Genomic DNA, 56,350 nt, shown 5'->3' with positions numbered 1-56,350 from the left:
TCCCCTGGCGCCACGTCCTGACCGTCCTCGTCGACGATGCGGACCTCGACGTTGACGGCGGGCAGACCCACCGATCCCATCTTCCGCACGGCGTCGTCGGCCTTGAGGAAGCAGGTGTTCGACGACATCTCGGTCTGACCGAAAGCGTTGACGATGCCCACGGCGGGGAACGTCTCGACCAACAGCTCTAGAGTGCTCGGCGGGGCCTGCGAAGCGCCCCACAGGGCCCGCCGCAGGTTCGTCGTCTCCGAGGTCGCCGCCCCCGGCAGCTCGCAGATCTGCTGCCACTGGGTAGGAACGAAGTAGCACATGTCCGGCTTGTGCTTCTCGAGCAACCGCAGGGACTCCTGGGGGTCGAAGCTGGTCGACGGCGTGATGACGCAGGTCCCCGCGAGGTAGATGAAGGGGAGCAGCCCATTGACGCCACCGATGTGGAACAGCGGCAGACCAGAGAGCCAGGCGTCGCCGGGGCGAGCCTCCATCTCCAGGATCCAGTTGATGGTGTTCGACACCAGGTTCTGGTGGGTGAGCATCGCGCCCTTGGGACGCCCCGTGGTCCCGGAGGTGTACATCAGGAAGGCCAAGTCGTCCTCGTCGACGTCCACACCCGGGTCCTCCGGCGATCCGCCGGCCACCAGGTCCTCGTACGACAGAGCGCCCTGGACCGGTCGACCGGTGGAGGCGACGAAGCGCACGGCCGCCAGGTCCGAGGTGGAGCGCAGAGCCAGCGGGGCGAGCTCGTCGTCGGTCAGCACCGCGACCGAGTCGGAGTTCTCCAGGATGTACGCGAGCTCGCTGGCTGCCAGCCGGAAGTTCACCGGTACCGGACAGGCACCGAGCTTCTGGCACGCGAAGAACGACTCGACGACCTCCAGCCGGTTGTACATGAGCACAGCCACCTTGTCGCCGCGACCCACTCCGCGCTCGGCCAGGGCGTTGGCCAGCCGGTTCACCCGCGTGTCCAGCTCGGCGAAGGTCAGGGAGGAGTCCTCGAAGACCACAGCCGCACGGTGCGGCTCACGTCGGGCGTTGCGGGCCAGGACCTCGCCGAGGACGAGCCGTCGACTGCGGTCCAGGTCACTGGTGCGCTGTGCTGTGTGCATTGCCTACCTCGTGGAGAGTGCGTGTGGGGGTGGCGCCGGTGGTCCAGCGGGCTCGCGAGGAGACCGCCGGACCACCGGGGGCGGATGCCCGACGGGTCAGAAGATGGCCACGGGGTTGGTCGGCGACCCCGACGCGTTGGTCACGTTCAGCGGCGGGGCCGAGAGGAAGAACTCGTAGCGGTCGAGCTCGTCGCAGGTCGACGCGAGCTCCTCGAGCCACCAGACCTCGCCGAGGGTGAGCCCGAGGTCGCGGATGAGGCGGGCGTGCAGCGGGTAGACGTGCTCGGCGCCGTCCTCGAAGGGCTCGACCTCGACCGCGATGTTGTCCATCGCCAGCGCGGCGACGTCCTTCTCGGCCAACCAGTCGACGACTGCTCGGGTGATGCCCGGGGCCGAGCCCCAGTAGTCCATCTTGTTCTCGATCTCGTAGTACCACGGCACGTGACCGGTGCGCAGGACGAGCATGTCGCCCTCCCCGACGGTCACTCCCTGGGCCTCGGCACAGGCGTCGAGGTCGTCGGGCGTGATGCCGTAGCCGGGCTGGAGACGGTCGACGCCCTTGAACTTCGGCAGGTCCAGCAGCACACCGCGCCCCACCAGCGTGTCCTTCATCTGGTGGATGGAGCCTCGGCGAGCACCGGCGTAGGACTCGACGTTGCCGATCCAGAAGCCGTTGAACATCGTGTCCTTGTAGAAGAAGTGAGACAGACCGTCCCACTGCGTGCTCCCCTGCAGAGGCATGAAGATGTAGTCGTCGGTGCCCTGGAAGTTCGGGTAGTCCTGACCCGCCTTGGTGCCCGCCACGAAGTCCGACCCGGTGTAGCCGTAGAGGTGGACGACACCGGTGCGGGTCGGGTGGACCGGACCGGTGCTGTCGAGCGGGATGGCCAGGCTGACGACCTTGCCGGTCTCGATCAGCCTGCCCGCTGCCGCCACGCGTTCGGGCGTCAGCAGGTTCGCCGTGCCCTTCTCGTCCAGCTCGCCCCAACGGCCCCAGTTGTTGGGGGTCCGGTCGTTGACGTAACCGATGACCTTGCCGTTCGCGTCGATCGAGAAGACGGGCGGAGTCCACTCCTCCGACCACTGACCGTCTGCGGTGCGACCCATGCTGTTCCTCCTGAGGTGGTTGCTGCGGATGTCGTTCGATGGGGGGCGGGGGCTTAAGCGGCTGCGGCCACTGCTGCTGACCAGACCTGCGTCGAGACCCGGCCCAGCACTGCGGCGGCGTCGAGCGGTGCGACCAGGCTGACCTCGCGCTGCACCAGCTCGGTGACGCTCGGGGCGTCGAGGACCGGGCCACCGACACAGACGTGACCGCCGCGACGGACCGCCCGGACGGCCGCTCGCACGTCACCGGTCGCGACGACCACGCGGGCGCGGCCCGACGGCTCCAGGCGGCCGAGATCGGCACGCAGGGCCTCGTCGCGCAGGTCGGCGGCGAAGAGCACCCGAGAAGGCGAGACCGCGCGCACCAGGACCGCCAGCGACGAGTCAGCAGGGGCGGCCACCACGACCGTGCCGACCCGTGGCGCCTCGACCAGGGCCGCCACCGCGGTCACCGCCTCGAGCATCTCCTCGGCGACGACCCGGGGCATCGGTGCGGTGAGCTGCCGGCCTTCGACGAGGGGGCGGGTGCAGTGCAACCGCGCGCCCGCGGCGCAGGCGGCGCACACGTCGCACGCAGCGTCGACGAGGACCGCGGCAGCATGCCGCACCCCGGCGACCGCCAGGGACCTCTCGCTCGTGCTGCTCATCACCACTCCTCATCCATCCGACTCGTCGGTCGGTTCGCTGTCAGGAAAACTATGTAGCCACCATCACACTGTCAAGCAGTTCCGGTGACTCCAGTCACAAATTCTTCAGATAGCCATGGCCGAACTGCCGCTTGACGCGGCCTTGTGGCTGATCGAACATGACGGCGGGACGTCTACGCCCCGCTCAACCGTGACGGGCCGGTATAGACCGGCCAGACAGTCGGCGGCGAAACTTTTCGACCGACTGGTCGGTTGAGACCCATCGAGCGATATGCTGAGCCGAGGGCCATGACGAGCCCTCAAGAGAGGAACGCAAGGTGGAGACAGTTGATCGGGCGGCGCGTCGTCGGATGTCCTCGGGCGAGAGACGTCAGCAGGTCGTGACGCTGGCGGCCGGACTCTTCGACAAGAGCGGCTACTCGAGCACCACGATGGACGACATCGCCCGAGAGGTCGGGGTCGCCAAGCCGACTCTGTACCACTACTTCCCCAGCAAGGACGACATCCTCCACGCGATCCACGAGGAGTTCATCGACCTGCTCATCGACCGGCACCTGGCCCGTCTCGACACGGGCCTGCGCTCCGAGCAGCTCCTGCTCGAGGTCATGGCCGACATCCTCGAGCTCATGGAGACCCACCGCGGTCACGTGCGTGTGTTCTTCGAGCACCACCGCGAGCTGACCGTGGAGGCCCGTGGGCCGATCAAGCTCAAGCGGGACCGCTACGAGAAGATCGTGGAGGAGCTGATCGCCGACGGCGTCGCGACGGGAGTGATCCGCCCCGTCGACACGCACCTGGCCGCGCTCGCGACCTTCGGGATGTGCAACTGGGCCTACCAGTGGTACCGGCCCGGAGGGAAGCTCCGTTCCCGCGAGCTGGCCTACCAGTTCTGGAACTACCTGCTCTACGGCTTGGGGACCGACCAGCTGCCGGCCCTGGCGTCCGCACGCGCAGTTCTCCCGGACTGACCCGGACGCCGACGGCCGCACCCGGTCCAGCAATGCCCGTGCCCCGCATGCGTCGCATGCGGGGCACGAGCGTGCTCACGGCTCAGCGGTAGTCGTCGGCGTCCCAGGCCTCGAGGCGGCGGCCGATGTCGACGAGGCACCGCGTGGCGTCGGCACCGTCGACGGCTCGGTGGTCGAAGGTCAACGCCAGTCGCAGGATCGGCCGGATGGCGATCGTCTCCTGCCCGTCCGGCAGCACCACGACCCACGGCTTGCGCTGGATGGTGGGCATGCCCAGGATCGCGACCTGCGGCTGGTTGATGATGGCCGGCGCCGACACCGCACCCACCGAGCCGGGGTTGCTGATCGTGAACGTCCCGGCACGGAAGTCGTCCGGCTCCGGCTTGCCGTCCCGGAGCCGACCTGCGACATCGGTGATGCCCTCGGCCAGGGTCTCCAGCGTCATCCGCTGGGCCGCCCGCAGCACCGGGACCATCAAGCCTCGTGGGGTGTCGACGGCGATGCCGAGGTTGACCTCGTTCCAGCGCAACAAGCGTTCGGGCTCGAAGGTCGCATTCAGGTCGCGGTGCTCCAGCAGCGCAGCGCAGGTCGCGCGGGCGACGAACGGCAGGAACGACAGCTTCCCTTCGCCAACGCTGGCGCGCCGAGCGTTCAGCCGGGCGCGCACCTCGGTGAGTCGACCCAGGTCGACGTCGACCTCGGTGGTCATGTGGGCAGCAGTGCGCCGTGACCGTGTCATGTGCTCGGCAGTGACCCGTCGGATGCGGCTGGTCGCCACCTCGTCGTGCGGCACGTCCTCGTAACCCGCCGGCAGGCCGGCAGGTCCCGGCTTGGGAAGCGACGCGGCGGCCGGGGCCACGTCGTCGCGCTGTGCCGCCACGGGCTGGGGCCGCCGGGCCCACTCGAGGACGTCCCGGCGGGTGACGTGCCCGGCGCCACCGGTGCCTCGCACCGTGGCGAGGTCCACCCCGAGATCAGCCGCGAGCCTACGGGCCCCTGGAGACGCCGGCGACCGCCCGGAGCGCTCCAGTCCGTCAAGCACCCTCCGAACCTCTGCTTCGTGATCGAAACGGTGGGGTCGCAGCGTGGCAGGTACGGGGGGCGACGCGGGGACGGCCGCGGGCGAGGTTCCCACCGCGGGAGCAGGGGACCCGTCTCTGGTCACGACCGCGAGCGGCTCGCCGACCTGGACGACCTCGCCCTCGGCGTAGCGCTGCTCGGCCAGCATCCCCGCGACCGTGCTCTCGATCTCGGTGTCGACCTTGTCGGTGGACACCTCGCAGATCGGCTCACCGACCTCCACGGTCTCGCCCACCTGCTTGAGCCAGGAGGAGACCGTGCCCTCGGTGACCGACACCCCGAGCCGGGGCATCAGGACCAACGCGCCGTCGGGGACCGGCGTGTCCGGCGTCCGCGACTCGAGAGCCTCGGGCGGCTCGGGCTCGGAGCCCGCACCGAAGGACGTCGGGTCGGGGACGATCGATGGTTCGGGCTCGATCTCGTCGTGGCTCGCGATCGCCGCCAGGGCTTCCCCGACCTGGACGACGTCGTCGACGGCGTGCAGCTGCTGGGTCAGGACGCCGGCGACGGTGCTCTCGATCTCGGTGTCGACCTTGTCGGTGGACACCTCGCAGATCGGCTCACCGACCTCCACGGTCTCGCCCACCTGCTTGAGCCAGGAGGAGAGCGTGCCCTCGGTGACCGAGACTCCGAGGTGGGGCATCAGGACGTGCGCCATGGTTTCTCCTAGATGGCCGCGAGCGCGAGCGCTGCGGCCACGATCTCGTCCGTGGACGGAATGCAGGCCTGCTCCAGGTCGGGATCCTGGGGCAGTGGAGTGTCGGTGCCGCACACCCTCCACACGGGGGCATCAAGCGCGAAGAAGGAGCGCTCCTGGACCTGTGCCGCGATCTCCGCGCCGAATCCAGCGGTGCGCGAGGCTTCGTGCACGACCATCAGCCGGTGGGTCTTCTCGACCGACGCCACGACGGTGTCGATGTCGAACGGCACCAGGGTCCGTGGGTCGATGACTTCCAGGTCGATGTCGCGTTTCGCGAGCTGCTCCGCGGCAAGCAGGCTGCGCTCGACCATGAGGCCGGTCGCGACCACAGTCATCGTCGTTCCCTGCCTGGCCACGCGGGCCTGTCCGAACGGGACCAGGTGGTCGGAGGACTCCGGGACCGGGCCCTTCACCCGGTAGAGACCCTTGTGCTCGAAGAACAGGACCGGGTCGGCGTCGCGTATCGCCGTCTTCAGCAGCCCCTTGGCGTCGGCGGGCGAGGCTGGGACTGCGACCTTGAGGCCGGGCACGTGCATGGCGATCGTCTCGAGGCTCTGGGAGTGCTCGGCGCCGGCGCCGCCGACGACCCCCGAGGGCAGGCGGACGACGACCGGCATCGTGAATTGGCCACCGTGCATGTAGCGCCACTTGGCGAGCTTGTGGAAGATCTCGTCGGCAGCGGTGAACAGGAAGTCCGCGAACTGCAGCTCGACCACGGGGATCGTCCCGGCCAGCGCGGCACCTGCCGCACCCCCGACGATGAAGGTCTCGTTGATGGCGGTGTCGCGGACCCGCAGCGGGCCGAACTCTTCCTGCAGCCCCCGGGTCACGCCGAAGACACCACCCATGGCACCGATGTCCTGGCCCATCATCCACACGCGCTCGTCGTGGCGCATCTCCTCGGCGAGGGCCTCGTTGATGGCCCGGGCGTAGCCGATGACCCGGTCCTGCGCCTGGCTGCCTGCTGTCGTCGTCATGCCCACACATCCTCGAAGATCACGGAGCTGTCGGCTCGTGGCGCGGCCAGGGCCGCTTCGAATGCCTCGTCGACCACCCGCTTCGACTCGGCGTCGATGACGTGGCGCACGTCGCCGGGAACGCCCTCCCCCAACCGGTGGACCGGGTCGTTCGGGATCTCGTCGCCCTTGACCTGGTCGGACCGGTAGGGCTGACGATCGCCCTCGTAGTGGCCGCGGATCCGGAGCGTCTTGGCCTCTATCAGGGTCGGGCCCTCCCCACGGCGGGCGCGCTCGACGGCTTCGCTCGTGACGTCGAGGACCGCCATGGCGTCCTGGCCGTCGACCACCACGCCGGGCATGCCGTACGCCGACGCGCGATCCGCGATGTGGTCGGTAGGGCTCTGGTCCTCGAAGCGGGCGGACAGGGCCCAGCCGTTGTTCTCGCAGACCCACACGACGGGGAGCTTCCACACTGCGGCCTGGAGGGCAGCTTCGTGCCAGGTACCGCGACCCGCAGCACCGTCACCGAAGAAGACCATGGTGACGCGACCGTCGCCCAGGAGCTGGGAGGCAGCGGCGGTGCCGGCGCCCATCACGAAGCTCGACCCGAGGGTGCCTCCCTGACCCATGACGTGCTTGTCGGCGTCGGCGAAGTGGACGGTGCCGCCGCCCTTGCCCCGGGTGCTTCCCGTGACCCGCCCGAGCAGGTCACCGAAGAGCGCTTCGAGTGCCATCCCCTTGGCGAAGGCGTATCCCAGGCCTCGGTGGGCGTAGTAGAGGTAGTCGTCGGGTCCCATGGCGGCGACCGCGCCGACCTGGAGTCCCTCCTGGCCGATGCCCGGGTGCCAGAAGCCGCCGAAGCCCACCTCCTCGACGTGGCTGCGGATCCGTAGCTCTGCGAAACGGATCGTGACGACCTGGCGGTAGATCTCCTGCTGCAGCTGCTCTCTGCTCAGCCCCGTGCGCATGTCGACCACGTCGACTCCTCCTATCCAGCGGACCGACCGATCAGTCGATCTGGTTCAGAATGTCACAGACCTCAGACCGTGACAACGGTTCTTCCGTGCTGCAGGCAGGTGTCCCGGCTACCGCTGCGCGATGGCCGCCAGCCCGCGGGCGAAGTAGCTCGCCACGGACTCGCCAGCGGTCTCGAAGCCTGCTCCCGAGCCGGCGCCGGCACGGTGGCGATGGTCTATCCCGGCCGCGATCACGCCCACCTTGAAGCAAGCCAGGGCCAGGTGGAACTCCCAGTCGACCAACGGCACGCCCCCGACCGACTGGTAGCCGGCCGCGAGCCCGGACGGATCGGGCAGCCGTGGACTGGTCCACGCGCTGGGGGCGCCGACGATGAGGTCGAAGGCGGGGTCGCGGTAGGCGCACATCATCGCCACGTCGGCGACCGGGTCGCCGATCGCGCACAGCTCCCAGTCGACGACGGCTGCGACCTGTGGGGTCCCCTCGTCGAGACGGAGCAGGGTGTTGTCGATGCGGAAGTCCCCGTGGACGATCCCGGTTGAATGCTGCGCAGGGACGCGTGCTTCCAGCTCCCTCGCGAGCCGCGCACCGTCGCGACGCACCGCCTGGGCCCCCGGCCCGTCGGCGGGGGCCACGATGTCCCACTGCCCGGACCAGCGCTTGAGCTGGCGGGCGGCGTAGGCATCCGGCCTCCCGAACCGCTCCAGGCCCACAGCAACGTGGTCTACGGAGTGCAGGCCCGCCAGCACCTCGAGCAGCCGCGCAGTGACGTCGCGCACCGCGACGTCGTCGAGCCCGTCCAGGTCGGCGCGGGACTGGATCGCGCGGCCGCGGACGAACCGGGCGATCGCGAAGGGACCGCCCAGCACCGCGTCGTCCTCGCACAGGACGACGGCCGGGGGGACCGGCACGGGCGTGGCGGCCAGCGCCCGGGTCACCCGGAACTCCCGCGCGACGTCATGGGCCGAAGGCGTGCGACCCGCCCGCGGTGGCGTGCGCAGCACCCACTGCGTCGTGCCGTCGTCGAGGCGGAACGTGAGGTTCGATCGGCCACCCGCGATCAGGGATGCCTCGAGTGGTCCCTTCGGCGCTGCGTCCGCTGCAGCCATGGTCTCGGCGACGCCGGCCAGCTCGGCAGGGCTGAGCGCTGGCACAGCGGGTGAGTCGCCACTCACGCCTGGACCGCCGTGATGGCACGGACGGCACGCTTGGCGATCGACCAGCGGTGCACCTCGGACGGGCCGTCGTAGATCCGGAACGGCCTCAGCTCGCGCGCGATCTTCGCGACCGGCAGGTCACGGGTGACCCCGAGCCCTCCACACATCTGGGTGGCTCTGTCCACGACCCGGTGCAGCGCCTCAGCAGCGAAGGTCTTGGCGATCGAGGTCTCCTTCGAGGCACGTCCGCCCGCGTCGAGCGCGCGACAGGCCTCCAGCAGCAGGGCCCTCGTCGCCGCCAGGTCGATCTCGTTGTCGGCGACCATCTGCTGGACCATGCCGAGGTCCGCCAAGCACGAGCCGAAGGCCTCCCGCTCGGCGACGTAGCGCACCGCCGTCTCATGGGCACGCAGCGCAGCGCCGGTCCAGCGCATCACGTGGGTCATCCGGGCCGGCCCCAACCGGACCTGGGCATAGCGGAACCCTTCGTCGACCCCGCCCAGTACGTCATGGTCAGGCACGAAGACCTCGTTCAGCAGCACTTCGCAGTGGCCGCCGATCATCCCCAGGTCCATCGTGCCCAGGTGTCGCCCCACCTCGAGACCGGGCGCGTCGGCGGCCGACAAGAACATGGTCGCCCCGCCGGCACTTCCAGGCTCCCCACTGGTGCGAGCCATGATGATGAAGAAGCCGGCCCCGTCGGCGCCGGTGATGAAGTGCTTGCGGCCGCTGATGACCCAGCCACCGTCCACCTTGGTGGCCCGAGTCGCGAGAGCCGACGGGTCCGACCCTGCCCCCGGGGCCGGCTCGGTCATCGCGAAGGCCGAGCGCACCTCCCCCTGGACCAGGGGCAGCAGGAACCGCTGTCGCTGCGCCGCAGAGGCGATGTGGTCGAGCATGTGGATGTTGCCCTCGTCGGGGGCGTTCACATTTATCGCCATCGGCCCGAAGATCGAGTACCCGGCGGCCTCGAAGACCGGCGCTCGCTCCTGCATCGACAGCCCGAGCCCGCCGCAGTCGACGGGCCCGTGGGGGGCGAGGATGCCGGCCTCGCGCGCCTTGGCCTGCAACACGACCCTCAGGTCGTCCCCCCCAGCGGCGGCCACATCACCGTCGTGCTCGTCGTCGATCGGCAGCACCTCGGATCGGACGAACTCCTGGGTCGTCCGGACGATGGCATCGATGTCTTCCATGACGGGCTCCTCCTACTGACGCTTCACCGACCGATCAGTCGCTCGGTTTGCGAGTGTGGCAGGCGCCGGCCACGGCGTCAACGACGTCGCGGCGGTTGTCGACAGCGCTCAGGTACCGCCGACCAAGGCCCGCGCGAGCCCGAGGTGACGGCGCACGAGCTGGTCGGGCTGGAGTGGTCCGTCGTCGCGGTACCAGGAGGCGACGCCGACGCAGAGCGTCGCGACTGCCCGGGCGGCGTCCTCCGGGTACGCCGTCGCGAAGTCACCAGAGACGCACCCCGCCGAGACGATGTCCGTGATCATCTGCTGCTGCTCGTCGCGCAGACGGACGTACCGATCGCGGTTCTCGGCATCCAGGCTGCGGATCTCGGACGACGCCACGAACGCCTGCGACCGGCGAAACATGTGGAACCGCAGCAAGGACTCCACCAGGACGTCGAAGCGGTCCTCCGGTCGGTCGGAGACGGAGGCGAGTGCCGCACGGCTGCGGGACAGCAGCTCGTCCATCACACTCACCATCAGGGCGAGCAGGATCTCCTGCTTGGATCGATAGTGGTGGTACACGCCGGGAACCGAGAGGCCGGCGCCGCCGGCGATGTCCCTGATGCTCGTCCCGTGGTAGCCCTGCTCGGCGAAAGCTGACAACGCCGACTCCAGTACCCGCGGCAGCTGCGGTGGACCGTAGGACCGCCAGTCGTCGTGAGGGAGCTCCTGGGGATCGTGGGACGAATCGTCGGGCACGACCGAAGGCTACCGCCGACCCACGCCTGCGACGGCCGCGGCGGTGGTGACGGGGCACCCTGTTGACTGGCGGCATGCGCGCCCGCTCCACTGCCGCCCTCGCGGGTGCCCTCGCCCTGTCCCTCGCCGCTCCGTCGGCCCTGCTCTCCCCCGCCGCGGCGCAAGGGACGGCCGGGCCGCGCGTGAGCGAGGCGCTGGTCGCGGTGGGCGCCGAGCCGGGTGGCGCCGAGGTCGAGCTCGACACCTCGGTGTTCGTGCCCGACGGGGAGGGGCCGCACCCGGCGGTGCTGCTGACCCACGGCTTCGGCGGCAGCAAGGACGACCTGGTCGAGCAGGCCGGCGACCTGGCGGGCGACGGCTACCTGGTCCTGACCTACACCGCCCGCGGCTTCGGCGACTCCGGCGGACGCATCCACCTGGCTGACCCCGACTACGAGATCGCCGACGCCCGGGCGCTGGTCGACGTGCTCGCCGAGCGCGACGACGTGGTCACCGACGCCGACGGCGACCCGCGCGTGGGGCTCGTCGGGGCGTCGTACGGCGGCGCGGTGTCGCTGATGACCGCCGCCACCGATCCCCGCGTCGACACCGTGGTTGCGGCCATCACCTGGCACGACCTGGCCGAGTCGTTCTTCCCGCAGTCGGTGCGCGGCAGCGACGCCCCGGGGCCGTTCAAGCAGCTGTGGGCGTCGCGGTTCTTCCTCTCCACCGCCGCCCAGGGCGCCCAGGACGACCCGGTCTGCGGGCGGTTCGCCCCCGAGGTGTGCCGGCTCTTCCTCGAGGCCGCCGAGACCGGGGAACCGAGCCCGGGGCTGCTGGACCTGCTGGGCGAGCACAGCCCGGCGCCGCTGCTCGACGACCTCGACGCGCCGACGTACCTGGTGCAGGGCATGGCCGACACCCTCTTCGGCCTCGACCAGTCCGAGGCCACCGCCGAGGCGCTGCGCGAGCAGGGCACCCCTGTCGCGGTGCGCTGGAGCGACGGCGGCCACGACGACCTCGGCGGCTCGCTGGAGGCCGACACCGCGACCATCGAGCCGTGGCTCGAGCACTACCTGCGCGGTCCCGGGGTCGAGGAGACCTCCGACCTGCCGCTCCCCGAGCTCAGCTGGGCGCTGCCGCGCAGCCGGGGCCAGGACGCCTCGACCGTGCAGAGCACCGACGAGCCCGGCTCGGCGGCGTACGAGTCGCTCGAACTGGAGGGCGAGGCCCAGCCGCTGGCCAACCCGCCGGGCGGTGAGCCGCAGTCGATCACCGCGGTGCCGTCGACCGGCGACGCGGTCGACGAGTTCAGCGACGTGGTCTCGACCTACCCGCTCGCCGCGCTCCCGGGCCAGTCGGCCTCCTTCGACACCGCCGAGCTCGACGAGGCCCGCACCGTCGTCGGCTCGCCGCGGGTGCGCCTCACGGTCACGTCGACGGGGCGCAGCAGCACCCTCTTCCTGAGCCTGTGGCAGGTCGCCAACGGCGTCCCCGAGCTGTCGCGGCGCCTGGTCGCCCCGGTCACCGTCGCCACCACGCCGGGCGAGGCGACCACCGTCGAGGTGGCGCTGCCGGGCGGCACCTGGCAGGTGCCCGCCGGCTCGCGGCTGCGGGTGCTGGTCACCTCGACCGACCAGACGTACGCCGCCCCGCGCACCGCCCGCGCCGACCTCGTGCAGGTCAGCGAACTGCAGCTGCCCTCGGTCGACGGCGCCGCCGTGCTGGCCACCGACGGCGGCGGCCTCGACGACGAGGTCGTGGGCCTGCTGGTCGCGATCGGCGTCGTCGCGCTCGGGCTGCTGCTCGCCGCGGTGGTGGGCCGGCGCCGCAGCCACGGCCCCGTCGACCCCGACCTGGCCGACGTGCCGCTGGTGGTCGAGGGGCTGGTCAAGACGTACGCCGACGGTCACCGCGCCGTCGACGACGTGTCGTGGCGCGCCGAGCGCGGGCAGGTCGTGGGCCTGCTGGGCCCCAACGGCGCCGGCAAGACCACGACGCTGCGGATGGTGATGGGCCTGATCGCCCCCGACTCCGGGCAGGTGCACGTGCTGGGTCGCCGGGTGGGCCCCGGCACGCCGGTGCTGGCGCGGGTGGGCGCACTGATCGAGGGGCCGGGGTTCCTGCCGCACCTCAGCGGGCGCGCCAACCTCGAGGCCTACTGGGCCGCCACCGGCCGCGACCCCGCGGAGGCCGGCTACGAGGAGGTCCTCGAGATCGCCGCGCTGGGCGGTGCGGTCGAGCGACCGGTGCGCACCTACAGCCAGGGCATGCGCCAGCGGCTCGGGATCGCCCAGGCCATGCTGGGGCTGCCCGAGGTGCTGGTGCTCGACGAGCCGACCAACGGGCTCGACCCGCCGCAGATCGCCGGGCTGCGGCCCGTGCTCGCGCGGTACGCCGCCGCCGGCCGCACCGTGGTCATCTCCAGCCACCTGCTGGCCGAGGTCGAGCTGACCTGCTCGCACGTGGTGGTGATGCACGCCGGCCGCGTGGTGACCACCGGCACCGTCGCCGAGCTGGTCGACTCCACCGACACCACCGTGGTGACGTTGGCACCGGGCAGCGACCCCGACGTCCTGGCCGACGAGCTGCGTGGCCTGGAGGGCATCACCGAGGTCGACGCGGTGGCCGACGTCGACGAGCCGCACGTGGTGGTGGTCGCCGACCTGGAGCGCGCCGAGGTGGTGCGCGCCGCCGCCGGCAGCGGGGCCGACGTGGTCGGTGTCAGCAGCCGCCGCCAGCTCGAGGAGGTCTTCCTCGGCGTGATCGCCGCGGCCTCCGGCTCCGACCCCGACCTCAGGCAGGTGCGTTCGCGATGAGCTCCTCCACGACCTCCCCCTCGACGGCGGGCTCCACAGCGACCCTGCCCGGGCGTCCCCTGTCGCTGCGCGCCGAGCTGCGCCGCCAGCTGTCGCGCCGCCGGACCCTGTGGTCGTTCGTGCTGCTGCTGGCGCTGCCGCTGGTCATCGTGGCGGCCTTCGCGCTCGGTGACGGCGACCCCAGCGAGGGCAGCCTGGTCGACCTGGCCACCGGCGGCGCGGCCAACTTCGCGATCTTCACCACCGCGGTGTCCTCGTCGTTCCTGCTGATCGTGCTGGCCGCGCTGTTCGTGGGCGACTCGCTGCCCTCGGAGGCGTCGTGGTCGACGCTGCGCTACCTGCTGCTGGCGCCGGTGCCGCGGGCACGGCTGCTGGCCAGCAAGCTGGTCGTCGGCCTGGCGAGCACCGCCGTGGCGGTGGTGGCGCTGATCGGCTGGTCGCTGCTCGTCGGGCTGGTCTTCTACGGCCCCGCGGGGTTCAGCAACCCCAGCGGCGGCACCCTCGACTGGGCGACCTTCGGGCCCCGGCTGGTCGTGGTGGCGGCGTACCTGGTGGTCACGCTGCTGCCCGTCGGCGCCATCGCCTTCGCGCTGGGGGTGCGCACCGACGCGCCGCTGGCAGCCGTGGGCGGCGCGGTGATGGTGACGATCGTGGCTGCGATCCTCGACCAGATCGACAACCTGGGCTCGCTGCGCAACGCACTGCCGATGCACGACGCGGGGGCGTGGTTCGCGCTGCTGCGGCCCGAGGTGGTCTGGGACGACCTGGTGCAGGGCACCCTGTGGTCGGTGCTCTACACGCTGGTCTTCGTGGGGCTGGCGTTCTGGATGTTCCGCCGCAAGGACGTGCTCAGCTGAGCCTGCCCGCTGGGTAGAACGCGTTACAGTTCGGGGATGGATCGCACGTACGTCGTCTCCGGCGCCGCCTCCGGGATCGGTGCGGCCACCGCCGCCCTGCTGCGCGAGCGGGGCGACCGGGTGGTCGGCGTCGACCTGCGCGACGCCGACGTGGTCGCCGACCTGTCGAGCGTGGCGGGACGATCGACGGCGGTGCAGGCGGTGCGGGGACTGGTCGACGTCGTGCACGGCGTGGTGCCCTGCGCCGGGGTGGCCGGGCTGACCGGCGTCGACCCGGCGCTGGTGGTCTCGGTGAACTACTTCGGGGCGCTCGCGCTGGTGCACGGGCTGCGCGCCGAGCTCGCGGCCGCGCAGGGTGCCGGCGTGGTGCTGCTCGCGTCGAACTCGATCACCTGCCAGCCCGGATGGGCAGGCGACGTGGCCGACCTCTGCCTCGCCGGCGACGAGGACGCCGCCCGCGCCGCCGCGGCCTCGACCCAGGCGGTGCAGGTCTACCCCGCCACCAAGGCGGCGCTGGCGTGGTGGGCGCGCCAGGAGGGTGTCGGCGCCGACTGGGCCGGTGCGGGCATCCGCGTCAACGCCGTCGCGCCCGGCCTGGTCGCCACCCCGATGACCGACCGCCTGCGCGCCGACCCCGAGCTCGGCGCCTTCGCCGACTCCTACCCCACCGCGATCGGCCGCCCCGGCCGCCCCGAGGAGGTCGCCGCCACCATCGGCTTCCTGCTCTCCGACGCGGCCTCGCTGGTCGTCGGGTCGGTGCTCTACGTCGACGGCGGCACCGACGCGGTGCTGCACCCGGAGGTGCCGGTGGGGTGGCAGGTCAGCCGCGTGTCGACACCGGGCTAGCCGGCCCGCCGCGCCGGGGGCGTCGACGCCAGCTGCGCGGGAGCAGGGCGACGGCGTACGCGAAGCAGCACGCGGCGACCACCCGGGCCCACGGCGTACCAGACCTCACCCCGCACCTGGCCGGCCCGCACCTGCTCGCGGTCGGGCGCCTCGTTGGCGTCGCCCTGGGTGGTGAACACGCGTTCTCCGTCAGCGTCGTGCCCCATGCCGACCACGCGGTGGGTCACCATCGTCGGCTCGCCCGAGCGCGGCTGGTAGGTGATCGGCGTGCCGATGCCGATCTCCTCGGCGGACACCGGCCTGACCACCACCAGCGTCCCGGACGGGTAGGTGGGTCCCATCGAACCGGTCAGCACCGTCATCGGGGTGGAGCCGGACAGCCCAGGGACGACCACCGCGGCTCCGACCACCGCCACCGCGATGCCCAGCACGACCCACGAGCAGAGGCTGAGCAGCGATGCGGCCAGTCGCGGCACAGCCATGGGCCGATCATCCCACGATGACCGGCGTGCTGGGGTCCGGCTAGTCACAACCGACCATGCGCCTGTGGCTCTTCGGCCAATCCACGGGGGTGCCCGCGGCCCTAGCGTCAGCCGGATGACCACTACTCGCGCCCTCCGCGGCCGGCTCCTGGCCTCCCTCGTGGCCGTCGCCCTGCTGCTCCTGGCCGCCCCGGCGCCGTCGTCGGCCCACGTCGCTCCCGCCACCGCCGCGAGCGACGAGGCCGACACCCTCAAGACCGTCTACTTCGACATGTTCGCCCAGCAGCGCGTCAAGCCCCGACGGATCTTCCTCAGCGCCAACGCAGGGCAGTACCTCAAGCGGCTGCGGTGGAGCGACTGGGGCAGCGCCACGACGACCGCCGCCGGCACGTTCGTGAGCGACTGCGCCTCCTGCCCGCCCCCGGAGAAGCGGGGTGCCGAGGTGAGGATGAAGCGGCTGCGCAGCTGCACCAAAAAGGGCGTGCAGACCTACCGGAAGATCGTCGTCACCCTCAGCGAGCCCTCCGAGGGCAACGACGTCGTCCGGTTCACCCTGCCCGGCGGCTGCCCCTGAGCCGACCCCTGGGCCCTGCCCTCAGAAGAGCAGCGCGGAGGCGGGATCCTGCAGCAGCCCGGCGACGTCGGCCAGGAAACGCGAGCCCTTCTCGCCGTCGATGTGGCGGTGGTCGAAGGAGAGCGCCAGCGTGGTGACGTCGCGGGCGACGATCTCGCCGGTGGTCTCGTCGACCCAGGGCCGCTTGTTGATGGCGCCGAAGCACAGGATCGCCGACTCGCCCGGGTTGATGATGGGCGTGCCCGCGTCGACGCCGAAGACGCCGACGTTGGTGATCGTGAAGGTGCCCTCGGCCATGTCGGCGGGCTGGGTCCTGCCCTGGCGGGCGGTGGCCGTCAGCTCGCCGAGCTCGGTCGCCAGCTCGACCAGCGAGAGGCTGTCGGCGTCCTTGACGTTGGGCACCACCAGGCCGCGGGGGGTCGCCGCGGCGATCCCGAGGTTCACGTAGTGCTTGTAGACGACCTCCTGGGCGGCGTCGTCCCAGAACGAGTTGATCTCCGGCGTACGCCGCATCGCCAGCAGCACCGCCCGGGCCAGGACCAGCAGCGGGCTGACCTTGACCTCACGCAGCTCGCGCCGCGCCTTGAGCCGCTCGACGAGCTGCATGGTCGCGGTGACGTCGACGGTGACCCACTCGGTGACGTGCGGGCTGGTGAAGGCCGACTGGCTCATCGCCTGCGCCATCATCTTGCGCACGCCCTTGACGGGCTCGCGGGTCTCGCGCTCGCCAGTGGTCGACTGGTGGCTTCGCGACGGTCGGGGCGCGACCTCCTCAGCCTGCGTGGTCGCGGCCTGGACGTCGTCGCGGGTGATCGAGCCCTGGGGGCCCGAGCCGGTCAGGGTGCTCAGGTCGACGCCGAGGTCCTTGGCGAGCTTGCGCACGGGGGGCTTGGCCAGCGCGCGGGTGGACGCTTGGTCTCGAGACGGTTGCTGCGCAACCTCCTCGACCAGCGAGCGGTCGACCACCGAACGGGCGGGGACGGGCTCCTCGTCGGTCTCCTCCTCGACGGGCGGCGCCGCACCCGGCTCGAAGGCGGCCTGGGCCTGGCGGTTGGCGGCGGCCGCGCCGGCGCCGTGCCGCGCCCGGCGGGTGGGGCCGCGGTCGGCCTTGTTGCGACCCACCAGGCTCTCGCCCTCGCCGCCGCCGCTGGCGGCGGGGTTGGAGAGGTCGATCTCCATCTCGGGGGCCGGCGTGCCCGAGCTGGCGCCGGATTTTCGAGACGGTTGCTGCGCAACCTCCTCAACCTCCGGCTCACCCACGCGGATGATCGGGGTGCCCACGGGCACGGTCTCGCCCTCGGGGACGAGCAGGGCGGTGACCTCGCCGGCGTACGGCGAGGGCAGCTCGACCAGCGACTTCGCGGTCTCGATCTCGACGACCACGTCGTTGATCTCGATGACGTCGCCGACCTTGACCTTCCAGGTCACGATCTCGGCCTCGGTGAGGCCCTCGCCCACGTCGGGCAGCTTGAACTCAGGCATGCGCGTGCTCCTTCGAGGCTCTCAGTAGGCCAGGGTGCGGTCGACGGCGTCGAGCACCCGGTCGAGGTCGGGGAGGAAGTCCTCCTCGATGCGCGACGCGGGGTACGGCGTGTCGAAGCCGCCCACGCGCAGCACCGGCGACTCCAGCGAGTAGAAGCACTCCTCGGTGACCCGGGCCGCGACCTCGGCGCCGATGCCGAGGTTGACGTGCGCCTCGTGGGTGATCACGGCGCGGCCGGTGCGGCGCACCGACTCGTAGACCGGTCCCATGTCGAGCGGCGAGAGGGTGCGCAGGTCGATGACCTCGAGCGAGCGGCCCTCGGTGGCGGCAGCCTCGGCCGCCGACATCGCCGTCTTCACGGTCGGCCCGTAGGCGAGCACGGTGACGTCCTCGCCGCGGCGTACGACGCGGGAGGTGAAGAGCGGCTCGGGGGTCGCGGTCTCGTCGAGCTCGGCCTTCTCGGCGTGGTACTGCCGCTTGGGCTCCAGGAAGATGACCGGGTCGTCGGAGGCGATGGCCTGCTGCATCATCCAGTAGCCGTCGACGGGGTTGGAGCAGGCCACGACCTTGAGGCCCGGGGTGTGCGCGAACTGCGCCTCGGGCGACTCGCTGTGGTGCTCGACCGCGCCGATGCCGCCACCGAAGGGGATCCGGATGACCATCGGCATCGGCGAGCGGGCCTTGGAGCGGTAGTGCATCTTCGCGACCTGGCACACGATCTGGTCGTAGGCGGGGTAGACGAAGCCGTCGAACTGGATCTCCACCACGGGGCGGTAGCCGCGCAGCGCGAGACCGACCGCCGTGCCCACGATGCCCGACTCGGCCAGCGGCGAGTCGATGACGCGGTCCTCGCCGAAGTCCTTCTGCAGACCGTCGGTGATCCGGAAGACGCCGCCGAGCTTGCCGACGTCCTCACCCATGACCAGGACCTTGGGGTCGTCCTCCATGGCCTTGCGCAGGCCCATGTTGAGCCCCTTGGCCAGGGTGATCCTCTGCGTGCTGGCGGACATCAGCGGGCCTCCTCGAAGGTCTCGAGGTACGCCGCGAAGCCGTCGCGCTGGGCGACCAGCTCCTCGGGCATGTCGGCGTACACGTGGTCGAACATCTGCATGGCCTTGGGGTCCGGCATCGACTTGCAGCCCTCGCGCAGGTGGGCGCCGAGGTCGTCGGCCTCCTTCTTGAGGTCGTCGACGAACTCGGTGTCGATCAGGCCGTTGCGGCGCAGGTAGGCCTCCACGCGCGCGATCGGGTCCTTGAGCTTCCAGCTCTCGACGTCGTCGCTGAGGCGGTAGCGGGTGGGGTCGTCGGTGGTGGTGTGCGCGCCCATCCGGTAGGTGTAGGCCTCCACGAAGGTGGGGCCCTGGCCGTCGCGGGCGCGCTGCAGCGCCGCCTGGGTCACGGCGTACGTCGCCATCACGTCGTTGCCGTCGACGCGCACGCCCGGGAAGCCGAAGCCCAGCGCGCGCTGGTAGAGCGGGATGCGGGTCTGGCGCTCGATGGGCTCGGAGATCGCCCACTGGTTGTTCTGGCAGAAGAAGACGACCGGCGCGTTGTAGGAGGCGGCGAAGATGAAGGCCTCGTTGACGTCGCCCTGGCTCGAGGCGCCGTCGCCGAAGTGCGCCACGACCGCCGCGTCGCGCTCGGGGTCGCCGGTGCCGACGACGCCGTCGCGCTGCATGCCCATGGCGTAGCCGGTGGCGTGCAGGGTCTGGGCGCCGATGACGATCGTGTAGAGGCCGAAGTTGAACTCGGCGGGGTCCCAGTTGCCGTGGTCGATGCCGCGGAAGAGGCCCAGCAGGCTCAGCGGGTCGATGCCCTTGCAGTAGGCCACGCCGTGCTCGCGGTAGGTCGGGAAGACGTAGTCCTGCGGGCGCAGCGCGCGGCCGGCGCCGATCTGGGCCGCCTCCTGGCCCAGCAGCTGGGCCCAGATGCCGAGCTCGCCGTGGCGCTGCAGGGCGGTCGCCTCGGTGTCGATGCGCCGGGTGAGGACCATGTCGCGGTAGAAGCCGCGCAGCTGCTCGGCGCTGAAGTCCATGTCGAACTCGGGGTGGTGCACCCGCTCGCCCTCGGGCGTCAGCAGCTGCACCAGCTCGGGGCCGCCGTCGTTCTGCGAGGGGCCGAACACCTCGGCGAGGTCGGGGCCGAATCCGTCGCGGTTCTGGCCGCGTTCGGTGGCGGGATCAGGCACGGGGCACGCTCCATTCGAGTCACGGGCCGAGCGGGGTCTCCGCGGGCCGCACGCGGTCCGGGCCTGGCTCGGCGCGGGGTGGTGCGCCATCGTGCCAGGGGTCTGTGACCCGGACCACACGAGTAGCGCCAACCTACCGAACCGGTCGGCGCGCTCGCCAATCACCCACCCACCCGGATCGGCCGTGCCCGCTACCGTCGAGGCATGTCGACCTCACCGGTGCACACCTCCCTGACCGTGCTGGCTCCTCCGGCCACCGTGTTCGCGATCCTCAGCGACCCGCGCCAGCACCCCCGCATCGACGGCTCGGGCACCGTGCAGGGCACGGTCTCGGGCCCCGACCGGCTGGTGCTCGGCTCGGAGTTCGGGATGTCGATGAAGCAGGGCGCGCCCTACAAGATCACCAACAAGGTCGTCGAGTACGACGAGGACCGGCTGATCGCGTGGCGGCACAAGGGGCTGCACCGGTGGCGCTACGAGCTGGAGCCGACCGGCGACGGCGGCACCCGCGTCACCGAGACCTGGGACATCACCCGCTACCCCGCCCCGGTGCGCGCGGTCTTCCGGGCGCTCTTCGCGAAGCGGACCCAGACCGCCATCGAGGCGACCCTGCCCAAGCTCAAGGACGCCGCCGAGGCGGACGCAGGGGTGCGTTGATGTCGATCCGCACGGGCACCAAGGTCGAGCGCGCCGACTGACGGCCCGCTCCGCCTAGGACCACGCCGACTCGAGCACCCGCGAGGCGTGCTCCAGCGTCCACGGGTCCTCCGTGTCGACCATCCTGGTGATCACGCCGGTCACCAGCGCCAGCAACGCGTCGGTGGCCAGCTCGTCGCGCTCACGGCCGAGCTGCTCGCGGGCCCACTCCACCGCGCGCCGCTCGCCCTGGAGGGCCACGCCCATGCCGGGGAGCATGGCCACGTCACCCCGGGACAGCTCGCGCCAGGCCGCCCACTGCCGCTCGTGCGAGAGGTCCTGCTCGTGGTCGGGCAGGAGCAGCGCCGGTCCTCGCCGCTCCGGCACCGCGAGGTGCCAGCGATCGGACCAGCGCCGGTTCCAGATCCGCACGCGGTCCCGGGCCGCCTGCACGCAGGCGCGGCGCAGCATCTCGGACCGGTTGCCGTACTCGTGCATCAGGGTGCCCGGGCTGATCCGCACCACCGCCGCGATCTGGCGCTGGCTGGGGCCGTGCAACCCGCCCTCGACGACCAGGGCGTTGATCGCGTCCAGGACGTCGGAGGTGCGGCTGAACTCGGCGAGGGGGCGCATGCCAGGAGTCGACCACCCCGCGCCGACCGACGCGAGCGCTCCTCCACAGGCCGCCTCGCCCGACACACACCGCCCTCCCCGTTCGTCGACCGGTTGATCAACGACACCGGCCGTTGGTCAACCGATCGACGAATCGACGAGGGGGGGGCTGTCTGGGAGCGGCTGGCGCTCAGAGCCGGTCGCGGTCGTGCGGGGTGCGCCAGAGCGACTCGTCGGGGCCCTTGGGCACGATGCCGGTGGGGTTGATGTCGCTGTGCACCACGTAGTAGTGCGCCTTGATCTGCTCGAAGTCGATGGTGTCGCCGAACTCCGGGATGGAGTAGAGGTCGCGCGCGTAGCCCCACAGGTTCGGCATCTCGGTGAGCTTGTTGCGGTTGCACTTGAAGTGGCCGTGGTAGACCGCGTCGAAGCGCACCAGCGTGGTGAAGAGCCGTACGTCGGCCTCGGTGATCGCGTCGCCCATCAGGTAGCGCCGCTCGCCGAGGCGCCCCTCCAGCCAGTCGAGGGCGTCGAAGAGCCGGTCGTAGGCCGACTCGTAGGACTCCTGGTCGCCGGCGAAGCCGCAGCGGTAGACACCGTTGTTGACCTCGGTGAAGATCCGCTTCATCACCTGCTCCATCTCCTCCCGGCTCTCGGCGGGCCAGAGGTCGGGCGCGTCGGGGCGGTGGTGCTCGCGCCACTCGAAGAACAGGTCGTGCGTGATCCAGGGGAAGTCGTTGGTGACCAGCTTGCCGGACTCGACCTCGACCATCGCCGGCACCGTGATGCCTCGCGGGTAGTCGGGGAAGCGCGCGAAGTAGGCCTCCTGCAGCCGCTCGATGCCCAGCACCGGGTCCTTGCCCCCGGGGTCGAGGTCGAAGGTCCACGACCGCTTGTCGTGGGTGGGGCCCGGCGTGCCCAGCGAGATGACGTCCTCGAGCCCGAGGAGGCCGCGCACGATGATCGAGCGGTTGGCCCAGGGGCAGGCCTTCGCCGCGACCAGGCGGTAGCGGCCCGGCTCGGCCGGCCACAGCTCACCCTCGACCGGACCGTGCTCGGGGCGCCGCGCGCCCTGCGTGATGCGGTCGGGCACGTAGTTCATGTCGCGGTCGAAGCCGCCGGCCTCGACGTACGTCGGCTTCAGGTCCTCGCTCATCCCACCAGGTTAGGTGAACGATCAACGACCGGGCTCACCCGCGGACGAACGCCCGTGCCACCTCGAGCAGCCGGTCGTTGGCCTCCACCTCGCCGATCGAGACCCGGCAGCCCTCGCCCGCGAAGGGGCGCACCACGATCCCGGCCTCGTCGCAGGCCGCCGCGAACTCCGCCGTGCGCTCGCCGAGGGCGAACCAGACGAAGTTGCCCTGGGCGTCGGGGACCTCCCACCCGGCCGCACGCAGGCCGGCCTCGACCCGGTCGCGCTCGGCGACCAGCGCGTCGACCCGTGCCAGCAGCTCCTCGCCGGCCTCCAGCGAGGCCACCGCGGCCGCCTGCGCCACCGCGGAGACGCCGAAGGGCAGCGAGACCGCCCGCAGCGCGCCGGCGACCTCGGGCTGCGCGACGGCGTACCCGACCCGGAAGCCAGCCAGGCCGTAGGCCTTGGAGAAGGTGCGGAAGAGCACCACGTTGGGATGCGCGCGGTAGGTCGCGAGCCCGTCGACCGCGTCGTCCATCCGCACGAACTCGAGGTAGGCCTCGTCGACGACGGCCACCACGTGCGCGGGTATCCGCGCCAGGAAGGCGTCGAGCTCGGCCTGGCTGACCGCCGGGCCGGTGGGGTTGTTGGGGGTGCAGACCATCACGACGCGGGTGCGCTCGGTGATCGCCGCGACCATCGCGTCCAGGTCGTGGTGGCCGTCGGCACGCAGCGGCACCTGCACCGAGCGCGCGCCGGCCGCGGTGACCGCGATCGGGTAGGCCTCGAAGGAGCGCCACGCGTAGACGACCTCGTCGCCGGGCTCGCAGAAGGCCTGCAGCAGCTGGTAGATCAGCGCCACCGAGCCGGTCGCCGCCGCCAGGTCCTCCACGGGCACGCCCAACCGCTCGGCCAGCGCCTCGTAGAGCGCCCTGCTGCCCATGTCGGGGTAGCGGTTCATCGCCTCGACCGCACGGGTCGCGGCCTCCACCACGCCGGGCAGCGGCGGGTAGGGGTTCTCGTTGCTGGAGAGCTTGTACGCCGTCAGGCCGGGGCGCGGGGTGGGGGGCTTGCCGGGGACGTAGGCCGGGATGTCTGCGATGTGCGAGCGCGGCCGAGGCGTCGTGGGGGTGCTCATGGCGTCACCCTAGTCAGGCCCGGCGGGCCCGCCACGGCCGCAGCACCAGCACCAGCACCAGCCCCGCGGCCACCCCCAGCGCGGCCCCGGTGACGTTGTCGACCACGTCGGTGACGTCGCAGGCCCGGTCGATGCGGGCCAGCTCGAGCTGGGTCCACTCGATGCCCACCGAGTACGCCGCCAGCGCCAGCAGCCCGATCGGCACCGTCACCCACCCCGAGCGCCAGCGCGCCGCCACCACGACCAGCAGCGCCCCGGAGGGCACGAAGACCAGCACGTTGAGCAGCCGCTGGCCGCCCGAGAAGATCCAGAACCCCTCCGGGGCCGGACCGCCCAGGTCGAAGGAGCACGAGCCCATCCGCTCGTCGGCGTAGACGACCTCGGTGGCACCGTCGGCGGGCAGCAGCGTGACCAGCGCGATCACCGCCAGCGACCACAGGAGGCCGCCGAAGGACCACGCCCAGACCACCCCGGTACGCCGCTGCAGGGCCAGCGCGAGCGCCAGGCAGACCAGCCCGGACAGGACGGCCCCGGCGAGCATCGCCTCCACACCACCGACCGGGAACACGACCGCAGCCTACGTAACGGCGACCTGACACACTCGGGGCGTGCGCTTCGTGACCTGGCTCCTGACCAACGCCATCGCCCTCGCTGCGGCCGCCTGGCTGCTCGACGGGATCCGCTTCACCCCACGCAACGCCGAGCTGGCCGACAAGATCGTGCCCCTGCTGGTGGTCGCCGCGATCCTCGGCACCGTGAGCGCGCTGCTCAAGCCCGTGCTCAAGCTGCTGGCGCTGCCGTTGATCATCCTGACCCTCGGGCTCTTCCTGCTCGTCATCAACGCCGCGATGCTGCTGCTCACCGACGAGATCGCCCAGCTGCTCGACATCGGCTTCCGCGTCAGCGGCTTCTGGCCCGCGGTGGGCGGCGCGATCGTGATCACCGTCGTGACCTGGGCCGTCGACAACCTGATCGGCTCCGAGCGGTGAGGCCCGCCCCCGGCGAGCTGCCCCCGCCGCGGGAGCCCGGCCGCTACGCCGTCGCCCTGGTCTGCCTGGGCAACATCTGCCGCTCCCCGATGGCCGACGTCGTGCTGGCCCGGCGCGTCGACGACGCCGGCCTGGGCGCCCGCGTCAGCGTCGCCAGCGCCGGCACCGCCAGCTGGCACACCGGCAAGCCGATGGACCCCCGGGCCGCGACCACGCTACTGGCCGCCGACCACGACCCCACCGCCCACCGGGCCCGCCAGGTCGACCCGGGCTGGCTCGACCGGCACGACCTGGTGCTGGCCATGGACGAGCAGAACCTCGCCGACCTCGGCGGACGCAGCGAGCGGGTGCACCTCTACCGCGACCACGACCCCGTCGGCACCGGTGGCGAGGTGCCGGACCCCTACTACGGTGGGGACCAGGGGTTCGAGGAGGTGCTGGCCATGGTCGAGCGCACGAGCGCCGCGCTCGTCTCCGCGCTGCAGCAGGCGACGGGCCTGCCATGACGCGCCAGCCCGTGATCGCCCGTCGCGCCGAGGAGCTCCTCGGCTCCGCCGTGGTCGCCACCGCCCCGGTCGCCGGCGGCGACGTGGCCCGCGCCACCAAGCTGCGGCTCTCCGACGGCACCACGGCGCTGATGAAGACCCTCTCGCAGGCACCCCCCGGCTTCTTCGAGGCCGAGGCCGCAGGCCTGCGCTGGCTCGCCGAGACCGCGCCCGAGGGCGTGCAGGTGCCGGCCCTGCTGGCCGCCGACAGCGACTGCGTGATCCTGCGCTGGATCGAGCCCGGCCGGGTCAGCGCCGAGGCCGCCGCCGACCTGGGCCGCGCACTGGCCGCCACCCACCGCGCCGGTGCGCCGGCGTACGGCGCCGAGCGCGACGGGTTCATCGCCCGCCTGCCGCTACCCCAGCGCAGCGCCGACACGTGGGCGGAGTTCTACGCCGTGCGCAGGGTGCTGCCCTACCTCAAGCTGGCCCGCGACCGCGGCGCCGTGACCGACGCCCACGTCGCCACCATCGAGCGGCTGGTCGGCCGCCTGACCGTGCTGCTGCCTGACGAGCCGCCGGCCCGCCTGCACGGCGACCTGTGGAACGGCAACGTGCTGTGGGGCACCGACACCACGAGCGGCGCCGCCCCCGGCGCCCCCGCCTCGCCCTGGGTCGTCGACCCCGCGGCGTACGGCGGGCACCGCGAGGTCGACCTGGCGATGCTGGCGCTCTTCGGGCTGCCGCACCTGCCGGTGGTGCTCGCGGCCTACGACGAGGCCCACCCGCTCGCCGAGGGCTGGGAGGACCGGGTGGCGCTGCACCAGCTCTTCCCGCTGCTCGTGCACGCGTGCCTGATGGGCGGCGGGTACGGCGCCCGCGCCGCCGACCTCGCCTCCCGCTACCTCTGACGCGCACCCCTCGCTCTCAGCCACCACTCAGGGCGTCCTGGCACAGTGGGAGGGTGAACGCTGCCGACGCCCCCACGACCAGCCGGTCCACGGTGCTCGTGGTCGACGACGACAAGGCCGTGCGCGAGTCGCTGCGCCGCTCGCTGGAGTTCAACGGGTACGCCGTCGCGCTGGCCACCGACGGCGCCGAGGCGCTGGCCGGCATCGCCTCCGCCCGCCCCGACGTGGTGGTGATGGACGTGATGATGCCCCGCCTCGACGGCCTGGAGACCACGCGCGCGCTGCGCGCCTCGGGCAACGACGTGCCGATCCTGGTGCTGACCGCCCGCGACGCCGTCGGCGACCGGGTCGACGGCCTCGACGCCGGCGCCGACGACTACCTGACCAAGCCCTTCGCGCTGCAGGAGCTGCTGGCCCGCCTCCGCGCGCTGCTGCGGCGCACGGTGCCCGCCGCCGGCGACCCCGAGGAGACCCTCGCCTTCGCCGACCTGAGCATGGACACCGCGACGCGCGAGGTGCGCCGCGGCGAGCGGCTGATCGAGCTGACCCGCACCGAGTTCGCGCTGCTCGAGATGTTCCTGCGGCGCCCGCGCCGGGTCCTGGAGCGCTCGTTCATCCTCGAGGAGGTCTGGGGCTTCGACTTCCCCACCACCGCCAACTCCCTCGAGGTCTACGTCGGGTACCTGCGGCGCAAGACCGAGGCCGAGGGCGAGAGCCGGCTGCTGCACACCGTGCGCGGCGTCGGCTACGTGCTGAAGGAGTCATGAGCCCGGCCCCCGGGCCGTCCGGGCTGACCGGCTTCCGCCGCTCGCTGGCCGGGCGCGTCACCCTGCTGACCACCATGGCCGTCGGCCTCACCGTGGCCCTGGTCGCCGCCGGCACCTACCTGACGATGCGCATGCAGCTGCAGGACACCCTCGACGAGTCGCTGCTCGACCGGGCCCAGGCCGCGGCCAGCGCCGACGCGCTGCAGCAGCTGACGGTGGCCAACGACATCCCCTCGTGGGCGCTGGGCGCCGGCGACATCCGCATCGCCTTCCTCACCGCCGGCCCCGAGCCCGAGATCGTCTCGGCCGACCGCGACCCCGACGCGGCCCGCATCGCCCTGGGCGACCCCGAGACCCGGGTGGCCCTGCAGGGGCGCGGCTCGAGCCTGCGCACCGTCGAGGCCGGCGGCGAGCGCTTCCGCGTGGTCGCGGTGCCGGCCCAGAGCCAGGGCCAGGCCCTGGTCATCGCCCAGTCGCTCGACGCGCAGGAGAAGGTGATGGCCAAGGTCGGCGTGGTCACGCTGCTGCTCGGGCTCGCGGGCGTGGTGCTGGCCGGCTTCGCGGGCTGGGGCGTGGCCCGCAACGGCCTCAAGCCGGTACGCCGGCTCACCGGCGCCGTCGAGACCATCGCGCGCACCGAGCAGCTCACCCCGATCCCGGTCGAGGGCGACGACGAGATCGCCCGGCTCTCCACCAGCTTCAACCAGATGCTGGCCGCGCTCGAGGCCTCCCGCGACCGGCAGCGGCGCCTGGTCGCCGACGCCGGGCACGAGCTGCGTACCCCGCTGACCTCCCTGCGCACCAACATCGACCTGCTCAGCCAGGCCACCGCCGCCGACGGCGACCCGCACGCGCTGCGGCTGCCGCCCGAGGCCCGCCAGGAGCTGATGGACGACGTCCGCGCGCAGACCGAGGAGCTGACCACCCTGATCGGCGACCTCGTGGAGCTGGCCCGCGACGAGCCCCTGACCCACGTGGTGGGCACGGTCGACCTCGCCGAGCTCGTCGAGCACGCCGTGGCCCGGGTGCGCCGCCGCGCCCCCGGGGTCCGCTTCGAGGTCGAGACCGAGGCTTGGGAGGTGATCGGCGAGTCCGGCACCCTCGAGCGCGCGGTCACCAACCTGCTCGACAACGCGGCCAAGTGGAGCCCCGACGACGCCACGGTGCGGGTGCGGCTGGCCGGGGGCGAGCTCTCGGTCGACGACGAGGGGCCCGGCATCGCCGAGCACGACCGCCCCCACGTCTTCGAGCGCTTCTACCGCGCCGACGAGTCCCGCTCGATGCCCGGCTCGGGGCTCGGGCTGGCGATCGTGGCGCAGGCCGCCGAGCGGCACTCCGGCACGGTGCGCGCCGAGGCGTCGACGTACGGCGGGGCGCGGCTGGTGCTGCAGCTGCCCGGGAGGTCGCCGGGCCCGCGCGACCTCTAGGGTCTCGCACGTGGACCTCTCCTTCTTCACCAGCGACGGCGACACCCTCGTGCCGACCCCCATGGCCCTGAGCAGCTGGTCGGACGACCAGCTGCACGGGGTCGCCGTCAGCGGCGCGCTGGGCCGCGCCGCCGAGCGGGCCGTCGCCGACCTCGGCCGCGCCGAGCTGGTGCCGGTGCGCCTGAGCGTCGACCTCTTCCGCGCCACCCGGATGCGTCCCTGCCGGCTCGAGACCACCGTGGTGCGCGAGGGCCCGCGGCTGTGCCTGGTCGACGTGCACCTGCGCCAGGACGTGGACGGAGAGGGCGGCGGCGATGGCGATGGCGATGGGGAGCAGGTCACCACCGCCCGGGCCTCGGCGCTGTTCCTGCGCACCGGCGAGGCCCCGACCGGCGAGGTGTGGATGCCCCAGGACGCGCCGCAGCCGCCGCCGCTCGAGGTCGCCCCGGTCTCCGACGAGCCGCACGTGCCCTACCTGCGCAGCGACGCCGACTGGTCGCAGAACTTCCGCGAGCACCAGAACGCCGGGCGCAAGACCACCTGGAGCACCCCGCCCGCGATCGTCTCGGGCGAGCCGCTGACCGGCTTCCAGGCGGCCGCCGCGATGGCCGACGGCACCAGCCTGACCAGCAACTGGGGCAGCCGCGGGGTCGAGCACATCAACGCCGACATCACCCTGACCCTGGCGCGTCGCCCCGTCGGCGTCACCGTGGGGCTCGAGGCCAGCGACCGGGTCGAGCACGACGGCATCGCCGTGGGCACCGCGACCATCTTCGACCGCGAGGGCCGCCTGGGCACCACGGTGGTCACCGCGATGACCAACACCCGCCGCTCGGTCGACCTGGGCTCCGACGAGCGGGCCCGCGGCGACGACGTCTGAGGTCGCCCGGCCGGGGGCTCAGGCCTCGGGCAGGGTGGTGCCGGTGTCGCGCCACTCGCGCTCGAAGGGCAGCCGCCAGGCGCGCGGCGCGATCAGCTGGTGGATCGCGTTGGGCCCCCACGAGCCGGGCGGGTAGCTGCGCACCGGCGGCGGGTCCTCGAGCAGCGGCGTCGACTTCGCCCACAGCTCCTCGATGCCCTCCGAGGTGGTGAACAGGGTGTGGTCGCCGCGCATCGCGTCGTGGATCAGCCGCTCGTAGGCCTCCAGCACCAGCCCCGAGGCGGGGGTGTCGTGGGTGGCGAACTGCATCGAGAGCTTGTCGAGCTTCATCCCCGGGCCCGGCCGCTTGCCGTAGAAGGACAGCGACATCCGCGACTGGTCGGCCAGGTCGAAGGTCAGGTGGTCGGGGCCGTGGGTGCCGACCCCGGAGCCGGCCGGGAACATCGTCAGCGGCGGCTCCTTGAAGGCGATCGAGATGATCCGGGCGCTGTCGGCGAGCTTCTTGCCGGTGCGCAGGTAGAACGGCACGCCCGCCCAGCGCCAGTTGTCGATCTCGACCCGCAGCGCCACGAACGTCTCGGTCTCGGAGTCGTCGGCGACCTCCTCCTTGCCGCGGTAGCCGGCGTACTGCCCGCGCACCACGTGGTGCGGCTCGATCGGCTTCATCGACCGGAAGACCTTCAGCTTCTCGTCGCTGATCGGGTCGGGCGTCAGCGACGTGGGCGGCTCCATGGCCATGAAGGTCAGCACCTGCATCAGGTGGGTGACCACCATGTCGCGGTAGGCGCCGGTCGCCTCGTAGAAGGACGTGCGGCCCTCGAGCCCGAGGGTCTCGGGCACGTCGATCTGCACGTGGTCGATGAAGTTGCGGTTCCAGATCGGCTCGAAGAGGCCGTTGGCGAAGCGGAAGGCCAGGATGTTCTGGGCGGCCTCCTTGCCCAGGAAGTGGTCGATGCGGAAGACCTGCGACTCGTCGAAGACCTCGTGCACGCGGGCGTTGAGCGCCTTCGCGGACTCCAGGTCGGTGCCGAAGGGCTTCTCCATCACCACCCGCGAGCGCTCCACCAGGTCGCACTCGTCGAGCTGGTGCAGCACGTCGAGCGCCGCGCTGGGCGGCACCGACAGGTAGTGCAGGCGGCGCTTGTCGTGGATGTCGCCGGGCAGCTGGGTCTCGGCGCGGTAGACCTCGTCGCGCAGCGCCTCGGAGCCGGCGGCCTGCGAGACGTAGCTGAGCATCGCCGCGAAGGAGTGCCAGGTCTCGGAGTCGAAGTCGTCCTTGGCGAACTCCTGGCACGACGTGCGCGCCAGCGCCACGAACTCCTCGTCGGTCAGGTCCTCCAGCGAGGTGCCCACGATCTTGGCGTCGCGCAGCAGGTCGGCCTGGTAGAGGTGCAGCAGCCCCGGGAGGAGCTTGCGCCGGGCCAGGTCCCCGGTCGCGCCGAACAGGACGACGACGTGCGGCTTCTCCATGGCCCCGAGGCTAACGGTCCCTTGTTACGCCTCGAAGACGGCCAGCAACCGGTCGGCCTTCAACCGGGCCTCGGCCCACTCGGCCCCGACGTCGGAGAGCACCGTCACGCCGCCACCGGTGCCCAGGCGCCAGGTGCCGTCGCCGCGGGTGCTCAACGCCCGGATCACCACCCCGAGGTCGGCGCGCCCGTCGGCGCTGACCCAGCCGAAGGCACCGGCGTACGCACCGCGGGGCGTGGCCTCGACGGCGTCGACCACCTGCATCGTGCGCAGCTTGGGCGCCCCGGTCATCGACCCCGCGGGGAAGAGCGAGCGCAGCGCGCCGACCGTGCTCACGTCGGCGCGCAGGCGACCCGAGACGACGCTGACCAGCTGGTGCACGCTGGCGTAGGTCTCGACCTCCATCAACGCCGGCACCCGCACCGAGCCCGGCTCGCAGACGCCGGCCACGTCGTTGCGCAGCAGGTCGACGACCATCAGGTTCTCGGCGCGCTGCTTGGGGTCGCGGGCCAGGTCGTCGCGCAGCGCCTCGTCACTCGCCGCGTCGGCGCCACGGGGCGCGGTGCCCTTGATCGGCTTGGTCTCCAGCACCCGGTCGGCCCCCACCAGGGCGTAGCGCTCGGGGCTGCTGCTCAGCAGCCACCCCCGCGCGCCCGCCACGTCGTGCTGCAGGAAGCCGGCGTACGGCGCCGGGTTGAGCGTGCGCAGCCGCAGGTAGGCCGAGACCGGGTCGAGGTCGGAGGCCACCTCCTGGCGCAGGGTCAGGTTCACCTCGTAGGTGTCGCCCGCCCGGAGCCGCTCCTGCACCTGGGCGAACGCCTCGCGGTAGGCCGCGGACACAGGCCGAGGAGGATGTGCGGCAGCCTTCTCGAGACCGCCGCGCGAGCCGCCCGCTCCCTCGGAGTGCTCGAAGAACCGCACGTGGCGGGGGCGCATCCACACCGCGTCGGGCAGGTCGGTCGAGGGTCGGGCGGGCAGGTCGGGGCGGCTGGCGTAGCCGAGGTAGCCGAACCACTGGTCGAGCGGCGACCCGGCGCCCAGCTCGGCCTCGAGCACCGTGAACACGTCGTCGCCGACCACCTCGGCGCGCCCACCGGCGTGGCGGGTCACCTCGCGGCGCGTCGCGTCGTAGCTCAGCGAGACGTCGTCGGGCTCGAGCCAGCCGAGGATCGAACGGCGCCCCGACCACTCCCGGGCGCCGCCGCCGTCGAGCCAGAAGCAGCGCTCGTACGCCGCTGCCGTCCGCTCGAAGAGCGCCACGGGGTCGGTGGCCGGGTCGCTCACGCGGCCCCCCGCAGGAACGAGCCGACCAGCGCGGCGCCGTGGCGCGAGAGCACCGACTCGGGGTGGAACTGCACGCCCTCGAGCGGCAGGTCGCGGTGGCGCACCCCCATCACCACGGGCGGGTCGCCGGGACCGGCGCCGGCGCAGGTGGCGCTGACCTCGAGGCAGTCGGGCACCCGCAGCGCGGCCAGGGAGTGGTAGCGCACCACGTCGAAGCCCTGCGGCAGCCCGGCGAACACCCCGCGCCCGTCGTGGTCGAGGGCCGAGACCGTGCCGTGGGCCGGGGGCACCCGCCCGACCAGGCCGCCGTACACCGTGACCAGGCCCTGCATGCCCAGGCAGACGCCGAGCACCGGCCGGGTGGCGCGACGCAGCACCTCGACGCCCACCGCGAAGTCGCGCGGCTCGTCGGGGCGCCCGGGGCCCGGCGAGAGCACCACGTGGCTGTGCCGGAGCACGTCGTCGGGGTCGATCTCGTCGTGCTGGACCACCCGCGGCACCCGCCCGGTCACCTCGGCCAGCAGGTGCACCAGGTTCTGGGTGTAGGAGTCGTGGTGGTCGACCACGACCACGTCGGGCACGGCCGTCACGGCGACGGCTCGCCCCGGAGGTGCGACACCCACAAATGCGACAAGCCCGATGGAGCTGGGGGGCAGTCTCCATCGGGCTTCGACGCGCAGTGCGTGTCGAGAGACAACCATACAGGTCCCCTCCCGGCGGGCATCCTCCGATCGGTCATCCCTCGGTGACCAGAAGGTCACGCACCAGCGTGTGCAGCAGGTCGAAGCCGTTCTGGGTCAGGATCGACTCGGCGTGGAACTGGATGCCGCGGTAGTGCGGGCCGCGCAGCGCGTGCACGTCGCCGGTGTCGGGGTCGGTGTCGACCTCGACGCCCGCGGGCAGCGCGCCTGCGTCGCCGACCCGGCCCACGAAGGTGTTGTAGAAGCCGACCCGCTCGGTGCGCCCGGCGAGGCGCACCGGCGACTGGGTGCCCTGGAAGACGATGTCCTTGTAGGCCAGCGGCAGCCCCAGCTGGTGGCACAGCGCCTGGTGGCCCAGGCACACCGCCAGGAAGGGCTGCTGGCTCTCGAGCAGCGCCGCCACCGCCGCGCGCAGGTTCTGCATCTTGGGGTCGGTGTCGTCGCGGGGGTCGCCGGGCCCGGGCCCGACGATCACCAGGTCGTGGCCGTCGAGGCAGCCGGGCACGTAGTCCTCGTGGCGCACCACGGTGCTGCTCAGCCCGATCACGCCCATCACGTGGCGCAGCATGTTCACGAAGTCGTCCTCGCCGTCGAGGATCACCACGCTGCGCCCGGCCAGGCGCGGGTCGGGGTCCTCGTCGCCCTGGTCGGTCAGCCAGAACGACGACAACCGGCGGTTGCGGGCGTTGAGGGCGATCAGCACGTCCTCGTCGGCGGCCAGCTCGGCGACCGGGACCGTCGGCACCGGCGCGGGCGGCACCAGCCCGAAGGCGCTGAGGATGCCCCCGGCCTTGGCGTGCGTCTCGGCCACCTCGTAGGCGGCGTCGGAGTCGCGCACCAGCGTGGCGCCGGCGGTGACCTTGAGGTTGCCCTCGAGGTCGACGTCGGCGCTGCGGATCACGATCGGGCTGTCCACGACCGGTCCGCCGCGCTCGTCGCGGCCCAGGATCGCGAGCGCGGCGCCGTAGTAGCCGCGGCCCTCCGACTCGTAGGCCTTGATCAGCCGGCAGGCGTTCTCGACCGGGCTGCCGGTGACGGTGGCGGCGTACATCGTGTCGCGCAGCACCTCGCGCGGGTCGCGGTCGGTGCGCCCGGCCAGGAGGTACTCGGTGTGCACCAGGTGCGTCATCGGCTTGAGGAACGGCCCGAGCACCTGCCCGCCCTCGTGGCAGATGTCGCACATCATCTTCAGCTCCTCGTCGACGACCATGAAGAGCTCGTAGATCTCCTTCTCGTCGCGCAGGAACTCCAGCAGCGAGGCCTTCACGTCGCCCTCGCGCGGGATCCGGAAGGTGCCCGAGATCGGGTTCATCCGCACGTCGCCGTCGTGGATCGAGACGTGCCGCTCGGGGCTGGCGCCGATGAGGAAGCGGTCGCCGGTGAAGAAGACGTAGGTCCAGTAGGCGCCGCGCTCGCGCTCGAGCAGCCGCTTGAAGACGCTCAGCGCCGTCGCGGTGCCCCAGTCGGCGACCTTCGCGCGGTAGTGGCGTCCGACGACGAGGTTGGCGCCCTCGCCCTGCCCGATCTCGTCGCGGATGATCGTGTCGACGACCTTCGCGTACGCCGCGTCGTCGGTCTCGAACCCGCCGCGGTCGGTGAACTCGACCTCGGTGTCGTCGATCGCCTCGACCACCTCGGCGACCGAGAACTCCAGCTCGGTCTCGACGTCGACGACGACCAGCGGGGTGCCGTCGTCGTGGGTCTCGAAGCCGCGCTCGGCGACCTGGCGGAACGGGATCGCCAGCAGCCGGTCGGCGATGTGGCCGTCGGCCGGCGCGCCCTCCTCGAGCGGCACGTCGAGCAGCGACTCGACGACGCTGCGCCGCCCGCCCACCAGCCCGACGGTGTCCTTGTCGCCGGCCCGGGTCGAGCGCCGGATGATCGCCCACGCCTCGTGCCCCTGGATCGCCTCGATCGCGGCGCGGGCGTCAGGCATGGCCTCAGTCATGCCCCGCAGCCTACGGCTCAGGAGACGGTCGTCAGGAGCTGCGTCGCGCGCGTGAGCACGACGTAGAGCGTGGCCCGCCCGGTCTGGGACTCGTCCTCGATCTCCTGGGGCCGCACCACCACGATGCCGTCGAACTCCAGGCCCTTGGTGTCGAGACCGGTGAGCACCACGACGCGGTCCTCGCCCGACGGCGTGACCGAGGAGTCGATGGCCGCGCGGGCGCCCTTCGCGTCGTCGGCGAGCTCGGGCCACGACGCCAGCCAGGCGTTGACCTCGGAGCGCCGTGCGGCAGGGACGACGACGCCGACGGTGCCGGCCACCCGGCCGGCCAGGTCGACGACGGCCTCGCGCACGGCTGCCTCGAGGTCGGGGGCGTCCTCGACGACCCGCGGCTCCACGCCGGTCGAGCGCACCGCGGTCGGCAGGTCGGCGTCGAGGCCGACCCGCTCGGCGTACGCCGCGGCGTGGGCGTAGATCTCGGAGGAGTTGCGGTAGTTGGTGGAGAGGTGGAACTCGTGCAGCGCCTTGCCCTCGGTGGCCTCGGCGCGCGCGGCGGCCGCCTCGTCGGGCACCGGCCACGACGACTGCGCCGGGTCGCCGACGATGGTCCACGACGCGGTGCGGCCGCGGCGCCCGACCATCCGCCACTGCATCGGCGTGAGGTCCTGCGCCTCGTCGATGAGCACGTGCGCGAACGGGTCGTCGTCGATCTTGTGCGTCGGCGGCGCCCAGGCGCGCCCCGAGGGGGCGTACTCGCGGTCGGCCGCGGTCATCAGCTCGGCCACGTCGTGCCCGCCCTCGAGCAGCGAGGTGTCGGCGAGCGAGGCCTCGTCGTCGGTGCGCTCGGGCACGTCGCCCAGCGCGTAGCGCAGCTCGTCGAGCAGCGGCACGTCCTGGACCGTGAGGTCCCTGCCGAGCGGGTGCTCGGGCAGGTCGGCCCACGACTTGGCCAGCACCCGCTGCTCCTCGGACGAGAGCACGCCCTCGGCGACCCGAGCCAGCACCTCGGGGTCGCGCAGCCAGGCCAGCACCGTCGGGGCGTCGAGCGGGGGCCACCAGGCGGTGACGAAGTCGAGGAACTTCTGGTCGCCCAGCAGGTCGTCGTCGAAGGAGGCACGGCCGCGCTCGCGGCCGCGCTCGCCGCGCACCTGGCGCCACAGCGCGTCGAGCAGCACACCCGGCACCCGCGGCAGCTGGCGGTTGCGACGGCCCTGCGACATCAGCTGGCGGCGGATGCGGCCCAGCAGGCCGCGGTCGAGCACCAGCACGTCGTCGCGGTAGAACACGCGGAACTCGCTCGGGCCGCCCGGCGCCTGCTGGCGCGCCAGGCGGCGCACCACCTCGGCCATCCGGGCCGCGCCCTTCACGTCGGCCACCGACGGGTCGTCGTGCCGGGTGGCGCGCACGCCGTCGACGACCTCGCCGAGCGAGCGCAGCGCCACCGCGGTCTCGCCGAGGCTGGGCAGCACCCGCTCGATGTAGCGCATGAAGACCCCGCTGGGTCCCACGATCAGCACGCCACCGGTCTCGTAGCGGCGCCGGTCGGTGTAGAGCAGGTACGCCGCGCGGTGCAGCGCCACGACGGTCTTGCCGACCCCCGGGCCGCCGGAGATCGCCACGACGCCCTTGCTGGGTGCGCGGATCGCCTGGTCCTGCTCGGCCTGGATGGTCGCCACGATCGAGTGCATGGTGCGGTCGCGGGCGCGCGAGAGCTGCGCCATCAGCGCGCCCTCGCCGATGATCGGCAGGTCGGCGCCGGTCTCCTCGAGCGCCTCGGCGTCGAGCAGCTCGTCCTCGACCCCGACGACCCGGGGGCCGTCCGAGCGCAGCACCCGGCGGCGGATCACCTGCTGGGGCGTGGCCGCCGTGGCCTGGTAGAACACCGCGGCGGCCGGGGCGCGCCAGTCGATGAGCAGCGAGTCGCGCTCGGCGTCACGCAGGCCGATGCGCCCGATGTAGCGCGGCTGCGGGTCGAGGCCGGGGTGCAGGTCGAGCCGCCCGAAGACCAGGCCCTCGTGGGCGGCGTCGAGCTGGGCGATGCGCCGCGCGGCCTGGAAGACCATCGCGTCGCGCTCGACCAGGCCGCCCTCGTGGCCCAGCCGGCCCCGGTCGTGGCCCTCGCGGGCCAGCGCCTGGGCCGCGGCCGACGACAGCGAGAGCTGCGCGTAGACCTTGTCGACGTACGCCTGTTCGCGCGCGGTCTCCTGCGCTGCGAGATCCTCGGTCAACGCCCGCATCCCCTTCACCGTGCTGCTCCTCGTGCAAGGAGGGGACTTTACCGGTCCCTGCCAGGGGACGGCACGCCGACGCCCCTGCGCGGCTCAGGCCACGGGGCGGTAGAGCAGGATCGACCCCTCGAACGGGCGACCGCGGTCCTCGTAGAGGCGCACCTCGTAGGTGTCGCCTGCCAGCAGCTGACCGGCGATGCTGCTGCCGCCGCGCGGCGAGCCGACGAGGTCCGAGGTCAGCCCGACCCCGCCACCGCGGACCGGCTCCGCCTCGAGCCCGGCGATGCCGCCGTCGAAGGCGAACCCGACCAGCACCGGCTCCGCGTCGGCCTCGATGCGACGGGTGAACGGCTCGCCGTCCTCGGTGGCCGTCAGCGCGCCCTCGAGCTCCCAGAGCCGGCCGTCGCGCTCGACGACCCGGTCGACCGAGGTGCCCGCCACGGTGGTGGTCGCGGGCTCGGGGTAGGCCCCGATCCCGATCACGGCAGTCGGGTCGTCGACCTCGGGGCCGTCCGCGCCGCGGGTCAGGTAGGCCCGCAGGGTGTGCTCGCCGCGGGCGAGACCACGCTCCTGCGAGGTCCACCCGCCGGGCAGGTCCGCCATGCCCTCGTCGTCGCAGGATCCTCGCGAGTAGGCGGGGCGCCCGTCCAGATCGACGCTGAGCCACAGGCCCCTCGTCGCGGCCGTGCAGAACGTTGCCACCCGCACCACCTGCCTCTGGTCCAGGTCGAGTCGCACGGTCAGCTGCGACGGATCGGCGCCGTCGACTCCCGAGAAGCCCGCCGCCAGCAGCTCCTCGCCGAACGCGGAGGGTCGGAAGAGCGCCACGTCGTCCGGGCCGACCACCGCCCCCGACCCTGGGCCGGTCTGGTCGTAGACGGCCAGGCCCACCTCGGCGTCGGGCCCCAGCCCGTCGAGCACCACCCTCAGTCCACCGGTGCCCGGGTAGACCGGGACCGGCGGCTGCACCGAGCCCGAGCCCAGGACCCTCGCCACTCCCCTGCGGTGGTCGAGGAGCGTCGCCGACCCGCCGTCGAGGTCGGAGGCCGCCAGCGACACGACCCGCAGCTCCTCGCTCGGCTCGAGCGCGACCCGCACGGTGCGCTCGCCGGTCCCGACGGTGACCTCGTCGCTCAGCTCGTACCCGCGACCCAGCACCGAGACGGTGGCCGGCACCGCCTGCCCACCGACGGTGCGCGGCCCCTCGGCGGGCTCGGGGCCATCGCCCCCGACGGGGTCGAGGGTGGCCAGGCCGACCCCGGCGGCGAGCACCACCGCGGCCAGCGCCCCGGCCGTCGCGCGCCGCCGGCGGCGCAGGCCGCGCACCCGCTCGTGCACGGCCACCACACGGGGCGAGGCGCCGGGGTCGTCGACCGCCCGGGCCCGGTCCTCGAGGGTGCTGCGCAGGTCGTCGACGGTGCTCATGAGCGGTCCTCGGTCTCGGTGCGGGAGCTGGTCGTGGGGACGGGCGCCAGGGACGGGTCGATGCGCAGCTTGGCGAACGCCTTCGACGCCTGGCTCTTGACGGTGCCGACCGAGCAGCCGAGCACCTGGGCGGTCTGGGCCTCGGTGAGGTCCTCGAAGTAGCGCAGCACCACCACGGCCCGCTGGCGCCGCGGCAGCCGCTCCATCGCGCTCCACAGGTCGTGGCGCTGCCCGGCCGCCTCGGTCGGGTCGGGCGACCCGCCGGCCTCGGGCAGCTCGTCGGTGGGGTGCTCGCCGTTCCAGCGCCGGCGCCACCACGTCGCGTAGGTGGTGACCAGGATCCGGCGCACGTAGGCCTCGTGCTGGTCGATGCGGTCCCAGGCGAACCAGGCCTTGGCCAGCGCGGTCTGCAGCAGGTCCTCGGCCAGGGCGTGGTCGTGGGTGAGCAGGTACGCCGTGCGCAGCAGGCCGGAGGAGCGGGCCAGCACGAACTCGTCGAAGGCGACCTGCGCGTCGCCCGGCCGTGGTGCCACGGATCCTCCTGGGCGGGACGGGCCCGAGCGCGTCCCGGTGGTGGTGGTCATGTCCTGGTGGACCACCCGAGGATGACGGATGGTTGCCTGCGGGCCGCGATATCGTCAGTTCGCCCGTGCCCCGGGGACGTCGGTAGGTTGGGGGGACACCCGCCCCCGATCCCGAGGTCTGGCGTGCCTTCGCTCATCCCGCCGCGCCTGCCGCGGCCCCTGCTGGCCGCACTGACGGCGTTCGTCGTGCTGCTCACGATCGCGGCCGTCGCCGACATCCGCACCGACCCGCCGCCGCCGGGGAGCACCGGCGCGCAGGAGGCCCCCGGCTTCCTGACCCGGGAGCGGCCCAACATCGTCCTGGTCTCGAGCGACGACCAGCGCCTCGACGAGATGCAGTTCCTGCCCGAGGTCGAGCGGCTGATCGGCGACGAGGGCGTCACCTTCGACAACGCGCTGACCCCGCACCCGCTGTGCTGCCCCGCGCGCGCCGAGCTGATGACCGGCCAGCTGGCCCAGAACAACGGGGTGCGCGGGAACTTCCCGCCACAGGGCGGCTACGACGCCTTCGACGAGAGCCAGCACGTCGGCGTCTGGTTGCAGGAGGCCGGCTACCGCACGGCCTTCCTGGGCAAGATGCTCAACGGCTACTCCCACCAGGACGGCCGCGACCCCGGCTGGGACATCTTCAACGCCACCAGCCACGGCTACGCCGACTACTACGACTTCAAGCAATTCGACGGCGACGAGGTCGTCGGCGTCGAGGGCTACTACACCGACTACGTCGGCGACAAGGCCGTCGAGTACGTCGACGAGCTCAGCCAGGGCGACGAGCCCTTCTTCATGTGGGTCAGCCACTTCGCCCCGCACCCCTCGCGCCGCCGCAGCACCTGCGAGCAGGACACCTGCGGGCTCGAGCCGCCGCGCTCCTCGCCCACCTACCTCGCCGAGCAGGAGCGCACCGGCAAGACCCCGCACCAGGACGCCGCCGACGAGCTGGCCCGCTCGGTGACCCGCTCGCCCGCCTTCAACGAGGACGACCTCTCCGACAAGCAGGCCCTGGTGCGCCGGCAGCCGAAGATGTCGGAGCAGACGGTCGTGCGCTCGGCCCGCGGGCGCGCCAGCGCGCTGGCCAGCCTCGACGACACCATCGGCCCGCTCGTCGAGGAGCTGCGCGCCCAGGGCGAGCTCGACAACACCTACCTGGTCTTCATCACCGACAACGGCTTCCAGCTCGGCGAGCACCGCTGGTTCGGCAAGATCCTGCCCTACGAGGAGAGCGTGCGGACCCCGATGCTGGTGCGCGGGCCCGGCATCGAGCCCGGCACCCGCACCGATGCCACCGCGACCATCGTCGACCTGGTGCCGACCTTCCTCGACATCGCCGGTGCGACGCCGAGCCTGCTGACCGACGGCACCTCGCTGCTCGACCTGTGGCAGGGCCTCCAGCGCGAGGAGCTCTACCCCGGAGGCGTGCTGCTGCAGGGTGGCCCCTACAAGCCGGAGACGGGCAAGACCGGCTGGCTCTACCGCGGGCTGCGCACCGACCGCTACACCTACGCCCGCTTCCACGACGGCTTCGTCGAGCTCTACGACCGCGACCGTGACCCGGGCCAGGTGCAGTCGGTCGCCGGGCACGAGCGCTACGCCGCGGTCGAGGCCGAGCTGGCGCGCCGCACCGAGATCCTGTCGGGCTGCCGCGGGGCGGAGGAGTGCCACCAGGACTTCGGCCCGCTGCCGGAGCCGGGGCGGTAGTGCCCGGCGCGACGCGGTCGCGACCGCACCGCCGCGACATCCAGGGCCTGCGCGCCGTGGCGGTGGGCCTGGTCGTCCTCGACCACGCCGGCTGGCTGCCCGGCGGCTTCCTGGGCGTCGACGTCTTCTTCGTGCTCTCGGGCTTCCTGATCACCGGGCTGCTGCTGGCCGAGCTGGAGCGCAGCGGCACGATCTCGCTGCGCGACTTCTACGCCCGCCGGGCGCGGCGCATCCTGCCCGCCGCCACCCTGGTGGCGCTGGCCACGCTGCTCGGCTCGGTGCTGGTGCTCGGCGACGTGCGCACCGCCGAGGTCACCCGCGACGTGGTCCTCGTGGCGCTCTTCGCGATCAACTGGGACCTGGCCGCGCAGGGCGCCGACTACTTCGCGCAGGGCGCCGACCAGTCGCCCTTCCAGCACTACTGGTCGCTGGCCGTCGAGGAGCAGTTCTACCTGGGCTGGCCGCTGCTGGTGCTCGGCGCCGCCCTGCTGGCGACCCGGCTGCGCGGTCGCGGCGTACGCCGCTCGCCCGCGCTGGGGCTGCTGGTCACGGCGGTCGTCGCGATCTCGCTCGCGTGGTCGGTGAGCCTGACCGCGAGCACGCCCGAGGCCGCCTACTTCACCACCACCACCCGGGTCTGGGAGCTGGGCGCCGGGGCCGGTCTCGCGCTGCTGGTGCCGCGCCTGGCGGCACTGCCCGCCGGCCTGCGCACCGCAGCCGGCTGGGTCGGCCTCGCCGGGCTGGGCCTGTCGCTGTGGGTGATCGACGACACGAGCGCCTTCCCCGGCGCGGTCGCCCTGCTCCCGGTCGCGGCCACCTGCCTGCTGGTGGCCGCGGGCACGCCGGGTCCTGAAGCGGGTCCCGGCAGGATCGCGGCGGGCCGGCTGCTGGGGGTGGCCCCGCTGCAGTGGCTCGGGGACCGCTCCTACTCGCTCTACCTGTGGCACTGGCCGGTGCTGGTGCTGGCCGAGGCCCGGCTGGGCCGCGAGCCGACCCTCCTCGAGCTCGTCGGCGCGATCGGGCTCGCGGTGCTCGCCACGATGCTGACCCACACCCTGGTCGAGGTGCCCTTCCACACCGGGCGGCTGCGGCCGGCGCGGCTGGTCGCCCTGGCCTGGTGGCCCGCCTCGGTGGCCGTGCTGGTCACCTCGGTGGTGGTCGTCGGCGCCAACGGGCCCGACCTCGACCAGGAGTCGGAGTACTTCGCCCGCGTGGAGCGCGCCGAGCGGGCCTCGGGCAAGGACTTCCCCACCGCGACCCGCCAGCCGCGCCGCGACCTGCGCGAGGCCCTCGAGCGGTCCGACGAGCCGGTCGCCGACGAGCTGGAGCCGCCGCTCTCCGAGCTGCGCGGCGACACCTTCCACCGCACGGTCGACAACCGCTGCTACGCCCGCAGCTCCGACCAGACCTCCCACGACGTGTGCACGGTCGGCGCGCGCGACGGCCAGGACCTCGACGACGTCGTGGTCATCGGCGACTCGCACGCCGGGATGTTCCTGCCGGCCTTCGACCAGATCGGCCAGGCCCGGGGCTGGCGGGTCCACCACCTGGTCAAGACCGGCTGCACGCTGGCCGACGCGCCCTCGCTGTCCCGCGAGGACTGCACCCAGTGGCGCGAGTGGGCCTTCGACGAGGTCGACGACCTCGCGCCCGACGTGGTCGTGATGTCGACGATGGCCCAGGACGACTTCGGCGAGCAGTGGGTGGCCGGGATGCGGCGCAGCGCCGAGCGGCTGCAGGCCGGCGGCGCCGACGTCGTGGTGCTCGGCGAGACGCCGTGGCTGGACCGGGAGGAGGACCTCGTGGCCTGCCTCGACACCGAGGGCGCCACCCCCGCCGACTGCGAGATGAGCCTGGACCCCGAGGTGACGCGGATCCTCGAGGCGCAGGAGGAGCTCAGCGACGAGCTGGGCCTGGGCTTCGTCGACCCGCTGCCCTGGCTGTGCCGCGAGGAGCGCTGCCCGACGGTCGTCGACGACCAGGTCGTCTACTACTTCCGGGGCCACCTCACGGTCACGTTCGTGCACCGCCTGGCCCGGGCGCTGAACCAGAAGCTGCGCACCGAGCTCGACCGGATCGCCCGCTCCTAGGCTCAGCCCCGGCCACGGGCCAGGAAGGCGGTCATCGCCGCCTTGGCCTCCTCGGAGCCGAAGAGGCGCGCCGAGAGGGCGGCCAGCTCGGGACCGCGCTCGTCGATGCGGGCCAGCAGGTCGCGGTTGAGCAGCGCCTTGGTCTCGCGCAGGCCCTGCGGCGAGCCGCTCGCCAACGAGGCGCAGACCTCCTCGACGGCCGCGTCGAGACCCTCGGCGGGCACCACCCGGGTCACCAGGCCGTGCTCGAGCGCCGCCGCGGCGTCGAAGACCTCACCGCCCAGCGCGGCCAGCGAGGCAGCCCGGCTGGTCATCCGGGGCAGCACGGTCAGCGAGATCGCGGCGGGGGCCAGCCCGAGCTTGACCTCGGTCAGGGCGAAGGTCGCACCCTCGGCGCTGACCACGACGTCGCTGGCCGCGACCAGGCCGATGCCGCCGGCGCGCACCGGGCCCTGCAGGCGGGTCACGACCGGCTTCGGGTGCGCGGCCACGGCGCGCTGGATCGCGACGATCGTGAGGGCGCCCTCCTCCATCGAGCCGCCCGCGGCCTCCGAGAGGTCAGCGCCCGAGCAGAAGACCTTGCCGGTCGCAGCGAGCAGCACGACCCGGGCCGCCTCGTCGGCGGCGGCGCGCTCGAGCGCCGCCAACAGCTCGGTGACCAGGCGCCGCGAGAGCGCGTTGCGGTTGTGCGGGGAGTCCAGGGTGACGGTGGCGACGCCGTCGGCCACCTCGTAGCGGACCAGGGGCTCGTCAGGGGTGTTCTCGTGCGACATGCGCCACATCCTGCCGCGCCCGCGCAGGCATCCGGCGCGGGGGCCCGCTCCGAACCACCTCCATGGCCACCTCCACGTCCGACCGCACCCCCGACCCCGGCGCCTCGCCCCGACCGCCGCGATCAGAGCGGATCGCCGGCACCGCCCTGTGGGCCGGCCTGGGCGTCGTCTCCACCCTGCTGGGCATGGCCGCGGCCCACCTCGTCGCCGCCGTGACCACTCCCTCGTCGTCGCCGGTGCTGGCCGTCGGCTCGCAGGTCATCGACCTGACCCCCACCCCGCTGAAGGAGTGGGCGATCCGCCAGTTCGGCGCCGCCGACAAGATCATCCTGGTCGGCTCCGTCGTGCTGGTCGTGCTCGTCCTGGCCGGGGTGGCGGGCGTGCTGGCCCGCCGGCGCCTGGCGCTGGGCGCCGGCCTGCTGGTCGCCCTGGTCGCCCTGGCCGCGGCCGCCGCCGTCGTGCAGGGCAGCGTCACCGAGCTGCTGCCCAGCCTGGTCGCCGCCGTCACCGGCGTCGCGTCGCTGTGGTGGTTGCACGCCAAGGCGTCCGCCACCAGCGCGGCCGAGCCCGGCCAGCCCCGCCAGCCCCGCGAGGCGGGCACCGGCGCGAGCCGCCGGGGCGTCCTGGTCGCCGCGGGCGCCCTCGCCGCCGCGGCCGCCGTGCTGGGCGGAGCGGGTCGCTTCATCACCGGCCTGCGCAGCGGCAACGTCGACATCGCCCTGCCCGACCCGGCCTCGCCGGCCGACCCCTTCCCCCAGGGCCTCGAGGGCCAGGTGGAGGGCATCACCCCGCTGCGCATCGACAACGCCGACTTCTACCGCGTCGACACCCGCCTCGACACCCCCGTGATCGACCAGGACAGCTGGACGCTGACCATCGACGGCGACGTCGAGCGCGAGATCACGCTGACCTTCGACGACCTGCTCGAGATGGACCTGATCGAGCGCGACATCACCATGACGTGCGTCTCCAACAGCGTCGGCGGCGAGTTCGTCGGTGGTGCGCGCTGGCTCGGGGTGCGCCTGACCGACCTGCTCGACATGGCCGGCGTCGGCGACACCGCCGACCAGATCTACTCCACCGACTTCGACGGGATGACCATCAGCACCCCGCTCGACCTGGCCACCGACGGGCGCGACGCCATGATCGCGATCGGGATGAACGGCGAGGCGCTGCCGCGCGCCCACGGGTTCCCGGCCCGGATGATCGTGCCGGGCCTCTACGGCTTCATCAGCGCCACCAAGTGGATCACCCGCATCACCTTGACGACCTACGCCGAGAAGTCGGCGTACTGGACCGACCGCGACTGGGCCACCGACGCCCCGATCAAGGTCTCGACCCGCATCGACACCCCCAACGCGCTCGAGGAGCTGCCGGTGGGCGAGAACGTCATCGGCGGTGTGGCCTGGGCCCAGCAGAAGGGCGGCGTCGACAAGGTGCAGGTGCGCATCGACGGCGGCGCCTGGCAGGACGCCGAGATGGGTCCGTCGGTCAACAACGACTACTGGCGCCAGTGGTTCTACCGCTGGGACGCCAGCGAGGGCGGCCACACCGTCGCCGCGCGCGCCATCAGCGGCGACGGCACCACCCAGACCCCCGCTCGCGCCATGCCCTTCCCGGAGGGCGCGAGCGGCATCCAGGAGCTGCGCGTCACCGTCACGTGACGCGTGCGTGACCCGGCTCACAGCAGATCCGCACGATCTGCCCCCATCCGGCCAATCCGGGCCCGGGGCAGCACCGAACAACCAGTGTCCAGCCACCAAGTTCAGCCAACGAAAGGCACGATCCCCCATGAAGAACACCACCTTCAAGCGCACCGGCGCCCTGGCCGCCACGGCCCTCACCCTCTCCCTCGGCCTCGCCGCCTGTGGCGACGACGCCGACGAGACCAGCACCGCGTCCGAGGACACCAGCTCCGAGACCACCGACGAGCCCACCGAGGAGGAGACCGCCGAGGCCTCCGCCGGCGACCAGACCTTCGGTGACGCCTGCTCGGCCGTGCCGCAGGACGGTGCCGGCTCCTTCGACGGCATGGTCCAGGACCCGGTCGCCACCGCCGCCAGCAACAACCCGCTGCTCGGCACCCTGGTGACCGCGGTGGGCGAGGCCGACCTCGTCGACACCCTCAACGGTGCCGAGGCCCTGACGGTCTTCGCTCCCACCGACGACGCGTTCACGGCCATCCCGGAGAAGGACCTCAACGCGGTCCTCGCCGACAAGGAGACCCTCACCGCGATCCTCACCCACCACGTCATCGGCGAGCAGCTCGACCCCGAGGCCGTCGTGGGCGAGCAGGACACGCTCAACGGCGACACCCTCACCATCGAGGGCGACACCGACGGCATGACCGTCCAGAACGGCGACACCCCGGCGAACGTGCTGTGCGGCAACATCCCCACCGCCAACGCCACCGTGTACGTCGTCGACGCCGTGCTGATGCCCTGATCTTTCGCGACTGAGCATCAACGCGAGAAGATCAGCACGTGACTGAGCCAAGGCTGACCGTCGCCGGGGACCCCGAGGGGTCCCCGGCCGGCGGGGCCGCGCCCCCGGACCTCGCAGATCTCCTCCGTTCCTCCGCCAAGGGGGACCAGCAGGCGTTCGCGCAGCTCTACGACGCGGTCGCCTCCCGGGCCTTCGGCCTGGTGCTCCGGGTCGTGCGCGACCCGGCCCAGAGCGAGGAGGTCCTCCAGGAGGCCATGCTCGACGTCTGGCGCCAGTCGGCCAGGTTCGACCCCGACCGCGGGAGCCCGCTGTCGTGGTTGCTCACGATCGTGCACCGCAAGGCCGTCGACCGGGTCCGCTCGGCCGAGGCGTCCACGCGGCGCGACACCACGTACCACCAGCACAACCAGCCGGTCGAGCACGACTCGACCGCCGAGGCGGCCCACGCCTCGATGGAGGCCCGCCGGGTCCGCGAGGCCCTCACGACGCTCACCCCGGTGCAGCGCGAGGCCCTCGAGCTGGCCTACTTCGGCGGCTACACGCACACCGAGGTGGCCAGCATGCTCGACCTTCCGGTCGGCACAGCCAAGACACGAATACGCGACGGACTGATCCGCTTGCGAGACACGATGGGAGTAGGCCAGTGAACGACGTCCACGCGCTCTCCGGCGCCTACGCCGTCGACGCCCTCGACGACATCGAGCGGATGCACTTCGAGCGGCACCTCGCCGAGTGCGCCGAGTGCCGCCACGAGGTCGACTCGCTGCGCGAGGCCTCCGGCGTCCTGTCCGAGGTCGCCCCGGTCGCCCCGCCGGCGGCGCTGCGCGAGCGGCTGCTCGCCGACGTCGCCACCGTGCGTCCCCTGCCCCCGCTGGTGCAGGAGGTCCGCCGGACCCGTCGATTTCCGGTTCTGGTCGCCGCCGCAGCTGCAGTGGTAGCACTCCTCGGCGTCGGCGGCGTCGTCGCCGTCACCCAGCCGTGGGAGGACTCCTCGGTGCAGGAGGCCGGCGAGGTCGTGGCGACCCCCAAGGCGGTCACCCAGGTCCTCCAGGCCGAGGACGCCGAGACCGTCACCCGCACCTTCGACGACGGCGCCAAGGCCACCGTGACCCGATCGGTCTCGCTGGGCCAGGCCGTCATCGTCACCGAGGACATGGCCGACCCCGGCGAGGGCCTGGTCTACGAGCTGTGGCTCCAGCGCGACGGCCGGATGAAGGCCGCCGGGTTCATGCCCAAGGGTCCCGACAACGTCGTGCTGCTCTCCGGCGACGCCGCCACCGCCGAGGCGGTCGGCATCACCGTCGAGCCGGAGGGCGGGTCCACCACCCCGAACTTCGAGTCGGCCATCGTCATCGACTTCGCGAAGGCCTGACGTGGCCGGTCCCACCCCGGCTGCGCCCCGACGGGTCGCGGTGGTCGGCTCCGGCGTGGCCGGGCTGACCGCGGCGTACGTCGCCTCGCGCACCGCCCACGTCACGCTCTACGAGGCCGACGACCGGCTCGGCGGGCACGCCGACACCCACCGGGTGCCCGAGACCCGGCCCGACGGCAGCCAGCACGAGCTGGGCATCGACACCGGCTTCATCGTGCACAACCGCCGCACCTACCCCACGCTGCTGCGTCTCTTCGCCGAGCTCGGCGTGCCCACCCAGCAGTCCGAGATGTCGATGTCGATCCGCGACGACGACTCCGACCTCGAGTGGGCCGGCGCCCTCGGGCGCCGCGGGGTGGTCCCCTCGCGGGGCCACCTGGCGCGCCCGGCGTACCTGCGGATGCTCACCGAGATCCCCCGTTTCCACCGCCGGGCCCGCGCCCTGCTCGCGGCCACCGACGAGCGGGGGCGCAGCGACGAGCGGACGCTGCGCGAGTTCCTCGCCGACGGCGGCTTCAGCGACTTCTTCGTGCGCCACTTCATGGAGCCGATGGTCGCCGCGGTCTGGTCGTGCGACCCGGAGGTCTCGCTCGAGTACCCCGCGCGCTACCTCTTCAGCTTCCTGCAGCACCACGGGATGCTGAGCATCTTCGGCTCGCCGACCTGGCGCACCGTCACCGGCGGCTCGCACACCTACGTGCAGCGGGTCGGGGCGGCGCTCCAGGACGTGCGGCTCGGCACCAAGGTCACCTCGGTCCTCGAGACGCCCGGTGGCGTCGAGGTCACCGACGGCAACGGTGCCACCGCGTCGTACGACGCCGTGGTGCTGGCCACGCACCCCTCGCAGACCCTGGCGATGCTGGCCGAGCCGACGCCGCTGCACCGCGAGCTGCTCGGCGCGATGCCCTACTCGCCCAACACCGCGCTCCTGCACACCGACACCTCGGTGCTGCCGCGGCTGCACGGCACCTGGGCGTCGTGGAACTTCCTGCGCCCCTCCGACGCGCAGGAGCGCCCCGACGGTGTCGAGGGCGTCGTGGTCACCTACGACCTGACCCGCCTGCAGCGCCTCGACACCGACACCCACTACCTGGTCACCCTCGGCGGCGAGCACCTCGTCGACCCGGCCACGGTGATCGACCGGATGGAGTACGAGCACCCGCTCTACACCCCCGCCTCGGTCGCCGCCCAGGCCCGCCTCGGCGAGCTCGACACCGACCGGGTCGCGCTGGCCGGCGCCTACCACGGGTGGGGCTTCCACGAGGACGGCGCACGGTCGGGGCTGCGGGCCGTCGAACGACTGGGCCTGACCTGGCCCGAGCAGGCGACCGCGGCCGACGTCGAGGCCGGCGTCATCTACGAGACCACCATCCGCCACCAGCGCCGCACGCCGTTCAGGCGCGCGTTCACGCACCACTCGCACACCTGGCTGGTCGACCTCGACGACCTGCCCGACCACAAGTCCACGTCGTGGCTGCGCGGCTCCTTCGAGGCCCGCGACCACCTGGGCTCCCCCGACCGCAGCATCCGCGAGAACGTCGAGCACTTCCTCGACCTGCAGGGCGTCACGCTGCGCCGCGACACCCGGGTGCTGATGGCCGCGCAGCCGCGGGCGTTCGGCTACTGCTTCAACCCGATCACCGTCTTCTGGGCGCTCGCGCCCGACGGCGGGGTCGAGGCCTGCGTCGTCGAGGTGCACAACACCTACGGCGACCGGCACGCCTACCTCGTCCAGCCCGACGAGCAGGGCCGCGCCCGCACCGGCAAGGCCATGTACGTCTCGCCGTTCCACGGCACCGACGGCCACTACGAGCTGGCGGTGCCGGTGCCCGGCGAGAGCCTCGACATCGCCGTGACCCTGCACTCCGACGGCGACGCACGGTTCAGCGCGTCGCTGACGGGGAAGCGGAGCACCAGCAGCGCCCTGCGCGCCGCACCCGCCGCCCTGCGAGGATCCGCGCTGATCCGGCTGCACGGGGTGTGGCTGTGGCTGCGCCGACTCCCGATCCGACAGCGACCCGCGCACCACCAGGAAGGCGTCTCGCGATGACCATGACCCCGTCCCGACCCACCAGCCCGCCGCATGCGGAGCGCTGGCCCGGCCTCGACGTCGTCCCCTCCGGACCCCGCGCCCGCGTCTCCGCGGCCATCGCCCAGCGGCTCTTCGTCGCCGCGGTGAGCCGCCTCGACGTGACCGTGCACCTCGACCTCCCCGAGGGCCGGCGCACCATCGGCCGCGGCGGCCCCGAGATGACCGTGCACCGCCCCGACGAGCTGTGGGCGCGCGTAGGCCGCCACCAGCTCATCGGCTTCGGCGAGGCCTACCTCACCGGCGCCTGGGACGCACCCGACCTGGGTGGCTTCCTGACGGTGCTGGCCGCCGAGATCCAGCACCTGGTGCCGCAGAACCTGCAGAAGGCCCGAGCCCTGGTCGTCAAGCGGCCACCGAGCTGGATGCGCTCGAGCAAGTCGAACAGCCAGCGCAACATCGCGCACCACTACGATCTGTCCAACGACCTGTTCGAGCTGTTCCTCGACCCGACGATGAGCTACTCCTCGGCGCTCTTCGAGACCAGCCCCGCCGCCGCGCGGGCCGAGGACCTCGAGGCCGGGCAGGCCAACAAGATCGAGCGGCTGCTCGACCGCGCCGAGGTCGGCGCGGGATCACGGGTCCTCGAGATCGGCTCCGGCTGGGGCGAGCTCGCGATCCGCGCCGCGCGCCGCGGCGCCTCGGTGCGCACCATCACGCTCTCGGTCGAGCAGCAGCACCTGGCCCAGGCCCGCATCGAGGCCGCCGGCCTGGGCCACCTGGTCGACGTGGAGATCTGCGACTACCGCGACGTCACCGGCGAGTACGACGCCGTGGTCTCGGTGGAGATGATCGAGGCGGTGGGCCACGACTACTGGGCCGAGTACTTCCGCACCATCGACAAGGTCCTGGCGCCGGGCGGGGTGGTGGCGATCCAGGCGATCACGATGCCGCACGACCGGATGCTGGCCACCCGCAACACCTACACCTGGATCCACAAGTACATCTTCCCCGGCGGGCTGCTGCCCTCGGTGTCGGTGATCGAGCAGATCACCCACGAGCAGACCTCGCTGCGCCTGGTCGAGCGCCAGGCCTTCGGCCAGCACTACGCCGCCACCCTGCGGCTGTGGGACGACGCCTTCCTCGGCTCGCCCGACGAGGTCGCCGCCCTCGGCTTCGACGAGGTGTTCGTGCGGATGTGGCACTTCTACCTCGAGTACTCCCGTGCCGGCTTCGCCTCGGGCTACATCGACGTCAACCAGCTGGTCCTGTCGCGTCCGGAGGACTCGTGAACGGCGTCGCGCAGCGGCTGGCCCTCGCGCTCGAGCCGTTCCTGCGCGGGCCGCTCCCGGTGCGCCTGGTGGCCTGGGACGGCTCCGCGACCGGCCCGGCCGACGGCTCGGTGCCGACCGTCGAGCTGCGCAGCCCCGACGCCGTACGCCGCCTGCTGTGGCACCCGGGCGAGCTCGGGGCCGCCCAGGCCTACGTCACCGGTGAGCTCGACGTGCCCGAGGTCGACGGCTGGGACCTCGACTCGGCGCTGACCCACTCCTTCGCGGTCGCCCGCGAGCGCGGCCTCTCCGGCGTGCGCCCCTCCCCGCGCGCCCTGGTCGAGGCCGTGCGCACCGCCGCCGGCCTGGGCGTCCTGGGCCGCCCGCCCGCCAACCCGGCCTCGCAGGCGCGGGTCCGCGGCCGGCTGCACTCCAAGGTGCGCGACCGCTCGGCGATCTCGTTCCACTACGACCTGTCCAACGAGTTCTACTCGTTGATCCTCGAGCCGCAGATGGCCTACTCCTGCGGCTACCACTCCTCCCCCGAGCAGTCCCTCGAGGACGCGCAGCGCGCCAAGCTCGACCTGGTGTGCACCAAGCTCGGCCTCGAGCCCGGCATGCGCTTCCTCGACGTGGGCTGCGGGTGGGGCTCGCTGTCGCTGCACGCCGCCGAGCACTTCGGCGCGCAGGTGACCGGCGTGACCATCGCCGCGGAGCAGAAGAAGTTCATCGACGCCCGGATCGCCGAGCGCGGCCTGGGCGACCGGGTCGAGATCCGGCTGCAGGACTACCGCGACGCGGTGCCGGCCCCGGGCCAGGAGTACGACGCGGTCGGCTCCCTGGAGATGGGCGAGCACGTCGGCCAGGGCAACTACCCGACGTACGCGAAGGTGCTGCACGACGCGGTCCGCCCCGGTGGGCGGGTGCTCGTGCAGCAGATGTCGCGCGCGGGCAGGTGGCCCGGCGGCGGACCGTTCATCGAGAGCTTCATCGCCCCCGACATGCACATGCGCCCCGTCGGCGAGACCGTCGGCCTCCTCGAGGCCGGTGGCCTCGAGGTGCGCGACGTGCACGCGCTGCGTGAGCACTACGTGCTCACGGTGGCGGGGTGGCTCGAGCGCTTCGAGTCCAACGTCGAGGTGCTCACCAAGCTCGTGGGCGAGGAGGTCGTGCGCGTGTGGCGGCTCTACCTCGTCGGCGGCGCGATGGCCTTCCGCGACGGCCGGATGGGCGTCGACCAGGTCCTGATGGTGCGCCCGGGCGGCACGCACACCCTGCCGTCTGTACGAGACTGGTGACATGGACACCGCGACTGCCCTGACCGTCTCGCTGCTGGCCGGGCTGGCCTGCGTCGTGGTGGTGATGACCGCGACGGCGCTGCGGGCCCGCCGGCTCGGGGTGGTCGCGGTCGTCGACGTCGCGTGGGGCCTCGGCTTCGTGGTGGTCGCCCTGGTGACCGCGCTGGTCGGTCTGGGCGCCGACGGGGCCGACTGGCACCGCTGGCTGGTGCTGGCGATGGTCGCGGCGTGGGGCGGCCGGCTCGCCTGGCACGTGCGCAGCCGCGCGCTCGGCGCCCACGGCGGCGAGGAGGACCCCCGCTACCGGGAGATGCTCGGCGGCTCGCTGCAGGAGGTCGGGATCGGCACCGCGGTGCGCCGGGTCTTCCTGGTGCAGGGCGTGGCCCAGTGGTTCGTCTCGGTGCCGGTCGCGGTCGGCGCGGTGCTGGCGCTCGAGCACGCGTGGGTGCTGGTGCTCGGTGTCGTGGTCTGGGGCGTCGGGCTGGTCTTCGAGGCGGTGGGCGACCGCCAGCTGAACGACTACATGTCGCGCCCGCGAGACGAGCGCCCGCCGGTGATGGACCAGGGCCTGTGGGGCTGGACCCGCCACCCGAACTACTTCGGCGACGCCTGCGTGTGGTGGGGCCTGTGGCTCGCCGCGGCCGCCTCGACCGGCTGGGTCGCCGCCCTGGCCACCGTGCTGTGCCCGGTCGCGATGACGCTCTTCCTGCGCAACGTCACCGGCGCCAAGCTGCTGGAGAAGAAGATGAGCCAGCGCGACGGGTGGGACGAGTACGCCGCCCGCGTGCCGATGTTCTTCCCCCGCCCCCCGCGCTGACCCGGCCCACATCTCGCGCTGACCCGGCCCGGACTTCGCGTCGAGCCGGCCCGGACTTGCGCTGCTGGGGACAATGGCAGCATGCCGTCGACGTCCGACCAGGTGGCAGAGGCGATGCGGGTCGTGGCCCGCGGCGACTACCTGCCGCCGGGCCAGCGCGACCGCGCCGGGGACGACGCCCCGGTGCAGATCGGCCACGGCCAGACCAACAGCCAGCCCCGCACGGTCGCCGACATGCTGCGCCTGCTCGACCCGCGCCCGGGCGACCGGGTGCTCGACGTGGGCTGCGGCTCGGGCTGGACCACCGCGCTGCTGTCGTGGCTGGTGGGCCCGTCGGGGACCGTGCTCGGTGTCGAGCTCGAGCCCGCCCTGGTCGAGATGGCCCGGGGCAACCTCGTGGCGCGGCAGGTGCCGCGGGTGCGGGTCGAGCAGGCCGACCCCGACCGGCTCGGCCGGCCCGCGGAGGCGCCGTACGACGCGATCCTGGTCTCGGCCGAGGCTCGCGAGCTGCCGCAGCCGCTGCTCGACCAGCTCGCCGACCCGGGCCGGATGGTGGTGCCGGTCGCGGGCGAGATGGTGCTCGTCGAGCGTCGGGACGGCCGCGACCACCTCACCCGGCACGGCCGCTACCGGTTCGTGCCCCTGAGGTAGCGCCTCAGGCGAGGCCGGTGAGCTGGGCCGAGCGCTCCCACAGCCCGTCGATGAGGCTCTGGTCGCGGGCCTGGCGGCTCTCGCGGCCGTCGATGGTGAAGCGGCTGAAGTAGCGACCGTCGATCTCGGGGTCGGGGCCCCGGTGGGCCAGCGCGACCAGGGGCGCGGCGCCGTCGGCCACGGTGATGGTCGCGAACCGCTTGAGCGGCGAGCGGTAGAGCAGGCCGACCAGCCACGAGTCGCGGCCGAACGAGCTGCCGACCGGCCCCGGGTGCACCGCCACCGAGCGGATCGCGTCGTCGGCCCAGCGCTGGGTGATGCCCCGGGTGAAGAGGATGTTCATCAGCTTGCCCGTGCCGTACGCCGGGAACTCGATCGCGCGGCGGCGCTCGTAGTCGAGGTCGTCGAGCACGACCCGGCCCATCAGGTTGGCGATGCTCGAGGTGTTGACGACCAGCGAGCCGCCGGCCGCGGCGAGGCGGGGCCGCAGCAGCTGGGTGAGCAGGAAGGGCGCCAGGTGGTTGACCTGGAAGTTGGGCTCGTGGCCGTCGTGGGTGCGCCGCGCGGGCGAGAAGGTGCCGCCGGCGTTGTTGAGCAGCAGGTCGAGGCTGCCGACCCGCTCGCCGACCTGCTCGGCCAGGCGGCGTACGTCGTCGAGGCGGGAGAAGTCGGCGACCAGCGGCTCGGTGCCGACCGCCTCGGCCACCGGCCGCAGCTTGTCGGCGCTGCGCCCGGTCACGTGCACCGTGGCCCCCTCGGCGGCCAGCACCCGCGCCGCCTCCGCGCCGATCCCGTCGCTCGCGCCGGTCACCAGGACCGTGCGGCCCGCCATCGTCTGCTCAGTCATGGCTCGAGCCTAGTGAGACGACCAACGTCACCGTTGGTCGAGCAGGGAGGAGCGCCAGCGACGAGCGACGCCGAGACCCCGCAAGCACCGCGCCCACCGCAACCACTCGTCGTACGCCATGGACTCACCCGGTTCCGGCGACGCTCGAGCCTTCGGCCCTCGCTGCTCAACCAACGTCCGCGGCCGGCCGACCGTCGACGCCCTGCAGCCAGCGCCTCACCTCGGCCCGCGACCCCAGGCGTACGACGACCGGCGGGTGCGGCGCCGCGGCCACCAGCTCGGCGATCCTCGCCCGCTCGGTCGACCGGAACCTCAGCACCGAGACCAGCAGCTCCCACGACACCCGCTCCCGCCACCCCTCGGGGACGTCCGGCCGATTCTGGCCCCGACCCCAGCGGCGGGCCACGACACCGCGCAGCGCCGTGCGCGTGGGGTGGTCGAGGTGCACCACCAGGTCGGCCGCGGCGATGCGCTGCGCCAACGTCGAGGCGTAGTGGCCGTCCATCACCCAGCGCGGCTGCGTCACCAGCTCCTCCACCACGTGCCGGCGCCAGCGCGGCCGGTCGTCGGCGTAGCCGTGCGCCGGGTCGTGGAACAGCCGGTCGAGTGCACGACCGGGAGGCCGAGCCGGGCGCCCAGCTCGGCCGCGATCCGGGACTTCCCCGTGCCGGGCGAGCCGACGACGAGGATGCGCGAGCAGGCCATCGCCCCATCCTGCGGCACCCGCCCCCCGGGTGGGGCGCCACCTGGCAGGATTCCGGGCGTGAGCGAGATGTCCCCCGGCGAGACCGGCGACCTGGGCCACGAGCTGGTGCGGCTGGCCTCCGCCGACAACTTCCGCGACCTGGCGGGCCCCGGTCACCGCACCGCGGACGGCGCGCCGCTGCGTCCGGGGGTGCTCTACCGCTCCAACGAGCTGCAGCTCAGCGACGCCGACGTGCACCGGCTAGGTGCCCTGGGGCTCGGGGAGATCTTCGACCTGCGCGAGCAGCACGAGGTCGACGCCCACCCCGACATCGAGGTGGCCGGCGCCAGCTGGCACCACCTGCCGGTGCCGGGCATCCCGATGGACCAGGTGGTGGCGCTGTCGAGCCGCGAGGAGGCCGACGAGGCGATGCGCGCGGTCTACCGCGGCTTCGTCGACGACGAGCTGGCGCGGGTGAGCTTCGCCGAGCTGCTGACCCGCCTGGCGGCGGGCGCGGCGCCCCAGGTCTTCCACTGCACCGCCGGCAAGGACCGCACCGGCTGGGCCTCCGCGCTGCTGCTGCGCCTGGCGGGGGTCCCCGAGGAGGCGGTGCTCGCCGACTACCTGCGCACCAACGAGGTCAACGGCACCCGCGAGAAGTACCTCGCGATGGTCGCCGAGCACCTGGGCCCCGAGAAGGTCCCGGTCTACGAGAGCGTCATGGTCGCCGAGGCCGGCTACCTCGCGGCCGCCGACGAGCGGGTGCGCGCCGAGCACGGCGACCACGCGACGTACGCCGTCGAGGGGCTGGGCCTCAGTCGCGAGACGGTGGCGGCGCTGGTGGCGCGTCTGCGCTAGACCCCGCACCGGATCCCGCACCGGGCGCCGGTACGTCGAGCACGGTCGTGGGCGGCTGGCGGCGCAGCTCGTCGGGGTCGGGCGGCGCCGGTTCGTCCTCGCTGAACTGCACGTCGATGACCTCGTTGACCTTGTGCCGCTGCGAGCGCACGTAGTAGGCGTAGGCCCGCTTGTCGGCGGAGGTAAGGTCGACCTTGTCGATGAAGAGTGTCAGCAGCGCGCGCGGGTAGAGTCGGCGCGCCAGCACGACGTTGACCTCCATCCCGATCACGCCCATCACCGCCGCGATGTAGATCAGCCCGACCAGGCCCAGCACCAGCGCGAACGTGCCGTTCATGCCGTCGGTCTCGCTCAGCACCGCGGTGACGTAGAGCGTGCCGAGCCACTGCAGGCCCTGCCAGAAGGCGGCCACCACGAAGGCGCCGGGCGCGGCCTGGCCCACGCTGAGCCGCCGGGCCGCGGCCAGCCGGAACAGCGCCGTGAGCACCGCGCCGACCAGCAGCATCGTGACCAGCCGCACCACCCAGCGCAGCGACCCGTCGACGCTCACGCCGAGCATGTCGGTCTCCGAGCCGAGCGCCGAGACCACCGAGACGCCCAGCACGGCGACGCCGGCGGAGGCCAGCAGCACCAGGCTCTTGAGCCGCAGCACCACGGGGTTGGGCCGGTTGTGCCGCGGCACCGCCCAGGCGATGTTCTGCGCGTTCTGCAGCGCCTGGCCCAGCCCGAGGGCGCCGTACGTCGCGGTGAGGGCACCGACGACGACCGCCGTCGTGGAGCCGCTGAGGCCCTCGGGGCGCCCCAGCTCGTCGCCGATGATCGGGAACTGGCGCAGCGCCGAGCTGAGCACCGCCTCCTGCAGGCCCGGGTTGCCCTGCAGCAGGAAGCCGAGGATCGAGGTGGCCAGCAGCAGCAGCGGGAAGATCGCGATGAACCCGTAGTAGGTGATGATCGCGGCCAGGTAGGGGCCCTGGTCGTCGACGTACTTGTAGAAGACCGCGAGCGGCACGGAGACGGGCGGGAAGCGTCGTTGGAACCGGT

At 72.8% G+C, this 56,350-nt stretch carries 52 protein-coding genes (2 of these 52 only partly in view); 24 read left to right on the top strand and 28 right to left on the bottom strand.

Annotated features, from left to right (window positions below):
* The 3 genes from JOE61_RS11345 to JOE61_RS11335 all read right to left on the bottom strand — a co-directional run.
* On the bottom strand, positions 1-1,103 hold the 5' portion of the coding sequence (locus JOE61_RS11345; RefSeq protein ID WP_193669549.1) for an acyl-CoA synthetase. Its footprint begins 490 nt before the window's first position; only the first 1,103 of its 1,593 coding nucleotides appear in the window; its start codon is at positions 1,101-1,103; its stop codon lies beyond the left edge, outside the window.
* A gap of 96 nt (positions 1,104-1,199) precedes the next feature.
* Complete coding sequence (locus JOE61_RS11340) at positions 1,200-2,210, bottom strand: cyclase family protein (RefSeq protein WP_193669548.1); 1,011 nt, start codon at positions 2,208-2,210, stop codon at positions 1,200-1,202.
* A 53-nt stretch (positions 2,211-2,263) separates the two neighbouring features.
* Positions 2,264-2,857: a hypothetical protein gene (locus JOE61_RS11335; protein WP_193669547.1), complete on the bottom strand. Its 594-nt coding sequence runs from the start codon at positions 2,855-2,857 to the stop codon at positions 2,264-2,266.
* A gap of 350 nt (positions 2,858-3,207) precedes the next feature.
* On the opposite strand from JOE61_RS11335, the gene JOE61_RS11330 reads away from it, so the two are divergent.
* Entirely contained in the window at positions 3,208-3,825 is a 618-nt protein-coding gene (locus JOE61_RS11330; protein WP_193669546.1) for a TetR/AcrR family transcriptional regulator, read from the top strand.
* Between the two features lie 82 nt (positions 3,826-3,907).
* Here JOE61_RS11330 and sucB read toward each other — a convergent pair whose 3' ends face one another.
* The 6 genes from sucB to JOE61_RS11300 all read right to left on the bottom strand — a co-directional run bounded on the left by sucB (position 3,908) and on the right by JOE61_RS11300 (position 10,630).
* Entirely contained in the window at positions 3,908-5,563 is a 1,656-nt protein-coding gene (sucB, locus tag JOE61_RS11325; protein WP_193669545.1) for a 2-oxoglutarate dehydrogenase, E2 component, dihydrolipoamide succinyltransferase, read from the bottom strand.
* Positions 5,564-5,571: 8 nt separating this feature from the next.
* On the bottom strand, positions 5,572-6,582 hold the full coding sequence (locus tag JOE61_RS11320; RefSeq protein ID WP_193669544.1) for an alpha-ketoacid dehydrogenase subunit beta: 1,011 nt from the start codon (positions 6,580-6,582) through the stop codon (positions 5,572-5,574).
* Entirely contained in the window at positions 6,579-7,532 is a 954-nt protein-coding gene (locus tag JOE61_RS11315; RefSeq protein WP_227491928.1) for a thiamine pyrophosphate-dependent dehydrogenase E1 component subunit alpha, read from the bottom strand. The genes JOE61_RS11320 and JOE61_RS11315 overlap by 4 nt, the downstream gene beginning before the upstream one ends.
* Positions 7,533-7,649: 117 nt before the next feature.
* Complete coding sequence (locus JOE61_RS11310; RefSeq protein ID WP_193669636.1) at positions 7,650-8,648, bottom strand: phosphotransferase family protein; 999 nt, start codon at positions 8,646-8,648, stop codon at positions 7,650-7,652.
* Between the two features lie 62 nt (positions 8,649-8,710).
* Positions 8,711-9,889 (bottom strand): acyl-CoA dehydrogenase family protein, encoded by a 1,179-nt coding sequence (locus JOE61_RS11305; RefSeq protein WP_193669542.1) that lies wholly within the window; start codon positions 9,887-9,889, stop codon positions 8,711-8,713.
* Between the two features lie 108 nt (positions 9,890-9,997).
* Positions 9,998-10,630, bottom strand: a complete 633-nt coding sequence (locus tag JOE61_RS11300) for a TetR/AcrR family transcriptional regulator (protein ID WP_193669541.1) — start codon at positions 10,628-10,630, stop codon at positions 9,998-10,000.
* A 74-nt stretch (positions 10,631-10,704) separates the two neighbouring features.
* Between JOE61_RS11300 and JOE61_RS11295 the strand changes: the two genes are divergently transcribed.
* The 3 genes from JOE61_RS11295 to JOE61_RS11285 are packed head-to-tail and all read left to right on the top strand — an operon-like array spanning position 10,705 to position 15,131.
* The gene (locus JOE61_RS11295) at positions 10,705-13,428 is read left to right on the top strand and encodes an alpha/beta fold hydrolase (RefSeq protein ID WP_193669540.1); all 2,724 of its coding nucleotides are present in this window, start codon (positions 10,705-10,707) and stop codon (positions 13,426-13,428) included.
* On the top strand, positions 13,425-14,285 hold the full coding sequence (locus tag JOE61_RS11290; RefSeq protein ID WP_193669539.1) for an ABC transporter permease: 861 nt from the start codon (positions 13,425-13,427) through the stop codon (positions 14,283-14,285). The genes JOE61_RS11295 and JOE61_RS11290 overlap by 4 nt, the downstream gene beginning before the upstream one ends.
* Positions 14,286-14,321: 36 nt before the next feature.
* Entirely contained in the window at positions 14,322-15,131 is an 810-nt protein-coding gene (locus JOE61_RS11285; RefSeq protein ID WP_193669538.1) for an SDR family oxidoreductase, read from the top strand.
* On the opposite strand, the gene JOE61_RS11280 is transcribed toward JOE61_RS11285, so the two are convergent.
* Positions 15,128-15,613, bottom strand: coding sequence for a signal peptidase I (locus JOE61_RS11280; protein WP_193669537.1), 486 nt, complete (start codon positions 15,611-15,613; stop codon positions 15,128-15,130). The genes JOE61_RS11285 and JOE61_RS11280 overlap by 4 nt on opposite strands.
* Positions 15,614-15,728: 115 nt before the next feature.
* Between JOE61_RS11280 and JOE61_RS11275 the strand changes: the two genes are divergently transcribed.
* Positions 15,729-16,187, top strand: a complete 459-nt coding sequence (locus tag JOE61_RS11275) for a hypothetical protein (protein ID WP_193669536.1) — start codon at positions 15,729-15,731, stop codon at positions 16,185-16,187.
* A 21-nt stretch (positions 16,188-16,208) separates the two neighbouring features.
* On the opposite strand, the gene JOE61_RS11270 is transcribed toward JOE61_RS11275, so the two are convergent.
* From JOE61_RS11270 to pdhA, 3 genes are read right to left on the bottom strand one after another with little or no spacing between them, the layout of a single operon-like run.
* Positions 16,209-17,669 (bottom strand): dihydrolipoamide acetyltransferase family protein, encoded by a 1,461-nt coding sequence (locus JOE61_RS11270; protein WP_193669535.1) that lies wholly within the window; start codon positions 17,667-17,669, stop codon positions 16,209-16,211.
* A gap of 21 nt (positions 17,670-17,690) precedes the next feature.
* On the bottom strand, positions 17,691-18,680 hold the full coding sequence (locus JOE61_RS11265) for an alpha-ketoacid dehydrogenase subunit beta (protein WP_193669534.1): 990 nt from the start codon (positions 18,678-18,680) through the stop codon (positions 17,691-17,693).
* Complete coding sequence (gene pdhA, locus JOE61_RS11260) at positions 18,680-19,858, bottom strand: pyruvate dehydrogenase (acetyl-transferring) E1 component subunit alpha (RefSeq protein WP_443678574.1); 1,179 nt, start codon at positions 19,856-19,858, stop codon at positions 18,680-18,682. Before pdhA ends, JOE61_RS11265 begins: the two co-directional genes overlap by 1 nt.
* Before the next feature lie 204 nt (positions 19,859-20,062).
* Here pdhA and JOE61_RS11255 point away from each other — a divergent pair, with 204 nt between their 5' ends.
* On the top strand, positions 20,063-20,515 hold the full coding sequence (locus JOE61_RS11255) for an SRPBCC family protein (RefSeq protein ID WP_193669533.1): 453 nt from the start codon (positions 20,063-20,065) through the stop codon (positions 20,513-20,515).
* Positions 20,516-20,569: 54 nt separating this feature from the next.
* Here the strand turns inward: JOE61_RS11255 and JOE61_RS11250 are convergent, their stop codons facing one another.
* From JOE61_RS11250 to JOE61_RS22520, 4 genes are all read right to left on the bottom strand, one after another.
* Positions 20,570-21,127, bottom strand: a complete 558-nt coding sequence (locus JOE61_RS11250; RefSeq protein ID WP_193669532.1) for a TetR/AcrR family transcriptional regulator — start codon at positions 21,125-21,127, stop codon at positions 20,570-20,572.
* A 169-nt stretch (positions 21,128-21,296) separates the two neighbouring features.
* Entirely contained in the window at positions 21,297-22,262 is a 966-nt protein-coding gene (locus tag JOE61_RS11245) for a glutathione S-transferase family protein (protein WP_193669531.1), read from the bottom strand.
* A gap of 34 nt (positions 22,263-22,296) precedes the next feature.
* Positions 22,297-23,379, bottom strand: coding sequence for a histidinol-phosphate transaminase (gene hisC, locus JOE61_RS11240; RefSeq protein ID WP_193669530.1), 1,083 nt, complete (start codon positions 23,377-23,379; stop codon positions 22,297-22,299).
* Positions 23,380-23,392: 13 nt separating this feature from the next.
* Positions 23,393-23,947 carry a VanZ family protein gene (locus JOE61_RS22520; RefSeq protein ID WP_193669529.1) on the bottom strand — a complete coding sequence of 185 codons (555 nt, stop codon included), beginning with the start codon at positions 23,945-23,947 and terminating at the stop codon, positions 23,393-23,395.
* A 40-nt stretch (positions 23,948-23,987) separates the two neighbouring features.
* Between JOE61_RS22520 and JOE61_RS11230 the strand changes: the two genes are divergently transcribed.
* The 6 genes from JOE61_RS11230 to JOE61_RS11205 are packed head-to-tail and all read left to right on the top strand — an operon-like array spanning position 23,988 to position 28,838.
* A complete protein-coding gene (locus tag JOE61_RS11230; RefSeq protein WP_193669528.1) occupies positions 23,988-24,368 on the top strand; it encodes a phage holin family protein in 381 nt (126 codons plus the stop codon).
* Positions 24,365-24,874: a low molecular weight protein-tyrosine-phosphatase gene (locus tag JOE61_RS11225; protein WP_307822952.1), complete on the top strand. Its 510-nt coding sequence runs from the start codon at positions 24,365-24,367 to the stop codon at positions 24,872-24,874. The genes JOE61_RS11230 and JOE61_RS11225 overlap by 4 nt, the downstream gene beginning before the upstream one ends.
* The gene (locus JOE61_RS11220) at positions 24,871-25,764 is read left to right on the top strand and encodes a fructosamine kinase family protein (protein WP_193669527.1); all 894 of its coding nucleotides are present in this window, start codon (positions 24,871-24,873) and stop codon (positions 25,762-25,764) included. Before JOE61_RS11225 ends, JOE61_RS11220 begins: the two co-directional genes overlap by 4 nt.
* Before the next feature lie 53 nt (positions 25,765-25,817).
* Complete coding sequence (locus JOE61_RS11215) at positions 25,818-26,531, top strand: response regulator transcription factor (protein WP_307822950.1); 714 nt, start codon at positions 25,818-25,820, stop codon at positions 26,529-26,531.
* Positions 26,528-27,958 (top strand): HAMP domain-containing sensor histidine kinase, encoded by a 1,431-nt coding sequence (locus JOE61_RS11210; RefSeq protein WP_193669526.1) that lies wholly within the window; start codon positions 26,528-26,530, stop codon positions 27,956-27,958. The genes JOE61_RS11215 and JOE61_RS11210 overlap by 4 nt, the downstream gene beginning before the upstream one ends.
* Positions 27,959-27,968: 10 nt before the next feature.
* Positions 27,969-28,838: an acyl-CoA thioesterase domain-containing protein gene (locus JOE61_RS11205; RefSeq protein WP_193669525.1), complete on the top strand. Its 870-nt coding sequence runs from the start codon at positions 27,969-27,971 to the stop codon at positions 28,836-28,838.
* Between the two features lie 18 nt (positions 28,839-28,856).
* Here JOE61_RS11205 and zwf read toward each other — a convergent pair whose 3' ends face one another.
* The 7 genes from zwf to JOE61_RS11170 form a co-directional block, all read right to left on the bottom strand.
* Complete coding sequence (gene zwf / locus JOE61_RS11200; RefSeq protein WP_193669524.1) at positions 28,857-30,308, bottom strand: glucose-6-phosphate dehydrogenase; 1,452 nt, start codon at positions 30,306-30,308, stop codon at positions 28,857-28,859.
* 24 nt (positions 30,309-30,332) lie between these two features.
* Positions 30,333-31,592, bottom strand: a complete 1,260-nt coding sequence (locus JOE61_RS11195) for an anthranilate synthase component I family protein (RefSeq protein WP_193669523.1) — start codon at positions 31,590-31,592, stop codon at positions 30,333-30,335.
* The gene (locus JOE61_RS11190) at positions 31,589-32,182 is read right to left on the bottom strand and encodes an anthranilate synthase component II (RefSeq protein WP_307822949.1); all 594 of its coding nucleotides are present in this window, start codon (positions 32,180-32,182) and stop codon (positions 31,589-31,591) included. Before JOE61_RS11190 ends, JOE61_RS11195 begins: the two co-directional genes overlap by 4 nt.
* Positions 32,183-32,327: 145 nt before the next feature.
* Complete coding sequence (locus JOE61_RS11185) at positions 32,328-34,241, bottom strand: anthranilate synthase family protein (protein ID WP_193669521.1); 1,914 nt, start codon at positions 34,239-34,241, stop codon at positions 32,328-32,330.
* Positions 34,242-34,258: 17 nt separating this feature from the next.
* Positions 34,259-36,478: a HelD family protein gene (locus JOE61_RS11180; RefSeq protein ID WP_193669632.1), complete on the bottom strand. Its 2,220-nt coding sequence runs from the start codon at positions 36,476-36,478 to the stop codon at positions 34,259-34,261.
* Positions 36,479-36,562: 84 nt separating this feature from the next.
* Entirely contained in the window at positions 36,563-37,894 is a 1,332-nt protein-coding gene (locus tag JOE61_RS11175; protein WP_193669520.1) for a hypothetical protein, read from the bottom strand.
* Complete coding sequence (locus JOE61_RS11170) at positions 37,891-38,427, bottom strand: SigE family RNA polymerase sigma factor (RefSeq protein ID WP_307822948.1); 537 nt, start codon at positions 38,425-38,427, stop codon at positions 37,891-37,893. Before JOE61_RS11170 ends, JOE61_RS11175 begins: the two co-directional genes overlap by 4 nt.
* Before the next feature lie 174 nt (positions 38,428-38,601).
* Between JOE61_RS11170 and JOE61_RS11165 the strand changes: the two genes are divergently transcribed.
* Both JOE61_RS11165 and JOE61_RS11160 read left to right on the top strand, forming a co-directional pair.
* Complete coding sequence (locus JOE61_RS11165) at positions 38,602-40,173, top strand: sulfatase family protein (RefSeq protein ID WP_193669518.1); 1,572 nt, start codon at positions 38,602-38,604, stop codon at positions 40,171-40,173.
* A complete protein-coding gene (locus tag JOE61_RS11160) occupies positions 40,173-42,263 on the top strand; it encodes an acyltransferase family protein (RefSeq protein WP_193669517.1) in 2,091 nt (696 codons plus the stop codon). Before JOE61_RS11165 ends, JOE61_RS11160 begins: the two co-directional genes overlap by 1 nt.
* Positions 42,264-42,265: 2 nt before the next feature.
* Here JOE61_RS11160 and JOE61_RS11155 read toward each other — a convergent pair whose 3' ends face one another.
* Positions 42,266-43,036: an enoyl-CoA hydratase family protein gene (locus JOE61_RS11155; RefSeq protein WP_193669516.1), complete on the bottom strand. Its 771-nt coding sequence runs from the start codon at positions 43,034-43,036 to the stop codon at positions 42,266-42,268.
* Positions 43,037-43,098: 62 nt separating this feature from the next.
* Between JOE61_RS11155 and JOE61_RS11150 the strand changes: the two genes are divergently transcribed.
* The 9 genes from JOE61_RS11150 to JOE61_RS11110 all read left to right on the top strand — a co-directional run bounded on the left by JOE61_RS11150 (position 43,099) and on the right by JOE61_RS11110 (position 52,919).
* Positions 43,099-44,700 (top strand): molybdopterin-dependent oxidoreductase, encoded by a 1,602-nt coding sequence (locus tag JOE61_RS11150; RefSeq protein WP_193669515.1) that lies wholly within the window; start codon positions 43,099-43,101, stop codon positions 44,698-44,700.
* Between the two features lie 127 nt (positions 44,701-44,827).
* Entirely contained in the window at positions 44,828-45,481 is a 654-nt protein-coding gene (locus JOE61_RS11145) for a fasciclin domain-containing protein (RefSeq protein WP_193669514.1), read from the top strand.
* A gap of 38 nt (positions 45,482-45,519) precedes the next feature.
* Complete coding sequence (sigK, locus tag JOE61_RS11140) at positions 45,520-46,128, top strand: ECF RNA polymerase sigma factor SigK (protein WP_307822947.1); 609 nt, start codon at positions 45,520-45,522, stop codon at positions 46,126-46,128.
* Complete coding sequence (locus JOE61_RS11135) at positions 46,125-46,853, top strand: anti-sigma factor (RefSeq protein ID WP_307822946.1); 729 nt, start codon at positions 46,125-46,127, stop codon at positions 46,851-46,853. The genes sigK and JOE61_RS11135 overlap by 4 nt, the downstream gene beginning before the upstream one ends.
* 1 nt (position 46,854) lies before the next feature.
* Positions 46,855-48,903 (top strand): FAD-dependent oxidoreductase, encoded by a 2,049-nt coding sequence (locus JOE61_RS22515; protein WP_193669513.1) that lies wholly within the window; start codon positions 46,855-46,857, stop codon positions 48,901-48,903.
* Positions 48,900-50,174: a class I SAM-dependent methyltransferase gene (locus JOE61_RS11125; protein ID WP_193669512.1), complete on the top strand. Its 1,275-nt coding sequence runs from the start codon at positions 48,900-48,902 to the stop codon at positions 50,172-50,174. Before JOE61_RS22515 ends, JOE61_RS11125 begins: the two co-directional genes overlap by 4 nt.
* Positions 50,171-51,451, top strand: coding sequence for a class I SAM-dependent methyltransferase (locus tag JOE61_RS11120; protein WP_193669511.1), 1,281 nt, complete (start codon positions 50,171-50,173; stop codon positions 51,449-51,451). Before JOE61_RS11125 ends, JOE61_RS11120 begins: the two co-directional genes overlap by 4 nt.
* A gap of 1 nt (position 51,452) precedes the next feature.
* Positions 51,453-52,268, top strand: a complete 816-nt coding sequence (locus JOE61_RS11115) for a DUF1295 domain-containing protein (protein ID WP_193669510.1) — start codon at positions 51,453-51,455, stop codon at positions 52,266-52,268.
* A gap of 81 nt (positions 52,269-52,349) precedes the next feature.
* Positions 52,350-52,919 (top strand): protein-L-isoaspartate O-methyltransferase family protein, encoded by a 570-nt coding sequence (locus JOE61_RS11110; protein ID WP_193669509.1) that lies wholly within the window; start codon positions 52,350-52,352, stop codon positions 52,917-52,919.
* A gap of 4 nt (positions 52,920-52,923) precedes the next feature.
* Here JOE61_RS11110 and JOE61_RS11105 read toward each other — a convergent pair whose 3' ends face one another.
* Both JOE61_RS11105 and JOE61_RS11100 read right to left on the bottom strand, forming a co-directional pair.
* The gene (locus JOE61_RS11105; RefSeq protein ID WP_204797219.1) at positions 52,924-53,766 is read right to left on the bottom strand and encodes an SDR family NAD(P)-dependent oxidoreductase; all 843 of its coding nucleotides are present in this window, start codon (positions 53,764-53,766) and stop codon (positions 52,924-52,926) included.
* A 166-nt stretch (positions 53,767-53,932) separates the two neighbouring features.
* The gene (locus tag JOE61_RS11100) at positions 53,933-54,292 is read right to left on the bottom strand and encodes a P-loop NTPase family protein (protein ID WP_193669508.1); all 360 of its coding nucleotides are present in this window, start codon (positions 54,290-54,292) and stop codon (positions 53,933-53,935) included.
* Positions 54,293-54,538: 246 nt separating this feature from the next.
* On the opposite strand from JOE61_RS11100, the gene JOE61_RS11095 reads away from it, so the two are divergent.
* Positions 54,539-55,309, top strand: coding sequence for a tyrosine-protein phosphatase (locus JOE61_RS11095; RefSeq protein WP_227491914.1), 771 nt, complete (start codon positions 54,539-54,541; stop codon positions 55,307-55,309).
* On the opposite strand, the gene JOE61_RS11090 is transcribed toward JOE61_RS11095, so the two are convergent.
* Positions 55,266-56,350 carry the 3' portion of a YihY/virulence factor BrkB family protein gene (locus tag JOE61_RS11090; RefSeq protein ID WP_307822944.1) on the bottom strand. The gene runs 25 nt beyond the window's last position, so the window shows 1,085 of its 1,110 coding nt (coding positions 26-1,110); its start codon lies beyond the right edge, outside the window; the stop codon is at positions 55,266-55,268. The genes JOE61_RS11095 and JOE61_RS11090 overlap by 44 nt on opposite strands.

The organism is Nocardioides salarius, assembly GCF_016907435.1.
Taxonomy (GTDB): domain Bacteria; phylum Actinomycetota; class Actinomycetes; order Propionibacteriales; family Nocardioidaceae; genus Nocardioides; species Nocardioides salarius.
This window is presented reverse-complemented; position numbering and strand designations above follow the sequence as displayed.

What these genes read in the sequence shown, in the direction of transcription:
- JOE61_RS11340 (WP_193669548.1), bottom strand. Translation starts at nt 2,210, where the DNA reads ATGGGTCGCACCGCAGACGGTCAGTGGTCGGAGGAGTGGACTCCGCCC.
- JOE61_RS11335 (WP_193669547.1), bottom strand. Translation starts at nt 2,857, where the DNA reads ATGAGCAGCACGAGCGAGAGGTCCCTGGCGGTCGCCGGGGTGCGGCAT.
- JOE61_RS11330 (WP_193669546.1), top strand. Translation starts at nt 3,208, where the DNA reads ATGTCCTCGGGCGAGAGACGTCAGCAGGTCGTGACGCTGGCGGCCGGA.
- sucB (WP_193669545.1), bottom strand. Translation starts at nt 5,563, where the DNA reads ATGGCGCACGTCCTGATGCCCCACCTCGGAGTCTCGGTCACCGAGGGC.
- JOE61_RS11320 (WP_193669544.1), bottom strand. Translation starts at nt 6,582, where the DNA reads ATGACGACGACAGCAGGCAGCCAGGCGCAGGACCGGGTCATCGGCTAC.
- JOE61_RS11315 (WP_227491928.1), bottom strand. Translation starts at nt 7,532, where the DNA reads ATGCGCACGGGGCTGAGCAGAGAGCAGCTGCAGCAGGAGATCTACCGC.
- JOE61_RS11310 (WP_193669636.1), bottom strand. Translation starts at nt 8,648, where the DNA reads ATGGCTGCAGCGGACGCAGCGCCGAAGGGACCACTCGAGGCATCCCTG.
- JOE61_RS11305 (WP_193669542.1), bottom strand. Translation starts at nt 9,889, where the DNA reads ATGGAAGACATCGATGCCATCGTCCGGACGACCCAGGAGTTCGTCCGA.
- JOE61_RS11295 (WP_193669540.1), top strand. Translation starts at nt 10,705, where the DNA reads ATGCGCGCCCGCTCCACTGCCGCCCTCGCGGGTGCCCTCGCCCTGTCC.
- JOE61_RS11290 (WP_193669539.1), top strand. Translation starts at nt 13,425, where the DNA reads ATGAGCTCCTCCACGACCTCCCCCTCGACGGCGGGCTCCACAGCGACC.
- JOE61_RS11285 (WP_193669538.1), top strand. Translation starts at nt 14,322, where the DNA reads ATGGATCGCACGTACGTCGTCTCCGGCGCCGCCTCCGGGATCGGTGCG.
- JOE61_RS11280 (WP_193669537.1), bottom strand. Translation starts at nt 15,613, where the DNA reads ATGGCTGTGCCGCGACTGGCCGCATCGCTGCTCAGCCTCTGCTCGTGG.
- JOE61_RS11275 (WP_193669536.1), top strand. Translation starts at nt 15,729, where the DNA reads ATGACCACTACTCGCGCCCTCCGCGGCCGGCTCCTGGCCTCCCTCGTG.
- JOE61_RS11270 (WP_193669535.1), bottom strand. Translation starts at nt 17,669, where the DNA reads ATGCCTGAGTTCAAGCTGCCCGACGTGGGCGAGGGCCTCACCGAGGCC.
- JOE61_RS11265 (WP_193669534.1), bottom strand. Translation starts at nt 18,680, where the DNA reads ATGTCCGCCAGCACGCAGAGGATCACCCTGGCCAAGGGGCTCAACATG.
- JOE61_RS11255 (WP_193669533.1), top strand. Translation starts at nt 20,063, where the DNA reads ATGTCGACCTCACCGGTGCACACCTCCCTGACCGTGCTGGCTCCTCCG.
- JOE61_RS11250 (WP_193669532.1), bottom strand. Translation starts at nt 21,127, where the DNA reads ATGCGCCCCCTCGCCGAGTTCAGCCGCACCTCCGACGTCCTGGACGCG.
- JOE61_RS11245 (WP_193669531.1), bottom strand. Translation starts at nt 22,262, where the DNA reads ATGAGCGAGGACCTGAAGCCGACGTACGTCGAGGCCGGCGGCTTCGAC.
- hisC (WP_193669530.1), bottom strand. Translation starts at nt 23,379, where the DNA reads ATGAGCACCCCCACGACGCCTCGGCCGCGCTCGCACATCGCAGACATC.
- JOE61_RS11220 (WP_193669527.1), top strand. Translation starts at nt 24,871, where the DNA reads ATGACGCGCCAGCCCGTGATCGCCCGTCGCGCCGAGGAGCTCCTCGGC.
- JOE61_RS11210 (WP_193669526.1), top strand. Translation starts at nt 26,528, where the DNA reads ATGAGCCCGGCCCCCGGGCCGTCCGGGCTGACCGGCTTCCGCCGCTCG.
- zwf (WP_193669524.1), bottom strand. Translation starts at nt 30,308, where the DNA reads ATGGAGAAGCCGCACGTCGTCGTCCTGTTCGGCGCGACCGGGGACCTG.
- JOE61_RS11185 (WP_193669521.1), bottom strand. Translation starts at nt 34,241, where the DNA reads ATGACTGAGGCCATGCCTGACGCCCGCGCCGCGATCGAGGCGATCCAG.
- JOE61_RS11180 (WP_193669632.1), bottom strand. Translation starts at nt 36,478, where the DNA reads ATGCGGGCGTTGACCGAGGATCTCGCAGCGCAGGAGACCGCGCGCGAA.
- JOE61_RS11175 (WP_193669520.1), bottom strand. Translation starts at nt 37,894, where the DNA reads ATGAGCACCGTCGACGACCTGCGCAGCACCCTCGAGGACCGGGCCCGG.
- JOE61_RS11155 (WP_193669516.1), bottom strand. Translation starts at nt 43,036, where the DNA reads ATGTCGCACGAGAACACCCCTGACGAGCCCCTGGTCCGCTACGAGGTG.
- JOE61_RS11150 (WP_193669515.1), top strand. Translation starts at nt 43,099, where the DNA reads ATGGCCACCTCCACGTCCGACCGCACCCCCGACCCCGGCGCCTCGCCC.
- JOE61_RS11145 (WP_193669514.1), top strand. Translation starts at nt 44,828, where the DNA reads ATGAAGAACACCACCTTCAAGCGCACCGGCGCCCTGGCCGCCACGGCC.
- JOE61_RS11125 (WP_193669512.1), top strand. Translation starts at nt 48,900, where the DNA reads ATGACCATGACCCCGTCCCGACCCACCAGCCCGCCGCATGCGGAGCGC.
- JOE61_RS11115 (WP_193669510.1), top strand. Translation starts at nt 51,453, where the DNA reads ATGGACACCGCGACTGCCCTGACCGTCTCGCTGCTGGCCGGGCTGGCC.
- JOE61_RS11110 (WP_193669509.1), top strand. Translation starts at nt 52,350, where the DNA reads ATGCCGTCGACGTCCGACCAGGTGGCAGAGGCGATGCGGGTCGTGGCC.
- JOE61_RS11105 (WP_204797219.1), bottom strand. Translation starts at nt 53,766, where the DNA reads ATGACTGAGCAGACGATGGCGGGCCGCACGGTCCTGGTGACCGGCGCG.
- JOE61_RS11095 (WP_227491914.1), top strand. Translation starts at nt 54,539, where the DNA reads ATGTCCCCCGGCGAGACCGGCGACCTGGGCCACGAGCTGGTGCGGCTG.